General features: G+C 71.0%; 46 protein-coding genes, 1 tRNA gene and 1 riboswitch. Of the genes, 14 read left to right on the top strand and 33 right to left on the bottom strand.

Annotation, left to right across the window (positions count from 1 at the left end; all coding sequences use genetic code 11):
* Positions 1–858 precede the first annotated feature (858 nt).
* From ABZ914_RS07315 to ABZ914_RS07295, 5 genes are all read right to left on the bottom strand, one after another.
* The gene (locus ABZ914_RS07315; protein WP_190860694.1) at positions 859–1,449 is read right to left on the bottom strand and encodes a phospholipid scramblase-related protein; all 591 of its coding nucleotides are present in this window, start codon (positions 1,447–1,449) and stop codon (positions 859–861) included.
* 427 nt (positions 1,450–1,876) lie between these two features.
* Positions 1,877–3,505: a chaperonin GroEL gene (gene groL, locus ABZ914_RS07310; protein ID WP_190860696.1), complete on the bottom strand. Its 1,629-nt coding sequence runs from the start codon at positions 3,503–3,505 to the stop codon at positions 1,877–1,879.
* An 816-nt stretch (positions 3,506–4,321) separates the two neighbouring features.
* The gene (locus tag ABZ914_RS07305) at positions 4,322–4,600 is read right to left on the bottom strand and encodes a MoaD/ThiS family protein (protein ID WP_190860700.1); all 279 of its coding nucleotides are present in this window, start codon (positions 4,598–4,600) and stop codon (positions 4,322–4,324) included.
* Positions 4,601–4,620: 20 nt separating this feature from the next.
* Positions 4,621–5,865 carry a threonine synthase gene (gene thrC, locus ABZ914_RS07300; RefSeq protein ID WP_190860702.1) on the bottom strand — a complete coding sequence of 415 codons (1,245 nt, stop codon included), beginning with the start codon at positions 5,863–5,865 and terminating at the stop codon, positions 4,621–4,623.
* Positions 5,866–5,881: 16 nt separating this feature from the next.
* A riboswitch (SAM riboswitch) is annotated at positions 5,882–6,023 on the bottom strand.
* 209 nt (positions 6,024–6,232) lie between these two features.
* Entirely contained in the window at positions 6,233–7,180 is a 948-nt protein-coding gene (locus tag ABZ914_RS07295; RefSeq protein WP_500192207.1) for a cation diffusion facilitator family transporter, read from the bottom strand.
* A gap of 133 nt (positions 7,181–7,313) precedes the next feature.
* Between ABZ914_RS07295 and ABZ914_RS07290 the strand changes: the two genes are divergently transcribed.
* Positions 7,314–8,747 carry an alpha,alpha-trehalose-phosphate synthase (UDP-forming) gene (locus tag ABZ914_RS07290; RefSeq protein WP_500192206.1) on the top strand — a complete coding sequence of 478 codons (1,434 nt, stop codon included), beginning with the start codon at positions 7,314–7,316 and terminating at the stop codon, positions 8,745–8,747.
* 170 nt (positions 8,748–8,917) lie between these two features.
* On the opposite strand, the gene ABZ914_RS07285 is transcribed toward ABZ914_RS07290, so the two are convergent.
* Together ABZ914_RS07285 and ABZ914_RS07280 are read right to left on the bottom strand one after the other, a co-directional pair.
* Positions 8,918–9,961 (bottom strand): sulfotransferase family protein, encoded by a 1,044-nt coding sequence (locus tag ABZ914_RS07285; protein WP_500192204.1) that lies wholly within the window; start codon positions 9,959–9,961, stop codon positions 8,918–8,920.
* 114 nt (positions 9,962–10,075) lie between these two features.
* Positions 10,076–10,627, bottom strand: a complete 552-nt coding sequence (locus tag ABZ914_RS07280) for an RNA polymerase sigma factor (protein ID WP_151545333.1) — start codon at positions 10,625–10,627, stop codon at positions 10,076–10,078.
* Positions 10,628–10,638: 11 nt separating this feature from the next.
* On the opposite strand from ABZ914_RS07280, the gene ABZ914_RS07275 reads away from it, so the two are divergent.
* The gene (locus tag ABZ914_RS07275; RefSeq protein WP_500192203.1) at positions 10,639–12,873 is read left to right on the top strand and encodes a serine/threonine-protein kinase; all 2,235 of its coding nucleotides are present in this window, start codon (positions 10,639–10,641) and stop codon (positions 12,871–12,873) included.
* On the opposite strand, the gene ABZ914_RS07270 is transcribed toward ABZ914_RS07275, so the two are convergent.
* Entirely contained in the window at positions 12,860–13,669 is an 810-nt protein-coding gene (locus tag ABZ914_RS07270) for a helix-turn-helix domain-containing protein (protein WP_500192202.1), read from the bottom strand. The two genes, ABZ914_RS07275 and ABZ914_RS07270, sit on opposite strands and share 14 nt — an antisense overlap.
* Before the next feature lie 87 nt (positions 13,670–13,756).
* Here ABZ914_RS07270 and ABZ914_RS07265 point away from each other — a divergent pair, with 87 nt between their 5' ends.
* Both ABZ914_RS07265 and ABZ914_RS07260 read left to right on the top strand, forming a co-directional pair.
* The gene (locus tag ABZ914_RS07265; protein WP_500192201.1) at positions 13,757–14,713 is read left to right on the top strand and encodes an LLM class flavin-dependent oxidoreductase; all 957 of its coding nucleotides are present in this window, start codon (positions 13,757–13,759) and stop codon (positions 14,711–14,713) included.
* 293 nt (positions 14,714–15,006) lie between these two features.
* Positions 15,007–15,435 carry a PadR family transcriptional regulator gene (locus tag ABZ914_RS07260; RefSeq protein ID WP_500192200.1) on the top strand — a complete coding sequence of 143 codons (429 nt, stop codon included), beginning with the start codon at positions 15,007–15,009 and terminating at the stop codon, positions 15,433–15,435.
* Positions 15,436–15,600: 165 nt separating this feature from the next.
* Here ABZ914_RS07260 and ABZ914_RS07255 read toward each other — a convergent pair whose 3' ends face one another.
* The 3 genes from ABZ914_RS07255 to ABZ914_RS07245 form a co-directional block, all read right to left on the bottom strand.
* Positions 15,601–16,554, bottom strand: coding sequence for a hypothetical protein (locus ABZ914_RS07255; RefSeq protein WP_500192199.1), 954 nt, complete (start codon positions 16,552–16,554; stop codon positions 15,601–15,603).
* Positions 16,555–17,336: 782 nt separating this feature from the next.
* Complete coding sequence (gene otsB, locus ABZ914_RS07250; protein WP_347256866.1) at positions 17,337–18,164, bottom strand: trehalose-phosphatase; 828 nt, start codon at positions 18,162–18,164, stop codon at positions 17,337–17,339.
* A 20-nt stretch (positions 18,165–18,184) separates the two neighbouring features.
* Complete coding sequence (locus ABZ914_RS07245) at positions 18,185–18,598, bottom strand: DUF3263 domain-containing protein (RefSeq protein ID WP_190860719.1); 414 nt, start codon at positions 18,596–18,598, stop codon at positions 18,185–18,187.
* A gap of 380 nt (positions 18,599–18,978) precedes the next feature.
* Here ABZ914_RS07245 and ABZ914_RS07240 point away from each other — a divergent pair, with 380 nt between their 5' ends.
* On the top strand, positions 18,979–19,569 hold the full coding sequence (locus tag ABZ914_RS07240; protein WP_500192198.1) for a MarR family winged helix-turn-helix transcriptional regulator: 591 nt from the start codon (positions 18,979–18,981) through the stop codon (positions 19,567–19,569).
* A gap of 3 nt (positions 19,570–19,572) precedes the next feature.
* On the opposite strand, the gene ABZ914_RS07235 is transcribed toward ABZ914_RS07240, so the two are convergent.
* From ABZ914_RS07235 to ABZ914_RS07215, 5 genes are all read right to left on the bottom strand, one after another.
* Complete coding sequence (locus ABZ914_RS07235) at positions 19,573–19,863, bottom strand: SHOCT domain-containing protein (RefSeq protein WP_500192197.1); 291 nt, start codon at positions 19,861–19,863, stop codon at positions 19,573–19,575.
* A gap of 140 nt (positions 19,864–20,003) precedes the next feature.
* Positions 20,004–22,439, bottom strand: coding sequence for a S8 family peptidase (locus ABZ914_RS07230; protein WP_500192196.1), 2,436 nt, complete (start codon positions 22,437–22,439; stop codon positions 20,004–20,006).
* A gap of 240 nt (positions 22,440–22,679) precedes the next feature.
* Positions 22,680–24,353, bottom strand: coding sequence for a monocarboxylic acid transporter (locus ABZ914_RS07225; protein WP_500192195.1), 1,674 nt, complete (start codon positions 24,351–24,353; stop codon positions 22,680–22,682).
* Entirely contained in the window at positions 24,353–24,736 is a 384-nt protein-coding gene (locus ABZ914_RS07220) for a DUF485 domain-containing protein (RefSeq protein WP_500192194.1), read from the bottom strand. The genes ABZ914_RS07225 and ABZ914_RS07220 overlap by 1 nt, the downstream gene beginning before the upstream one ends.
* 82 nt (positions 24,737–24,818) lie before the next feature.
* Positions 24,819–26,222 (bottom strand): MDR family MFS transporter, encoded by a 1,404-nt coding sequence (locus ABZ914_RS07215; protein ID WP_500192193.1) that lies wholly within the window; start codon positions 26,220–26,222, stop codon positions 24,819–24,821.
* 90 nt (positions 26,223–26,312) lie between these two features.
* Between ABZ914_RS07215 and ABZ914_RS07210 the strand changes: the two genes are divergently transcribed.
* Complete coding sequence (locus tag ABZ914_RS07210; RefSeq protein WP_500192192.1) at positions 26,313–26,897, top strand: TetR/AcrR family transcriptional regulator; 585 nt, start codon at positions 26,313–26,315, stop codon at positions 26,895–26,897.
* 101 nt (positions 26,898–26,998) lie between these two features.
* Here the strand turns inward: ABZ914_RS07210 and ABZ914_RS07205 are convergent, their stop codons facing one another.
* Complete coding sequence (locus ABZ914_RS07205) at positions 26,999–27,427, bottom strand: organic hydroperoxide resistance protein (protein WP_500192191.1); 429 nt, start codon at positions 27,425–27,427, stop codon at positions 26,999–27,001.
* Positions 27,428–27,531: 104 nt separating this feature from the next.
* On the opposite strand from ABZ914_RS07205, the gene ABZ914_RS07200 reads away from it, so the two are divergent.
* From ABZ914_RS07200 to ABZ914_RS07190, 3 genes are read left to right on the top strand one after another with little or no spacing between them, the layout of a single operon-like run.
* The gene (locus ABZ914_RS07200) at positions 27,532–28,473 is read left to right on the top strand and encodes an LLM class flavin-dependent oxidoreductase (protein WP_500192190.1); all 942 of its coding nucleotides are present in this window, start codon (positions 27,532–27,534) and stop codon (positions 28,471–28,473) included.
* A complete protein-coding gene (locus tag ABZ914_RS07195) occupies positions 28,470–29,135 on the top strand; it encodes an alpha/beta fold hydrolase (RefSeq protein WP_500192189.1) in 666 nt (221 codons plus the stop codon). Before ABZ914_RS07200 ends, ABZ914_RS07195 begins: the two co-directional genes overlap by 4 nt.
* Positions 29,136–29,144: 9 nt before the next feature.
* Positions 29,145–29,861: a winged helix-turn-helix transcriptional regulator gene (locus tag ABZ914_RS07190; RefSeq protein ID WP_500192188.1), complete on the top strand. Its 717-nt coding sequence runs from the start codon at positions 29,145–29,147 to the stop codon at positions 29,859–29,861.
* A 4-nt stretch (positions 29,862–29,865) separates the two neighbouring features.
* Here the strand turns inward: ABZ914_RS07190 and ABZ914_RS07185 are convergent, their stop codons facing one another.
* The 4 genes from ABZ914_RS07185 to ABZ914_RS07170 form a co-directional block, all read right to left on the bottom strand.
* Positions 29,866–30,822 (bottom strand): esterase/lipase family protein, encoded by a 957-nt coding sequence (locus ABZ914_RS07185; RefSeq protein ID WP_500192187.1) that lies wholly within the window; start codon positions 30,820–30,822, stop codon positions 29,866–29,868.
* Between the two features lie 164 nt (positions 30,823–30,986).
* Positions 30,987–32,321 (bottom strand): cytochrome P450, encoded by a 1,335-nt coding sequence (locus ABZ914_RS07180; protein ID WP_500192186.1) that lies wholly within the window; start codon positions 32,319–32,321, stop codon positions 30,987–30,989.
* A 52-nt stretch (positions 32,322–32,373) separates the two neighbouring features.
* Positions 32,374–34,983, bottom strand: a complete 2,610-nt coding sequence (mgtA, locus tag ABZ914_RS07175; RefSeq protein WP_500192185.1) for a magnesium-translocating P-type ATPase — start codon at positions 34,981–34,983, stop codon at positions 32,374–32,376.
* Positions 34,967–35,296, bottom strand: coding sequence for an ArsR/SmtB family transcription factor (locus ABZ914_RS07170; protein WP_387029472.1), 330 nt, complete (start codon positions 35,294–35,296; stop codon positions 34,967–34,969). The genes mgtA and ABZ914_RS07170 overlap by 17 nt, the downstream gene beginning before the upstream one ends.
* Before the next feature lie 82 nt (positions 35,297–35,378).
* On the opposite strand from ABZ914_RS07170, the gene ABZ914_RS07165 reads away from it, so the two are divergent.
* Complete coding sequence (locus ABZ914_RS07165) at positions 35,379–35,888, top strand: hypothetical protein (RefSeq protein WP_500192184.1); 510 nt, start codon at positions 35,379–35,381, stop codon at positions 35,886–35,888.
* Position 35,889: 1 nt separating this feature from the next.
* Here the strand turns inward: ABZ914_RS07165 and ABZ914_RS07160 are convergent, their stop codons facing one another.
* Positions 35,890–36,165: a GlsB/YeaQ/YmgE family stress response membrane protein gene (locus ABZ914_RS07160; protein ID WP_500192183.1), complete on the bottom strand. Its 276-nt coding sequence runs from the start codon at positions 36,163–36,165 to the stop codon at positions 35,890–35,892.
* Positions 36,166–36,299: 134 nt separating this feature from the next.
* On the opposite strand from ABZ914_RS07160, the gene ABZ914_RS07155 reads away from it, so the two are divergent.
* A tRNA-Thr gene (locus ABZ914_RS07155) sits at positions 36,300–36,372 on the top strand.
* Between the two features lie 78 nt (positions 36,373–36,450).
* Here ABZ914_RS07155 and ABZ914_RS07150 read toward each other — a convergent pair.
* The 9 genes from ABZ914_RS07150 to ABZ914_RS07110 form a co-directional block, all read right to left on the bottom strand.
* On the bottom strand, positions 36,451–37,611 hold the full coding sequence (locus tag ABZ914_RS07150; protein WP_500192182.1) for a tyrosine-type recombinase/integrase: 1,161 nt from the start codon (positions 37,609–37,611) through the stop codon (positions 36,451–36,453).
* The gene (locus ABZ914_RS07145; protein ID WP_500192181.1) at positions 37,608–37,817 is read right to left on the bottom strand and encodes a helix-turn-helix domain-containing protein; all 210 of its coding nucleotides are present in this window, start codon (positions 37,815–37,817) and stop codon (positions 37,608–37,610) included. Before ABZ914_RS07145 ends, ABZ914_RS07150 begins: the two co-directional genes overlap by 4 nt.
* Entirely contained in the window at positions 37,814–39,499 is a 1,686-nt protein-coding gene (locus ABZ914_RS07140; protein WP_500192180.1) for a replication initiator, read from the bottom strand. Before ABZ914_RS07140 ends, ABZ914_RS07145 begins: the two co-directional genes overlap by 4 nt.
* Positions 39,496–40,962, bottom strand: a complete 1,467-nt coding sequence (locus ABZ914_RS07135) for an FtsK/SpoIIIE domain-containing protein (RefSeq protein ID WP_500192179.1) — start codon at positions 40,960–40,962, stop codon at positions 39,496–39,498. The genes ABZ914_RS07140 and ABZ914_RS07135 overlap by 4 nt, the downstream gene beginning before the upstream one ends.
* Before the next feature lie 92 nt (positions 40,963–41,054).
* On the bottom strand, positions 41,055–41,480 hold the full coding sequence (locus tag ABZ914_RS07130; RefSeq protein WP_500192178.1) for a plasmid replication, integration and excision activator: 426 nt from the start codon (positions 41,478–41,480) through the stop codon (positions 41,055–41,057).
* Positions 41,481–41,583: 103 nt separating this feature from the next.
* Positions 41,584–42,057: an NUDIX domain-containing protein gene (locus ABZ914_RS07125; protein WP_500192177.1), complete on the bottom strand. Its 474-nt coding sequence runs from the start codon at positions 42,055–42,057 to the stop codon at positions 41,584–41,586.
* Positions 42,058–42,159: 102 nt separating this feature from the next.
* On the bottom strand, positions 42,160–42,894 hold the full coding sequence (locus ABZ914_RS07120) for a GntR family transcriptional regulator (RefSeq protein ID WP_500192208.1): 735 nt from the start codon (positions 42,892–42,894) through the stop codon (positions 42,160–42,162).
* A 205-nt stretch (positions 42,895–43,099) separates the two neighbouring features.
* A complete protein-coding gene (locus ABZ914_RS07115; RefSeq protein WP_500192176.1) occupies positions 43,100–43,324 on the bottom strand; it encodes a hypothetical protein in 225 nt (74 codons plus the stop codon).
* Complete coding sequence (locus tag ABZ914_RS07110; protein WP_500192175.1) at positions 43,324–43,701, bottom strand: hypothetical protein; 378 nt, start codon at positions 43,699–43,701, stop codon at positions 43,324–43,326. Before ABZ914_RS07110 ends, ABZ914_RS07115 begins: the two co-directional genes overlap by 1 nt.
* A gap of 480 nt (positions 43,702–44,181) precedes the next feature.
* Between ABZ914_RS07110 and ABZ914_RS07105 the strand changes: the two genes are divergently transcribed.
* Positions 44,182–45,453: an NsdA family TPR-like regulatory protein gene (locus ABZ914_RS07105; RefSeq protein ID WP_500192174.1), complete on the top strand. Its 1,272-nt coding sequence runs from the start codon at positions 44,182–44,184 to the stop codon at positions 45,451–45,453.
* Here ABZ914_RS07105 and ABZ914_RS07100 read toward each other — a convergent pair.
* Positions 45,434–46,093 carry an HAD family hydrolase gene (locus ABZ914_RS07100; RefSeq protein WP_500192173.1) on the bottom strand — a complete coding sequence of 220 codons (660 nt, stop codon included), beginning with the start codon at positions 46,091–46,093 and terminating at the stop codon, positions 45,434–45,436. The two genes, ABZ914_RS07105 and ABZ914_RS07100, sit on opposite strands and share 20 nt — an antisense overlap.
* 235 nt (positions 46,094–46,328) lie before the next feature.
* Between ABZ914_RS07100 and ABZ914_RS07095 the strand changes: the two genes are divergently transcribed.
* Complete coding sequence (locus tag ABZ914_RS07095; RefSeq protein ID WP_500192172.1) at positions 46,329–47,375, top strand: DUF262 domain-containing protein; 1,047 nt, start codon at positions 46,329–46,331, stop codon at positions 47,373–47,375.
* A gap of 158 nt (positions 47,376–47,533) precedes the next feature.
* Entirely contained in the window at positions 47,534–48,055 is a 522-nt protein-coding gene (locus ABZ914_RS07090; protein ID WP_500192171.1) for a hypothetical protein, read from the top strand.
* A 229-nt stretch (positions 48,056–48,284) separates the two neighbouring features.
* Here the strand turns inward: ABZ914_RS07090 and ABZ914_RS07085 are convergent, their stop codons facing one another.
* Complete coding sequence (locus tag ABZ914_RS07085; RefSeq protein ID WP_500192170.1) at positions 48,285–49,070, bottom strand: hypothetical protein; 786 nt, start codon at positions 49,068–49,070, stop codon at positions 48,285–48,287.
* Positions 49,071–49,412: the final 342 nt, after the last annotated feature.

Below are 49,412 nucleotides of genomic sequence, written 5' to 3'. Positions count from 1 at the left end.
CAGGATCAAACTCTCCATCAAGGTCCCAACGACCACCCCAGGGGGCGAACCCCGAAGCAGCCAAACCTCAGAAGAAAATCCCAGCAAACAATCCCCGAAAGGATCGTATTGCCTCAAAGAAATCCCCACCACCCCCAAAGAGGGATGGCACGGGGCGACCCGGCCGAACCGGCCAGGTCGATAAAGGCACTGGCTTTTAACACGCTGTTGAGTTCTCAAGAAACGGACACCCACCGTGTGAGATCCGCTTTCGCGTTTCCCGCCCCGGGGCGACTGCTCTTACTTTATCAGATCCGCTCGGAGTGTCAATTTCCGGGCTTTTCCGATTGCCTTTCCGGTCCGCATGCGCGTCCCTTCCGGGCGGTGTTGCCATTTCATCAGATCCGGCGCGATTTGCAAAATCGGCCCTTACCGATGCCATCACCGCACGGCTGACACGGCGAAGCCGCGTCGGCTGCTGAGTGGTGGTTTCCCCATCGGGCCGGCCGCCTTCCGGCGTCCCGCTCCCCTGTGGGGCGAAGTGAACAGTATGCCCACCGACCGTCGGCGTCAAACCGGCTCGCGGCAACCGGTGGGGACGGTTCGGGCGTCTCAGGCGCGGGCACCCCCGACCGCACCCCTCTGACCTTGAGGTTTGTCATGGAACGCCCACACCGAAAGGGGCATTCCAGTCGTTCCGTCCGGCAGAAAAATTCTTTGCCGACGCCCCGCGAGAAGGCCCGGCCGGGCCACGGTGTGCCGTCGGCCTGGGCGGCTCCGTCCGCCGGCGGCGGTCACCTGAGCAGGCCGCGACGCGTCCGCGTGCACATCCGCACGCACATCCGTGCGAGCGGGAGCTGCGTGCGGACGCCGGTCAGGTCAGGTGATGTCCTTGGACTCGTGCAGGTTCAGGTCCATGACGATCGCCGTCATCACCGCCATCGTGCGCAGCGGCTCCCGGACCGGGTCGAAGATCTCGACGTCGTACTTGTCCGCCGTGGTCAGCAGGTGGGTGGCGAGGCCCGCCCACTTCTTGCGGACGTGCGCCACCTTGCCGCCGTCGGTGTCCATCACCTCGAAGTTGTTGCGCGGCAGGTCCACCGAGATCGTGCCGAGCCTGCCGCCCTCCGCGTCCCGCAGGACGTACCGGCGGCCGACGCGCTCGGTGATGAACGAGCCGACGAGTTCACCCTCGGAGCCGTGGACCTCCGTCAGCTCGCGCCCCCGCCGCTTGTCCACCACGAAGAGCGGCTCGCCGCTCGGGGTGGTCAGCAGCACCACGTGGGCGTCGAGGTCTGACTTGCCGGGGAAGAGCGTCCGCAGCGTCTCCGCGCGCCCCTTCTCGCCCGTCTCGCCGGCGACGGCCAGGACGGTGCCGTCGCCGTCGAGGACCCGGTATCGCGATTTGGCGAACGGGCCCCTGCGCGGCTGTTCCACCTTGAGCACCGGGGAGCTGAACACTTCGCTCACGCGTTCTCCTGCCTCATCGCCCGCGCGCGCGGGCCGTCCGCCGAGTCCGTCGGGCGGCGCATGCGGGACGCGCCGTCCAAGCGGCGATACTGCCAACACCGGCCCCTCAGGGGAAGCCGTCCGGGACGGTCCGCACGGGCGGGCGCCGGGGACGACGCCGCTCACCTGCACACCCGCGCTCCGGTCGGTTCCGCGCGGAAAGCATCTCCTGTCGGCCGGGAGACCGCGCCCGCTGTTGGAACGGCCGGCGGCGGCCCCCGCGTTCCCGAACCGGCCGCGTCCTTGAGACCGCCTTCGAAGTCCATGAGGCCGCCTTCGGAGACGCCGAAAGGGGCGGTTCCAGAAGGAACCGCCCCTTGGGTCACCACACGATCGTGAGGCCGCCGGTACGGTCAGCCGGTCCCGATCGTCCGGGTCATGGGCTCGATCAGAAGTCCATGCCGCCGGCGTCGGGCATGCCGCCCGCCGGGGCCGGGTTCTTCTCGGGCTTCTCGGCGATGACGGCCTCGGTGGTCAGGAACAGCGCGGCGATCGACGAGGCGTTCTGCAGCGCGGACCGGGTCACCTTGGCCGGGTCGAGGATCCCGGAGTCGAACATGTTGACGTACTCGCCCGACGCGGCGTTCAGGCCCTCACCCGGGGTCAGGTTGCGGACCTTCTCCACCACGACGCCGCCCTCGAGGCCGGCGTTCACGGCGATCTGCTTCAGCGGCTCCTCCAGAGCGCGCTTGACGATGTTGGCACCGGTGGCCTCGTCGCCCGCGAGCTCCAGCTTGTCGAACGCCTTGGTGCCGGCCTGCAGCAGCGCGACGCCACCGCCGGGGACGATGCCCTCCTCGACCGCGGCCTTCGCGTTGCGGACGGCGTCCTCGATGCGGTGCTTGCGCTCCTTGAGCTCGACCTCCGTCGCGGCGCCGGCCTTGATGACCGCGACACCGCCCGCGAGCTTGGCCAGGCGCTCCTGGAGCTTCTCGCGGTCGTAGTCGGAGTCGGTGTTGTCGATCTCGGTGCGGATCTGGTTGACCCGGCCCGCGATCTCGTTGGCGTCACCGGCGCCGTCCACGATGGTGGTCTCGTCCTTGGTGATGACGACCTTGCGGGCGCGGCCCAGCATGTCGGTCGTGGTGTTCTCCAGCTTGAGACCCACGTCCTCGCTGATGACCTGGCCGCCGGTCAGCGTGGCGATGTCGCCGAGCATGGCCTTGCGGCGGTCGCCGAAGCCCGGGGCCTTCACGGCCACGGACTTGAAGATGCCGCGGATCTTGTTGACGACCAGGGTCGCCAGGGCCTCGCCCTCGACGTCCTCCGCGATGATCAGCAGCGGCTTGCCGGACTGCATGACGCCCTCGAGGACGGGCAGCAGGTCCTTGTTGGCCGACGCCTTGCCCTGAACGATCAGGATGTACGGGTCCTCGAGGACCGCCTCCATCCGCTCGGGGTCGGTCACGAAGTAGTGCGAGATGTAGCCCTTGTCGAAGCGCATGCCCTCGGTCAGCTCGAGCTCCAGACCGAAGGTCTGGCTCTCCTCGACCGTGATGACGCCTTCCTTGCCGACCTTGTCCATCGCCTCGGCGATCATCTCGCCGATCTGCGGGTCGCCCGCGGAGATGGACGCCGTGGAGGCGATCTGCTCCTTGGTCTCCACGTCCTTGGCCAGCTTGGACAGCTCCTCGCTGACCCGCTCGACCGCGGCCTCGATGCCGCGCTTCAGCGACATCGGGTTGGCGCCGGCGGCCACGTTGCGCAGGCCCTCGCGGACCAGCGCCTGGGCCAGCACGGTCGCCGTCGTCGTGCCGTCACCGGCTACGTCGTCGGTCTTCTTCGCCACTTCCTTGACGAGCTCGGCGCCGATCTTCTCCCAGGCGTCCTCGAGCTCGATCTCCTTGGCGATCGACACACCGTCGTTGGTGATCGTGGGGGCGCCCCACTTCTTCTCCAGCACGACGTTGCGGCCCTTGGGACCGAGGGTCACCTTCACGGCGTCGGCGAGCTGGTTCATGCCGCGCTCGAGGCCGCGCCGGGCCTCCTCGTCGAACGCGATCATCTTTGCAGCCATAGGCTCCTAGTCCTCCCGGAACAAGGTGGCTTAAAGGATCGAGCCGACGCCCGCGACGGACGGCCCCGTGCCCGGCGGCTGCCATTCCGCCACCGGACTGGGGCCTCGTCGCCCCGACCCAGACTGTGAAGCTGTCACTCTCCACAGTAGAGTGCCAACCGTTTTTTAGCACTCTACCCTGCCGAGTGCAAGCGCCGCACAGCCTCGCCGCACTCGTCTTCACCGACCTCGCCGAACTTGCCCTGACCTGCATCGGAGGGGCGTGACTCACCGTCGGACATGTGCCGACGTGCCCCGGTACATGCGGTCGTGCGCCGGTATTCACCGAACAGTCGCGGAACACGTGCCCGAGGGCGGGAGGTGGGGGTGGCGATCCGTTCCGCGCGTTCCGCGACCGGAGTAGGAGGAGCCACCGGCGCTGCGTCGATGCGCCGGTTCATGGTGTCCTCATCGCCGTCGATGCAGTGAGCATACGTGCTCTGCGACATGGCGATGGAGTGCCAGCCTCCGCCGGCGGCGTAGCGAGCTGATCAGGGCCAACTCAGCAGCTCGGCGATGAAGTCGGCGAAAGCTTCAACGATCCTGCGGGGCCACCGCTTCTTCCGTCTGCGTCTGCTTGTCACGAAGGGGCTCAACTCCTGAGCACGCAATGCCCTGCCGGCGAGGCCGTCCATCCGGATCGCCGAATCGTGGACGAAGACGTCGCGGCCTCCGCGGCGCCGCGCCGCGGGCGGGGTCGACCCGGCATGATCGGAGTCGACCCCACCCGGCGGCCGCGACGGTGCTCGGGGACGGCGGCCGGATGGCCGGTGGCGGTCAGCCGCCCGCGACCGCGGGGATGATCGAGATCTGGCTGCCCGCGGGGGTCGCGGTGTCGAGGCCGTCGGCGAACCGGACGTCCTCGTCGCCGACGTAGACGTTGACGAACCGGCGGATCTTGCCGGCGTCGTCCAGGATGCGGGCCGCGATGCCGGTGTAGCTGGCCTCCAGGTCGGCGACCACGGCGCGCAGGGTCGCGCCCTCCGCCTTCACTTCCGCCTCGCCGCCGGTGTAGGTCCGCAGGATCGTCGGGATGCGGACGGACACGCTGCTCATGTGCTGGCTCCTTCTCGTTCTCAGGCGAGGCCGGCGGCGCGGAACGCCTCCAGCGTCGGGGCGATGTTGGCGCTGGGCTTGGCGACGGGCGCGACGGCGTCCAGCGTCTTCAGCCCGTCCCCGGAGTTGATGATCACGGTCTCGGCGGCCGGGTCGAGGGTGCCGGCGTCGACGAGCTTGCGCAGGCAGCCGACGGTGACGCCGCCGGCGGTCTCGCCGAAGATGCCCTCGGTGCGGGCGAGCAGCCGGATGCCCTCGACGACCTGCTCGTCGGTGACGTCCTCGACGGCGCCACCGGTGCGGCGCGCCACGTCCAGCACGTAGGGGCCGTCGGCGGGGTTGCCGATGGCCAGCGACTTGGCGATGGTGTCGGGCTTGACCGGACGGACGACGTCGTGGCCCGCCTTGAACGCGGCGGACACCGGGTCGCAGCCGGCGGCCTGGGCGCCGAACACGCGGTACGGCTTGTCCTCGACCAGGCCCAGCTTGATCAGCTCCTGGAACGCCTTGTCGATCTTGGTGAGCTGGGAGCCGGACGCGACCGGCACCACGATCTGGTCGGGCAGCCGCCAGCCGAGCTGCTCGGCGATCTCGTAGCCGAGCGTCTTGGAGCCCTCGGCGTAGTACGGGCGGACGTTGACGTTGACGAACGCCCAGTCGTCCTGCTCGCCGGCGATCTCGGACGCGAGCCGGTTCACGTCGTCGTAGTTGCCGTCGACGGTGACGAACGTCCCGCCGTACACGGCCGTCGTGATGATCTTCTGGGACTCGAGGTTCGACGGGACGAACACGGCGCTGCGGATCCCGGCGCGGGCCGCGGCGGCGGCGACCGCGTTGGCGAGGTTGCCGGTGGACGGGCACGCCAGCACCTTGAAGCCGAGCTCGCGGGCGGCGGCGAGCGCCACCGCGACGACGCGGTCCTTGAAGGAGTGGGTCGGGTTGCCGCTGTCGTCCTTCACCCACAGGCGCTGCAGGCCGATGCTCTCGGCGAGGTTGTCGGCGCGGACGAGCCGGGTCAGGCCGGGCTCGGTGTTCGGGGTGTCGGCGACGGTCGACGGGACGGGCAGCAGCCCGCGGTAGCGCCAGATGTTGCGCGGACCGGACTCGATGTCGGCCCGGGTGATCCCGCCGAAGTCGTAGGCGATCTCCAGCGGGCCGAAACACTCCTCGCACGCGTAGAAGGGGCCGAGATCGCGCTTCGAGCCGCATTCGCGGCAGACGAGAGCGGTAGCGGGTCCGAGGTCAGTGGCAGGCGTGAGTGCCATGAGGGCGAGGCCTTTCTCCCCATCTTCCCTGCGCCACCTTGGTCGCAGGCCGGAGTTGGCACCATCTCCCGGCCGGCCTCGCAGGATCGCGAGTGCGCCTCAGCCGGGTGGTTGCCGGGGCTTCACAGGGCCGGTCCCTCCACCCCTCTGGATGAGCGGTATTCAGTTGTCAGGGGGCTGAGCTGGAAGACCGGCCCGTCGGCCACTGCGCTTCCTGCACCCCTCTGGATGAGCGGTATTCAGTTATCGAGGTCGAGCGCTAGTAGAGAACGAGCGCTTTGAGCTCGTATGCGAACTTTACATGACGTGACCGGAGGGCGGACAGGTGGGTCCGCCCAGTGAGACGTTACCCCGGGGGTGGTCTTGATCACGCGGGCTCGTCGGCGGCGGGCCGGGCGGGCGCGCGCTGGGTCGGGTCGAGGAAGACGTGCCGGACGATCGGGACGCGCTCCTTCAGCCGGCGGTCGATCTCGCCGGCGACGTCCTCGGCCTGGTCGGCGCTGATGGCGTCGGAGAAGTTGACCCGGGCGGCGACGAGCAGCTCGTCCGGGCCGAAGTGCATGGTGAGCAGCTCGTCGACGCCGGTGACGCCGGGCGCCGCGGCGATCTCGGCGCGGATCTCGCGCTGCGCGGCGGGGTCGGCGGCCTGGCCGATGATCAGGCCCATGCTGTCGCGGCCGAGCACGAACGCGACGACGACGAGCAGCAGGCCGATCAGGACGGACGCGAGGCCGTCCCAGAACTCCGAGCCGGTGAGCTGCCGCAGGACGAGCCCGGCGGCAGCGAACGCGAGGCCGATCATGGCGGCGGTGTCCTCGAACAGCGCGGCCTTGAAGGTGACGTCGGGCGACCGGCGGACGTGGTCGACGATGTCGCGGCCGTTCTCGCGGGTCTCGCGGCGCGCCTGCGTGAACGCGCGGACCCAGGACGTCCCCTCCAGCACCGCGCCGAGGGCGAGGACGCCGTAGGCGACCCACACTTCGCCCTCGGAGCCGCCGTGGCCGGTCATGGTGAGGACGCCCTCGAAGATGGAGAAGCCGCCGCCGGCGACGAAGATGCCGAACGCGGCGAGCAGCGACCAGAAGTAGCGCTCGTTGCCGTAGCCGAACGGGTGGCGGCGGTCGGGCGGGCGGGCGCTGCGCCGCAGCGAGGTGAACAGGAACCCCTGGTTGAGGGTGTCGGCGACGGAGTGCGCGCCTTCGGCGAGCATCGCGCTCGATCCGGCGAGCATCCCGGCGATCAGTTTGGCGATGGCGAGGATGAGGTTCGCCGCCCCTGCGACGAGGACGGTCTTGGTCGTCTCGGCCCGACTCATTCCGTCCGGGTACCCGGGGCAAATCCCCCTAACCGCAGTGCTTTCGGTACAGATGCCTGCCTGGCGAACGGCCCCGAAGTGTTCCCCCCGGGCCACTTTGAAGCACCCCCGTCACAACTGAGACCCTTCCCGTATGAGCCAAGTGGTGGTGGCGTCGAACCGCGGGCCCGTGTCGTTCTCGCTGTCCGACGACGGCGCGCTGGAGATGCGGCGGGGAGGCGGCGGGCTCGTGTCCGGCCTCGCCGGCGTCGCGTCCGGGCAGGACGTGCTGTGGGTGTGCGCGAGCCTCGGCGAGGCGGACCGGACGGCGGCGCGGCGCGCTCCGGACGGGCGGATCGACCTCGCGGGGCACGACACGGGCGGCGCGGCCGTCCGGATGCTCGACATTCCGGCGGCGACGTTCCACCGGGCGTACAACGCGGTCGCGAACTCGACGCTGTGGTTCGTCCACCACCTGCTGTACGACACCCCGCGCAGCCCGCACTTCGATGCGCGCGCGCGGCGCGACTGGCAGTCCTACGAGGCGTACAACGCGGCGTTCGCCGACGCGCTGGCGCGGGACGCGACGCCGGGCGCGAAGGCGGCGATCCAGGACTACCACCTGTCGCTGGCGCCGCGGATGCTGCGGGACCGGCGTCCCGACCTGAGGATCGTGCATTTCTCGCACACGCCGTGGGCTCCGCCGGAGTACTTCCGGCTGCTCCCGGACGACATCGGCGCGCAGGTCCTCCAGGGCATCCTCGGCGCGGACCACGCCGGGTTCCTCACCGAGCGCTGGGCCTCGGCGTTCCTCGACTGCTGCGAGGTGGTGCTCGGCGCGCGCGTCGACCGCGCCGCCCGCACCGTCACGTGCGCGGGGCACACGACGCGCGTGGGCGTCCACGGTCTCGGCGTGGACGGAGCGGCGCTGCGGGAGCGGGCGGCCCAGCAGGATGTGGCGGAGCGGGCGCGCGCGCTGCGCGAGCAGGTGGGCGACCGGCAGCTCATCGTCCGGATCGACCGGACCGAGTTGTCGAAGAACATCGTGCGGGGGCTGGCCGCGTACCGGGAGATGCTCACCAACCATCCGGAGTGGCGCGGGCGCGTGGTGCACCTCGCGTTCGCGTACCCGTCGCGCTATGACCTGGCCGAGTACCGGGAGTACACGGCGGCCGTGCAGCGGATGGCGAAGCAGATCACCGAGGAGTTCGGCACCGCGACGTGGGAGCCGCTGATCCTTCAGGTCAACGACGACTACCCGAGGTCGCTCGCCGCGTACGGGCTCGCGGACGTGCTGCTGGTGAACCCGATCCGGGACGGGATGAACCTCGTCGCGAAGGAGGGGCCCGTGCTGTCCGAGCGGGGCTGCGCGCTGGTGCTGTCGCGCGAGGCGGGCGCCGCGGCGGAGCTGTCGGAGGACGCGCTCGTGGTGAACCCGTTCGACGTGTCCCAGACCGCGGAGGCTCTGCACCAGGGCCTGCTGATGCCCCGCGACCAGCGGGCCGAGCGCTGCGCCCGGCTCGTGTCCGCGGCGACCGCGCTCCCTCCCCAGCGCTGGTTCGCCGACCAGCTCGCTGCCCTCGACTGACCCGTTCGCGGCCCTCGACCGACCGTCGCGGCCTTCGGCCGACCGTTCGCGGCCCTCGACCGACCGTCGCGGCCTTCGGCTGACCGTTCGCGGTCTTCGGCCGACCGGCGTTCGCGGCGGAACACGCGTCCGCGCCCGGCGGAGAACTTGAGGGCTGCCCTTCGAGGACGCTAGCTCGGGAGCTTCTCCTGTGGTGTCTCCACGGGGACCTCGACGGGAGCCAGGCGGCAGTCGACGGGGCTCGGTTCGTGGCGGCGCTGCCAGCGTTCGCGGAGTTCGGCCTTGCTGTGCGCCATGCGGCGGTGGGCGGCCGTGCGGGCGAAGCGGGCGAGCCGGGCGGCGGGCGGCTTGGGCAGGCCGCTGGGCTCGTAGCCGTACTCGGCGAGCCGCTCGCCGAACGCGGCCTCGGCGAGGCTGATCTCCCAGGCGTCCAGCCGCTGCGCCCACGACCCGACGCGGGTGCAGGTGACCGCGTCGCGGGTGAGGTCGTGCCACGTCTTCTGCGGCGGGACGATGCGCTGCGCGAGGGACTGCGGGGCCGTCATCGCCGGGTGGTAGTCCTCGCCGAGGAACTCGCACAGCCGGGGCAGTTCGTCGGCGGGGTCGGCGACGAGCCGCTCGTACTGCAGCTCGTAGAAGGCGTCCGGGCCGAGGCGGGCGGCGAGCCGCCGGCCGGTGTCGATCGCCTCCCGCCAGACGGAGACGGCGTGGTTGAGGTCCTGGTCGTACCAGGGCATCTCCTTGAGGGACGCGACGCAGTCCCGGCCGTCGCGGACCAGGTGGACGAACTGGGCGTCCGGGAACATCCGCAGCAGCGCGCCGGCGTGCCGGATGTAGCTCGGGCGCTTGTCGCCCCAGCGGACCTTGCCGTGCAGCCGCGCGTAGGCGCGGAAGACGACGGCGAGGGCGGACCCGAGGGTCGGCGGCCCCGCGACGATCTCCTCGGTGATCGCGCGGGGGTCCAGGCCGAGATCGCGGAACCGGGTGGCCGGCCGGGTGGTCAGCCAGTCGGCGAGCGCGCGCCTGTTCCTGCTGTCCGCCAGGTCACCGAACTGTGCCCGCGCCGCATAGGCGGGGAGCACGAACCGCGTCTCGATCGGGAGCGCGATGCGGGGATGCGAGTGCAGCATGAGCCGCAGCAGCGTCGTCCCGGAACGCGGGCAGCCGATCACGAAGATCGGGCGTTCGGACGGGGTCTCGAGGCCGGATGACATGCACCGCATGGTGGCGGAGCATGGCCCGCGGGACCCGGCGACTGAACGCACGGTTGCCGCCCGATTACCGATGCTTGACGGCCCCGACCTGCGGAAGCGGAAGCGACCGGACGGTCAGGTGTAGGACTCGCCGAGCGTCTGCCGCACCTGCTTGCGGGCCTCGTGGATGCGCGACTTCACCGTGCCGAGCGGCAGCTTCAGCTGCTCGGCGATCTCCGCGTACTCCAGCTGCGACACGTCGCGGAGCACGAGCGCCTGGATGAGGTCCGGCTTGCGGGCCTCCAGGTCCTCCATGGCGTCGAGGATGTCGACGCGGGAGCCGGCGATGACGCTGGTGCGGCGCGGGTCGGGGCGCTGCTGCGGCAGCTCGCCGGCCTGCTCGACCGACCGGCGCTTCAGCGAGCGGTAGGTGGAGCGGGCCGAGTTCGCGACCACGACGTGCAGCCAGGTGCTGAACCTGGACCGCCCCTCGAACCGGTGGATGTTCCGCGCGACCTGCAGCAACGCGTCCTGGCACGCCTCCTCGGCGTCCTGCCGGCAGGGCAGGAACCGGGCGGCGTGCCGCAGCACGTCCGGTTCTATCTTGCGCAGCAGCTCGTTGAGGGCAGCCTGGTCACCCTGGGCGGCCTTCACTGCCAGCTCTTCGGTCCGCTCATCGAATGCCATGCCGTGCCTCAATGCTCGTTCGCACACTCACCCCGTTTGTTGGGCATGATACGGGAGTGTCCTTCCCACCTACTGTCGGCCGTTACCGAATCGATCGCGTCCTGGGATCCGGGGCGTTCGCCTCTGTGTGGCTGGGGCATGACGACGCGCTGGCTTCACAGGTCGCCATAAAAGTCCTGTCCGGGAGCCTCCTGGACGACCTCGACGTGCGCAATCGCTTCCTCGAGGAGGCGCGCATCCTGCGCCGCGCCGACTCCGAGCGGCTCGTGCGGGTGCACGACATCGGAGAGCTGCCGGACGGGCGGCCGTACTTCGTGATGTCGTACGCCGACCGCGGAACGCTCGCCGACCGGATGCGCGAACGGCCACTTCCGGTCAGCGACGCGGTCGCGATGGCCGAGGAGATCGCCTACGGCGTCGAGGTGATCAACACGCTGGGCGTGATCCACCGCGACCTCAAGCCGTCGAACGTGCTCTTCCAGTCGACGCCGGACGGCGGCGAGAAGCTGCTGATCGCCGACCTCGGGCTGGCGAAGGCGCTGGCGCACGCGTCGGGCGCGTTCACGCTGCCGGTCGGCACCCCCGGGTACATGTCGCCGGAGCAGGCGCGGTTCGGCGGCGGCCTGGACGTGCGGGCCGACGTGTACGGGCTCGGCGCGCTGACCTACCACATGCTGACCGGGCGGGCCCCGGGCCCGGCGCCGGTGAAGTCGCCGCCGAGCGAGCTGCGCGAGGGGCTGTCGGCGGCGTTCGACCAGGTCGTGCTGCGGGCCTTGGAGGTGGAGCGGGAGAAGCGGTGGCCGACGGCGGAGGCGTTCGCCGAGGCGCTGTCGACGCTGCGGCCGACGACCGCGCCGAGCACCAGCGCGCCCGCTTCGTCCGCCGCGGGCGGTCCGGCGGCGGGCGGTCCGGCGGCGTCGTACGCGCCGCCCGCGCCGCGCATCGAGCCGGACGCGACGATCCAGGACTTCTACCACGACGGGGCGCGGCAGGCGCGCACGCCGGAGCCGGTCCAGCAGCCCGGGCCCGGCCAGACCGTGGCCGCGGGCCAGGAGCCGTCGCCGCAGCAGAACGCGCCGCAGGAACTGCGCACGCGGCTCGACCAGCCGCAGGACGACGACGACCGCACGTCGGAGATGCACCTGCCGGCGGGCGCGGGACCGGTGCAGGGCGCCGGCGACCAGACGATCATGGACGAGCCGGCCGGGCACGGCGGCCCCCATGGCGGTCCCGGGCCGGTGACCGCTCCCGACGACGACCGGACGAGGTCGTTCGGGCCGGCCCCCTCCCCCTACCCGTCGGCGCAGCCGCCGGGTCCGGCGGGGCCGCAGGGCGGCGATGACAAGACGGCCGTCTTCCCGACGCAGGGACCGCCGCAGGGCTCCCCGCAGGGGCCGCCCCAAGGACCGTCTCAGGGCGCGCCGATGGGTCCGCCGCCGGGGCCGGGCGGGCCGGGCGGTCCTGGCGGGCAGTTCGGCCCGCCGCCCACCGGCTTCCAGCCGCCTCCCGGCCCGGGCGGGCAGGGGCAGAAGCAGGGCAAGGCCGGCGGCCTGCTCGGCAAGCTCAAGGGCGCCGGCGGTGGCGCGGGCCGTCCGGGCGGCCCGGGCGGCACCGGAGGCGGCGGTGGCGCGCCCCGCAAGTTCGTCACACCGCTGATCATCACCGCGGCGGTGCTGGCGCTCGCGCTGGTCGTCGGGCTGACCCTCGGCATGCTCTCCGGCGGCGGAGGCGGCGGGAAGAAGAACGGGGACAAGACGCCGAAGGTCCCGAAGGACTTCGCCGCGGTCGCGGACGCGTCCGGCAAGATCAAGACGGCGGTGCCGAAGACCTGGCCGCGGCAGCAGGAGCAGACGTGGGTGCCGTCGACCGTGCACCTGGCCGACGCCGGGCCGCGCCCGGTGCTGCGCGCGACGCCGAACCTGCAGCAGTTCCTCGGCAACGGCGCCGGGCCGGGCGTCTTCATCGGCCTGACCACCGACGTGCGGGCGGGCCAGCTGCCGCCGCCGACCGCGTCCGTGCACCCGCAGTGCACCAAGGGCGCGCCCGAGAACTACACCAGCCCGGACGGGGCGCTGACCGGGACCATCACGCGGTTCACCGCCTGCAAGAGCGGGACGCCGTCGGTGACCGAGGTCGGCCTCAAGGACAAGGCGGGCAAGTTCGGGCTGTGGATCCGGGTCAAGGAGACCGACAACCGCAACGCGACGAAGGACATCCTCGACAACCTGAAGGTCACCGGCCCCTGACCCCGGCGGCCGGACCGGCGGCGGGTGGACGGGCGGCGGCGCGCTTCGCCAGGAGCGCGGCGGTCGCCTCGTCCACCGGCAGGAACGCCTCCAACCGCAGCTCAGCGATGGTGACGTCGGTGGCGGTCGCGAACGTCGTCATCGTCGTCATGAGCCGCATCTCGCCGTCCGCGGTCCGCAGTTGCAGCGGGACGGCGAAGCCGAGCGCGCCGGGCGGGCCGGTGCGCGGGCCGACGTAGCCGCTCAGTTCGGCGTGCAGGGCGGCGAGGCGCTCGTCGGGGTCGCGGTCGAGGGAGTTGCGCAGGCCGTCCAGGACGTGCCGCGCCCAGTCCGCGAAGTTGGCGACGCGCGGGGCGAGGCCGTCCGGGTGCAGGGCGATCCGGTACGCGTTGACCGGTGGTTCGAGCAGCTCGGGCGCCATGCCCTCGGTGAGGACGCCGAACGCGTCGTTCGCCGTGACCAGGTCGCCGTGCCGGTCGACCACGAGCGCCGGGTACGGCATGTGCGCGGTGAGGACGTGCTCGATCGCGGTGCGGACGGCGGCGAGCGCGGGGTCGTCGAGGGACGTCCGCGGGTAGACGGGCGCGTACCCCGCGGACGTGAGCAGGTCGTTGCGCTCGCGCAGCGGGAGTTCGAGCGATTCCGCGAGCCGGACGACCATGGCCCGTCCAGGTTCGGAGCGGCCGCTCTCCAGGAAACTGACGTGCCGCTGCGTCGTCCCGGCGCGGATGGCGAGTTCGAGCTGGCTGAGACGGCGGTGGCGGCGGCGCTCGCGTAGCGCCTGAGGGAAGCTCACAGGAGCAGTTGTAGCCGCGACATCGCCGTCTCTGCCATTCCCTGCGGGGAATTGCCGCTGCTCGCAGGGTTTCGCAGGATGCGGCCCATGAACAACGACGACATCCGTATCGGCGTCCTCATCCCCATAGGCAAGGCCCAGTGGGACGGGGCGGACCCGCGCGACCTCATCGGCTTCGCCGCGCGCGCGGAACGCCTCGGGTTCGACTCCCTATGGGTCAACGACGGCATCACCGAGTCGCGCATAGAGGCGCTGACGATGCTGGCCGCCGCCGCGTCCGTGACCGAGCGCGTCACGCTCGGGACGGCGGCGCTGATGCCCGTCCTCCGCCGTCCCGTGCAGGCGGCCCAGACGCTCGCGTCGGTCGACCTGCTTTCACAAGGCCGCCTTACGCTGACGGTCGGTGCCGGTTTCCCGGGCCGGTTCGGCAAGCCGATGTACGCCGCGTCCGAGGTCCCCTGGGAGAAGCGCTTCGCACGGTTGGACGAGACCGTCGCGCTATGGCGGCAGCTATGGCACGAGCCGGAGAACAAGGCGTTCCACGGCGAGTTGCTCCACTTCGAGGATCTGCCCACTATGACGGCTCCGTTCCGCGAGGACGGTCCGCCGATCTGGTTGGCCGGCATAACGCCGACGGCTCTGTCCCGTACCGGGCGCATGTACGACGGGTGGCTCCCCTATCCGCCTGATCCAGCCGACTACAAGGCGGCTCTAGCGGACCTCCAGCGCGCCGCAGAGGCGCATGGGCGCGCGCCCGATGCCGTGACGCCGGCTCTCTTCGCGTCCGTCCTGATCGAGGACGACCCCGCCACGAGGCGCCGGACGCTGGAGCGGTTCGCGGTCTCGAACTACGGGCTGCCGCTGGACGAGGTCCGGAAGATCCAGGCCGTGGCCGCGGGCGGCGCCGACGAGGTCGTGGCGCGGCTGGCGGAGTACATGGCAGCGGGCGCCCGGCATCTCGTGCTGCGGCTCGGCACGACGGGTCTCAAGGAGATCAACGAGCAGCTCGACAGGGTCGCCGACCTCCTGCCCCGCCTGCGCTGAGGGCCACCTCCGAGATCGGGTGTTGCATCGCGAGCAGTTCCGATATATCGTTAATGCATCGCAACCGGTCACGACCGAGTGATCGGACGACACGAAGGAGTACCGCGATGCATGGACACACGATGAGAAGGCGCGGCCCCGGCGGACCCGGACCTGGACCCGAAGGGCGCGCGCGGCGCGGCGATCCGTTCGGCCCGTGGGGTCCCGGCGGCCCGGGATTCGGTCCGGGCGGACCCGGCTTCGGCCCCGGTCACCACGGACGCGGCCGCGGCCGGCGCACCCGCCGCGGGAACGTGCGGGCCGCGCTGCTCGCCCTGCTCGACGAGCGGGCGATGCACGGCTACGAGATGATCCAGGAACTCGACGAGCGCACCGGCGGCGTCTGGCGGCCGAGCCCCGGCTCGGTCTACCCGACCCTGCAGATGCTGGAGGACGAGGGCCTGGTCACCAGCCGGGAGGAGGGCGGCAAGCGGCTGTTCTCCCTCACCGACACCGGCCGCGAGCAGGCGGCGGCGCAGACCACCGCCCCGTGGGACGAGGTCACCGAGGCCGCGGGCGCGAACGCCGTGCGCGAGCGCGAGGCGTTCGGCCAGCTCCTCGGCGCCATGAAACAGGTCATGGCAGTCGGCAGCGATGCCCAGAAGGCGCGCGCGCTGGACGTCATCAACGACGCCCGCCGCCGCATCTACGGGATCCTCGCCGATGACCCCGAGGCCGAGTAACCACCCGCGCGGGTCCGCGCCCGAGGGTGCTCTGAGCAGCCCGCGGCCGCGCGCCCCCAGGCAGGCCATCGGCCGACGACGCCGTGGCCGTCCGGATAGCCCGGACGGTCACGGCGTACGCGTGTCCGCCCGCCCTGCCATCCGCGGCTCCTTCGTCGCGCCCGCCTACTTGCCGCCGCTGGGGAACGGCACCTGCTTGGCGAGCTGGTCGGCCATGTACAGCTGCTTCCACACGTACAGGCCCATGTCCGACCGCGTCAGCCGCCGCGCGACCGGCACGTCCACCGTCGCGCGGACCAGGTAGGACGCGCCCGGCGACATGTACTTGTCGCCGCCGTCCCCGGGAACGAGGTCGCCGCCCGCGAGCCGCCGCACGACCTGGCTCTGCGTCGGCGGCGTGCACATGTCCTCCGGGACGCCGGCCTGCGGCATGCACCGGCCCTGCGCCGCCTTCGTGACGAGGGCGCGCTTGAGGAAGACGTCGCCCGGGAAGTCCAGCAGGACCTTGTGGCCGGTCGGGTTCGTCAGCACGTACTCGATGTAGGCGAACGACGTCCCGGACGGCGGCGACGACTGGAAGGTGGTCACCACGCCGTCGTCGCTGACACCGCCGCCGACCGCCGCGAGCCGGTACTTCGACCCGTCGGCCGTGCCGACCTCGATGGGCGTCCCGGTGTGCGGCATCCGCGCCTGGCCGCCGGTCGGCCGCTGCTCGGCCGTGGCGGGCGCCGGCCCTTCACCGCCGTCCTTGTCGTCGCCGGAGCGCGGCATCAGCACGAGCCCCGCCGCGACCAGCCCGGCCAGCACGAGCACGCCGCCCGCGATGAGGCCGCCGCGGCGTCCGCCGCGCCTGCGGTTCCGCTCCTGCCGGTCGAGGGCCCGCGACCCGAGCCGCACCTGGACGCCGCTGGTCTCCCGGGTGCCCATCGGGCCGGCGCCGGACGCGTCCTCGGCCGGCTCGCCGCGCCTCGGGACGTCGCGCGCCGCGAAGTCGTCCTGCGCCGCCGGAACACCGGACCAGGCCATGTCGCCCTGCGCGACGGGCTGCCGCAGGGGCCGCAGCGGCCCGGTCTGCGAGCCGGGCACGGCGGCCTGCGGACCGGTCTGCGCGCGAGGCACGGACGCTTGGGGACCGGTCTGCGCGCGAGGGACGGCGGCTTGCGGGCCTGTGTGCGCGCGAGGGACGGCGGCTTGCGGGCCTGTGTGCGCGCGAGGCACGGACGCTTGGGGACCGGTCTGCGCGCTGGGCGCCGCGGGCTGCGGGCCGGTCTGGCGGCGGGGCACCGCGGACTGCGGCCCCGTCTGCGAGCCGGGAGCCGCGGCTTGGGGGCCGGTCTGCGTGCGAGGCACGGCGGCCTGCGGTCCCGTCTGCGCACGAGGCACAGCGGCTTGAGGTCCGGTCTGGGTGCGAGGCGCCGTGGGCTGCGGACCCGTCTGCGCGCCGGACACGGCGGCTTGCGGCGGTGTTCCGCCACCCGGCCCATGGGTGGCGGACCCATGACCGCCCGGCGCCCGCCCGGAGCCCGCGTAGGGCTGCCCAGGGGGCGGGGCGTGCACGATCGGCCGCACCGGAGCACCGGGCGGGACGGGCGCGCCGCCGCCCCCGGCCGGAGCGGCCGCCGGAGCGGCCGCCGGATGGACCGGCGTGCCCTGGACAGGGGTCGCCGACGGTGAGGGGAAACCGCGCGGGGGCGTGTGCCGGATGTCGCCCGGACGGCGCGGGATTCCCGGATCCGTGTCCACCGTCCCAACCTCCCGTGTCACTCGCGTGGCCGCCCGATGACCACACATACCGCAATCCACCATATTTTGGCGCAATTGGACGTCTGGTCTACGGGTGCCACAAGAGTCACGCGAGATGCGACAAATCTGGTTACCGCACTTGTCACTCCGACGTGGGATCAGCGGTCGAGCAGCGTCCCGAGCAGCTCGACGATCCCCGCGGGACCGTCGACGACCAGGTCGGCGCGCTCGGCGAGCTCGGTGACCTCGTTGGAACCGCTGCACACCGTCACGCCCGGCACGCCCTCGGCGCGCAGCGCGTCCACCGCGTCGAACGCCGCCAGATCGCCGAGATCGTCGCCGGCGAACAGCACCGCGGACGGAGGGGCGCCCCGCTTCTCCGCGAACGCGTCGGCCAGCGAGCGCAGCGCGCGGCCCTTGTCCACACCCGGTGGACGCAGCTCCAGCACGTACCGGCCGGGCTCGACGGCGAGCCCGGTGCGCTCGGCGAGCGCCGCGATGATGCTGCGCAGGCGGTCGAGCGCGACCTGCGGCTCGGCGCAGCGCCGCGTGTGCACGACGAGCGCGTGCGCCTTGTCCTCGACGAACGTCCCGGGCGGCGCGCCCGCCGCCTCCAGCACGCCGGGCAGCTTCGCGCGCGCCTCGGCGATCCCGGGCGGCGGGTCCGGCTCGGTGAGCACGCCGGACTCCCAGCGTTCCAGCCCGTACTGGCCGAGCACCACCAGGCCGTCGACGCCCTCGAAGCCGCCGTATTCCACGGCCACGCGCGCGGGCCGGCCGGTGATGATCGCGAGCGCGCCCACCCGCGGGGCGAGCCGGGCCAGCGCCGGCGCGGCCCCGGGGTGGGCCCGGGCCGCGGCGGGGTCGTCCACGATCGGCGCGAGGGTGCCGTCGAAGTCGAAGCCGAGCACGGCCCGGGAAGGGTCGGTACGGATCGCGTCCAGGCCGTCGGCGCCGACGGCCGTCACAGAGCGGGGAGAGTTCACGCCGACCTATGGTGGTCGACTCAGGGCCGGATGCCGAGCCGCCGCGCGGCGCGCTGCCGCTGCCGCTGCGACCGCAGCCGGCGCAGCCGCTTGACCAGCATCGGGTCGCACTCCAGCGCCTCGGGCCGGTCGATGAGGATGTTCAGGAGCTGGTAGTACCGCGTCGCCGACATGTCGAAGTGCTCGCGGATGGCCTGCTCCTTGGCTCCGGCGTGCTTCCACCACTGCCGCTCGAAGGACAGGATCCGGCGGTCGCGCTCGGAGAGGAGGTCGGCCGGGAAGGCGGCGGCGTCCTCGACGCCGTCCTCGCCGGGGAGGGATGGGTCGGTGGATGGGTCGTCGGTCACGCGTTTCAGGGCTGAGCCGTCGTCCGTGCCGCCGTCCTGGGGAGGGACGTCGCCGGGGACGTCGCCGGGGGCGTTCGCCGCTCGCATCAGGTCCCCTCTGTGGTTACTGATCCCGGGTCGTCCGGGTTCGGCCGGTGCCATGCTACGCGTCCGGGCCGACATCGTCCGGCGGTTCCGGCGGAACGCGGGCCGGTCGTTCAGTGCACCACATCCCCGTTCACCTGCGGCTCTCCATTGTCCCGTGTCCCATCGCCAACGGCGGGCACATCGGCCGCCGCAGTCCCGGAATCGACCCGAACGAGCCGGATAAAGAACGCATAAAGAACATATGCACCGTACAGCCGTTAGAGTTGGAGACGCACCGCCGGCTGTCCCGCGGTGGCCGGAATCTGAACGGGAGACCCTTGCATGGCGACGGACACGCCCCGCCACGAGACCGCAGGCTGGACCACGGTCCGAGGCGCCCGGTGAGCGGCGACCGGGGCGACCGGCCCGACCCCGTCCTCGCCGCCATCGGCGCCGCGCTGTTCCACCTGCGCCGGGTCTGGATCAAGCCCGACATGATGAAGCGGATCCGCGCCCGGACCGCCGGCGGCCCCGGCGGGCGGCCGCTGCAGATCTCCAACCTGATGGTGGTGAACGCCGTAGCCGCGCTCACCGACGAGCCGCCCGCCGACACCGGTGCCGCCGGCGAGACCGGCGAGGCGGAGGTGAGCTGCGAGATCACCGTCGGCGCCGTCGCGGACCGGCTGGAGATCGACCCGTCCACCGCGAGCCGGCTGGTCGGGCACGCCATCGACGCGGGCCTGGTGTCCCGGCGCCCCTCCCCCGTCGACGCGCGCCGCGCCAACCTCGGGCTGACCGACGCCGGCCGCCGCGTCAAGCAGGTCGCCGACCGGTACCGCCGCGCCTACTTCGACGGGCTGATGAACGACTGGACGGACGCCGAGCGCGCCGAGTTCGCCCGGCTGCTCACCCGGTTCGCCGACGCCGCCGCCCGGGACCCGATGGACCCGGACGGCATCGACAAGATCTTCGAAGAGGCGGGCCTGGACTGACGGTCAGCCGCCGTTGCGGAGCGCCGACCGGCGCATCAGGTACTCGTCCTCGTCGATCTCGCCGCGGGCGAACCGTTCGGCGAGCAGCTCCTGCGCCTTCGCCATCGGGTCGGGCGCGGCCGCGGTGGCCGCGGCGGGCCCCGTCATCCGGCGCCGGACCAGGTAGAAGCCGGTGCCGAGCACGGCCAGCCAGAACAGCCCGAACATGATCGGGAAAACGGGCCAGTAGCCGGGCGCGCCGCCGCCGTCGTGCCACGGGCCGGGGTGCGCCGCGAGCGTCGTCAACATGGTCATCGACCTTCCTGTGAGCGGATGGTTCGATGCTGCGCGACGGGTTCGGGGGCGCGAATCGGACGGCGGGAGGCTCCTGCGCTACGCCCGCCGGAGTACGGCCCCAGCAGAGGCGACCCCAGCGTTCACCATGCGGGCGGTGCTCACCACCAGGGCGGACGGTAGTCGTCGTCCTCGTTGGAGGAGTAGGGGCGGCGGGCCTGCCGGTTGCGGGCGTCGTCGTCCGCCGGACCGGCGGGCGGGGCGGGCGGGACCGGTGGCGGGGCGGGGAGGCCCCCGGCGTCGTCCACAGGAGGTACGCCGGACGGCGGCGTGGGGGACGGCGGCGGTGCGACCGGAGGCTGCGCGGCGGGCGGCGGTGCGACGGGAGGCTGCGCGGCAGGGGGTGGCTGCGCGGCGGGCGGGGCGGGCGGCGGGTCCTGCGGCGGGGCGGGGAACTCGGGTTCGGGCATGCCGCCCCCTCCGAGGGCGCTGCGCCTGAACCGCTCCCAGTCCTCGTCGTCCAGCGCGGGGGCGTCGTCATCGGGCGCGCCGCTCGACGCGGCGCCGCCCGCGCCGTTCGCACCGCCCACGCCGTTCGCACCGCCCGCGCCGTTCACCGCCGGACCGCCGCCGGCGCCGTTCATCGCGTCCCGGCCGTTCGTGAAGTCGTGCCCGTTGCGCGGGTCGTGCCCGTTGTGGCCGTTGTGGCCGTTGGCGAGGTGGCGTCCGCCGGCGTGGTCGTGGCCGTTGGCGGGACGGTCGTCGCGGAGGTGCCGCCCGTTCGGGGAGAACCCCTCCACCGGGCCGGGAAGCGTCCCGTTCACCCCGCCGACGGGGAACTCCCCGACCGGGAACTCGCCCGGGTCGAACGGGCGCAGCTCGCTCGCCATGACGGGAGGCCGTCCCGGCGGGCCGGGCGGCGCGCCGTTCTCCGGCGGCGCGCCGTCGCCCCAGGACGGCTCGTCCCACTGGTCGTGCGGCAGCGCGTGCTCGGGGACGTACCCTTCGGCCTCGGCGACCGGCTCCGGGAGCGGCGGCGTGCCCTGGTCGGGCCACCCCGCCGGGGCGTCCGGGTATCCGGCCGGAGGCGGCATGCCAGGGCCGGTGTAGGGATGCGAGCTCTGGAACGGCGCGGTATTGACCGGCGCGATGGGCGGCGCGGACGAGGCCGCCGGAGGGACTCCGCCGGGCGACCGCATCGCGGCGGGCTCCGGCGGGGCGCCGGGCAGGTGGTAGCCGGGCGTGGGGTCGTCGTCCGGCCCGTCGTCGCCGAACGGCTCGTCGCCGATCGGCAGGGCGCCGTCCTCGTCGCCGGGGCGGCGGCGCTGCCGCCAGCCGAGGACCAGCCCGACGATCACCAGCACGCCGCCGCCGCCGAGCACCAGCGGGAGCAGGACGCCCGAGTCCCCGGCCGAGGAGCCGGCGGCCGGCGCCGGCGTGGCGGACGGGGTCGGCGCCGCCGCGACCGGCCCCTTCGACGTCTTGTTCAGCGTGTTCGCGGCGACGAGGGCGCGGACGGCGTCGACCGATCCCGCGCAGGTCGCCGAGCCGGTCGGGTGGCCGCGGCGCGCGGGCGAGCCCTTGATCAGCGCCTGCCGGACCTCGTCGGGGCTGAGCTTGGGGTAGCGGGAGCGGATCAGCGCGGCGACCCCGGCGACCATCGCGGACGAGGCGCTGGTGCCCGTCCCGACGACGTAGCCGTTGCTGGCGTCGGCGCTGACGATGTCGACGCCGGGCGCGCACACACTGGCGTGCGAGTTGCGGTTGCTGTCCTTCCACAGGTGCAGCTTGCGGTCGAGCGCGCCGACAGCGATCACGCCGGGGTAGGCGGCGGGGAAGTTCTTGCGGTCGGCGCCGGAGCCGTCGTTGCCCGCCGACGCGATCAGCACGACGCCCTTGCTCAGCGCGTACTTGATCGCGCTCTCCTGGGCGGGGTTGCCGTTGTAGGACTGGCGGCCGCCGCCGAGGGACATGTTGATGATGCCGGCGCCGTGGTCGACCGCGTACCGGATGCCCTGCGCGACGGCGTCGCGGGCGCCGGTGGTGGCCGAGGTGTCGGTCTTGCGCAGCGGGTCGTTGTTCTCCAGCGTCACCCGGACGGACAGGATCCTGCTCGCCGGCGCGATTCCGAGCATGCCCTGCGCGAGGCCGGGACCGTGGCCGTGACCGGCGATGATGCTGGCCATGGACGTCCCGTGCAGGCCCCAGTAGCGGCTGCCGGGACGGCGCGCCCCGCTCGTCAGGTCGGGGCCGGTGACGACCCGGCCTGTGAGGTCGGGATGGTTCTTGTCGACCCCGGTGTCGAGGACGGCGACCGTCACGCCGGAGCCCTTGGAGTAGTGCCAGGCCTTCTGCGCGCGGAGGACGGTCAGATGCCATTCGCGGGCGCGGATCTGGTCGGTCGCGGTCCGCATCGCCGCGCCGGCCGCCGCGCCGCGGACGGAGCGGGGCACGGTGTCGGCCTCGTCGGGGACGAGCGCCGCGGGCACCGCCACCGCGGCGGCCAGGGTGAGCACGGTGAGCGTCGCGGTGGTGCGGGCGCCGAACCGCGCCGCCGGACGCGCACGCGGGGCACGGCGCCGACCGGCATGGGACACGCCGCCGCACCTCCCCTCGGCCGTCCGCCGTGGTCCACGGCGCGATCTGACATTCTGCCACGCGATGGGCCGGGCGCCCGGGCGCCCGGCACATTCGGAGACGGTCCCGGAGAGCGCGTCACCGCGCGTCCCGGAGCCGCCACCGGCCGTCCCTTACCGGCGGGTAACCGGGGGTCCGGAACGGAATGGTAGCCGGGTCCCGGGCGGCCCGTCGCTCGGTGCGAGCCGGCGGTCCCCGGCTCAGTGCGAGCCGGCGCCCGTCAGCGCCCGCACCGACATGTCGTCGTACAGGGCCCGGTCGGCCTTCTCCCGTCCGAGGAACGTCCCCGCGATCGCGCACAGGAATCCGATCGGGATCGAGACGATGCCGGGGTTCTCCAGCGGGAACAGGTGGAAGTCGACGCTCTTGGGGAACAGCGCCAGGTTCTCGCCGGTGACCGGGTCGACCTTCCCGGACACGACCGGCGAGAAGAACACCAGCACCAGCGAGCTGATCAGCCCGCCGTAGATGCCGGCGGTCACCCCGGCCGAGTTGAACCGCCGCCAGAACAGCGTCAGCACGATCGCCGGGAGGTTCGACGCCGCCGCGATCGCGAACGCCAGCGCCACCAGGAACGCCACGTTCAGGTTCCGCGCGACGACGGCCAGCACGATGGCCAGCGAGCCGACCAGGAACGAGGCGAACCGCGCGACCGCGACCTCCTGCGACTCGCGCGGCCGGCCGAGCATCAGCACCTGCCCGAAGTAGTCGTGCGCCAGCGACGTCGACGAGGCCAGCACCAGCCCCGCCACCACCGCGAGGATCGTCGCGAACGCGACCGCGCCGATGAACGCGAGCAGGATGTCGCCGCCGACCTGCCCGCCGAGGTGCCGGCCGAGCTCCTGCGCGAGCTGCGGCGCGGCGGTGTTGCCGGACGGGTCCTGCGCGACGATCGCGGCCCGCCCGACCAGCGCCGCCGCGCCGAAGCCGAGCGCCAGCGTCATCAGGTAGAACAGGCCGACGAGGCCGATCGCCCAGGACACCGACGTGCGCGCGGCCCGCGCGTCCGGGACGGTGAAGAAGCGGGTGACGATGTGCGGCAGGCCCGCCGTGCCGAGGAGCAGCGCGACCGCCAGGCTGATGAAGTCGAGCTTGTTGAGGATCGTCCGGTACGCGTCGCCGGGCACGTCCTTGCCGTACCGGAGGCCGGGACGCAGGAACGCCTCGCCCTTCCCGCTGGCGTGCGCGGCGGAGCCGAGCATCGCGCCGAGGTCGAAGCCGAACCGGGCGAGCACCAGCCCGGTCAGCACCAGCGCCCCGGCGGTCAGCAGCACCGCCTTGATGATCTGCACCCAGGTGGTGGCCTTCATCCCGCCGAACATCACGTAGCAGATCATCAGCGCGCCGACCACGACGATCGTGGCGGTCCGGGCGGTGCCGGCGGACATGCCGAGGAACTCCCGGCCGCGGTGGATGCCGAGCAGCAGCGAGACCAGCGCGCCCGCGCCGACCATCTGCGCGAGCAGGTAGAACACCGAGACGGTCACGGTCGACACGACCGCCGCGCGGCGCACCGGCGGCTGCCGGCGCACCCGGTGCGCGAGCACGTCCGCCATGGTGAACCGCCCGGCGTTGCGCATCAGCTCGACCAGCAGCAGCGTCAGCAGCCACGCCACCAGGAACCCGATGGAGTACAGGAACCCGTCGTATCCGGAGAGCGCGATGAGGCCGGCGATGCCGAGGAAGGACGCCGCCGACATGTAGTCGCCGGCGAGCGCGATGCCGTTCTGCGCGCCGTTGAACGTCCGCCCGCCGGCGTAGAAGTCGTCGGCGCCGTTGGTGTTGGCGCGCGCCCACACCGTGATGCCGAGTGTGATGAGCACGAACACCACGAACAGCGTGCAGGTCAGCGCCCGCCCGTCGAGCGCCGGCATCAGCGGGTCACCTCGTCGCCGGGCGCGCACGGGCGGCGGGAGCGCAGGTCCTCGGCGAGCGGGTCCAGGCGCCGCCGCGCGTAGGCGACGTAGGCCCAGGCCAGCAGGAACGTGGACGCGAACTGCAGCAGCCCGAGCAGCAGCGCCACGTTGACGTGCCCGGCGACCCGCCGCGCCATGAACCCGCGCGCGAACGCCGACAGCGCGACGTACACCGCGTACCACCCGAAGAACGCGGCCGTGAGGCTCGCGGCCGCCACCAGGAACCTCTTCCTGAGCAGCAGGAATCCGGGGTCGTGGGCGAGCGGCGCGTAGCGGCCGGGAGGGACGGTTCTCGCCCGCCTTCCCGCCCCGTCCCACGAGACTTTCGAGTCCCCGACCATAATGCCCCCAGACCGCACCGTAACTCTATGTACTGATATCGCTGCTCTATGAGATCAAAGATTGGCGGGCGAGGGTGTCCACTTAGGCAGAAACATGTACTGGCCCACTTCGGCCAAGGAAGAGCGCCGGGACGAAGGCGAGGGCGGTGAAGGCGAGCGACCACCAGAAGGCGTGCGCGTACGCGGTGGACGGCGCGGCGCCGCCGGACGTCTGGTGCTCCAGCACGACCGCGAGGACGGCGGCGCCGAAGGAGCCGCCGACCTGCACGATGACGCGGGTGGCGCTGCTGGCGTGCGGGATCTCGTCCTGGCCGAGGCCCTGGTAGGCGGCGGTCATGACGGCGAGGGTGACGGCACCGAGGCCCGCGCCGCGGACGGCGAGGGACGCGCCGAGCAGCCATTCGCTGGTGTGCGGTCCGGCCCCGGCGTAGGCGAGCGTGCCGAGGACGGTCAGGAGGAGTCCGGTGAGGACGATGGGACGGGGGCCGAGCCGGTCGGTGAGGGCTCCGAGGCGGGTGCGGACGAGCAGGCTGCCGAGCCCTTGCGGCGCGAGCAGGAGGCCGGCGACGACCACGCTGTGCCCGCGGACCTGCTGGTAATAGAGCGGTAGCAGCAGCATCGCGCCGAACAGGGAGAGCCCGGACAGGAAGAGGAGGCTCGCGGACGCGGCGAACGTGCGCTTGCGGAACAGCCGCAGGTCGATCGCGGGTTCGGACGGCGTGCGCAGCGCGTGGACGGCGAACGCCGCGAGCAGCACGGCACCAGCGGCCAAGGCGGCGATCACGCCGGGACGACCGAAACCGGTGTTCGCCTGCGAGAACCCGTAGACGAGGGCGGCGAGCGCCGGGGACAGCAAGAGGATGCCGGTGAGGTCGGGGCGGGCGGCGCCGCGCGGCGGCGTGCGCGGGAGGCCGCGCCAGGCGAGGACGAACGCGACGACGCAGACCGGCACGTTGACGTAGAAGATCCACCGCCAGCCGGCATGCCCGGCGACGAGGCCGCCGACGACGGGCCCGAGGATGGGGCCGACCAGCGCGGGCATGCTGATCGCGGCCATCAGCCGGCCGATCTGGCGGCCGCCGGCCGCGCGCATCAGCAGCGTCTGCATGACCGGCGCCATCAGCCCGCCGCCCGCCCCTTGCAGGACGCGGAAGGCGATCAGGGAGCCGACGTTCCAGGCCAGCCCGCACAGCACGGAGCCGAGCAGGAACAGGCCGAGGGCGGACAGCCACACGCGGCGGGCGCCGAAGCGGCCTTCGGCCCAGCCGGTGAGCGGGATCGCCATGGCGAGGGCCAGCAGGTAGGCGGCGACCACCCACTGGATCTCGGCCACCGGCGCGTGCAGGTCGCGGCCGAGCCGTCCGATCGCGACGTTGACGATCGTGCTGTCGAGCAGCGGGGCGATGGCGCCGGTGATGAGGATCCCGGCGAGGCGGAGCAGGGCGGGGTCGAGCCGTTCGGGCGCGGTGCGGGTGCCGGCGGTCATGGGGCCTCCTAAGAGACGATGCGTCTCTAACGGCCCGGAGTGTAGGCTGCCCAGAACAAGAGACGCAAGGTCTCTTAAAGGAGGAGCGGCGTGACCGGCGAGGCGAAGGCGCGGCGGCGCGGGGCCGCCCTGGAGGCGGCGATCCTGGACGCGACCTGGGAGGAGCTGGACGCGTCCGGTTACGCGGGCCTGACGATCGAGAACGTCGCGGCGCGCGCGCGGACCGGGAAGCAGGTCATCTACCGTCGCTGGCCCAGCCGGGCCGACCTCGTCCTGGCGGCGCTGCGGTACCGGTACTCCTCGATCGCGGACGACGTGCCCGACACCGGGAGCCTGCGCGGCGACGTCCTGGCGGTCCTGCGGTACATGGCGCGGCGGTTCGGCGAGTTCGGCCCCGACCTGGTCCACGGCCTGATGGCGGAGGCGCACGAACTCGATCCGGGGACGTTCGAGGTGATCCCGGACGCGATGTCGGTCATCCTGCGCCGCGCCGCCGACCAGGGCGAGGTCGCGCCCGGCGCGGTGAGCCCGCGGATCGCGCGGATGCCGGCCGACCTCGTCCGGCACGAGATGCTCCTCACGGACCGCCCGGTGCCGGACGAGGTGCTGGCCGAGATCGTGGACGAGCTGTTCCTCCCGCTGGTCCGGGTGCGGGGCGAGGACCAACGGGACTGAACGGCACTGCGACAGGGACGCCCGCAAGCACGCCCCGTTGACCGCGCCGCGACAAGGACGCCTGCAAGCGCGTCCCGTTTACGGCGCCGCGACACAGACGGCTACAAGCGCGTCCCGTTCACGACGATCGCGACGTCGACATTGCCGCGGATCGCGCTGGAGTAAGGGCACAGCCGGTGCGCGGCGCGTCCCAGGTCGACCGCCTCGGCATCGGCGAGCGACGGCAGAGTCACGTCGAGCTCGACCCCCAGCTTGAACGGTCCGCCATCGGTGGGGATGAGCATCGCCCTCGCGTCGATCTCGGCGTCGTCCGCCGCGAGTCCCTTGCGCTGCCCGAGCACGCTCATGGTCGAGCCGAAGCAGGCCGCGTACCCGATGGCGAAGAGCTGCTCGGGGTTGACGCCCTCGCCGTCACCGCCCATCTCCTTGGGCAGCCGCAGGGCCAGGTCGAGGCGGCCGTCGGCCGTCCGCCCGCGCCCGTTCCTGCCCCCGGTCACGCGCGCCTCGGCGGTGTAGGTCGGTGCCGTCATCACTCTTCCTTCCCGGATCGAACTTCTTGAAAATGAACCATAGACTTCAAAATCAGGAAGTCAATGTCTAGGATCAGTCCGGAATCGACCACCGGAGGTGATCCATGCCGGAGACACGGTTCGGCTACCTGCTGCCGACGCGCGACCAGACGGTGACGGGCGAGCACGCGCCGCACCGGCTCGTCGGGTACGCCGCGCGGGCCGAGGCGCTCGGCTACGACTCGGTCTGGGCCGGCGACAGCCCCGTCACGCGGCAGCGGGCGGACCCGCTGCTGCTCATGGCCGCCGTGGCGCAGGCGACGGAGCGGGTGGCGCTCGGCACCGCGGTGCTGCTGCCCGCGCTGCGGCACCCGATCCTGCTCGCCCACCAGCTCGGCACCCTCGACCGGCTCAGCGGCGGACGGGTGATCGCGGGCATGGGCGCGGGCTTCCCGACCGACGCCACCAAGGCGCAGTTCACCGCGCTCGGCGTCGACTTCGCGACCCGGGGCCGCCGGCTGGAGGAGTCGATCGAGGCGATGCGGCTGCTCTGGACCGGCGAGTCCGTCTCGTTCGCGGGCGAGCACTTCGCGTTCGAGGACGTGAGCGTCGCGCCGCCGCCGGCCCGGCCCGGCGGCCCGCCGATCTGGCTCGCCGGCGGCGGACCCGCGCTGCGTCGGGTCGCCCGCATAGCGGACGGCTGGCTGCCGTACCCGCCCGAGCACGGCGTCTACGCGAAGGAGGCCGAGACGATCCGGGAGGCGGCGCGCCGCCCGGTCACCCCTGCCCTGTACGCGACGTTCTGCCTGGACGACGACCCCGAGCGCGCGCGGGAGAGGCTCCGGGCGAGCATCGAGCGCTACTACAACGCGCCGCTGGAGTTCATCGCCTCCATCCAGGCGATGTTCGCCGGCACGCCGGAGGACGCGGCCGCCTGGCTGACCCGCTACATCGAGGCGGGCGCCCGCCACATCGTGGTCCGTTTCGCGACCGACGACCACGAGGCCGCCCTGGAGGAGTTCGCCGGTCGCGTCCGTCCCCTCGTTTCCGCGGAGGTCCGCTCATGACCACGTTCGTCCTCGTCGCCGGGGCCTGGCACGGCCCCTGGGCCTGGGACCGGGTGACCCCGTTCCTGCACGACGCCGGTGCCCGCACCGTCGCTCCCGCGCTCGGCGAGGGAGACGTCGGCCTCCACGACCACGCGGCCGACGTCGTCGCGGCGCTCGACGGCATCGACGGCATCGACGGCGACGGCGTTGTGCTGGTCGGGCACAGCTATGCGGGACTAGTCGTGCGGGAGGCCGCCGACCAGCGGCCGGACCGCGTCCGCCACCTGGTCCTGGTGGACGGCTGGGCCGGACCTGACGGGACGAGCCTGTACGACCTCGCGCCCGCCCCGTTCGTCCAGGCGCTGCGGGGCCGCACGTCCGGCGGGCAGATCGCCGTCCCGCAGCCCGCCGCCGTCGGCATCGACGACCCGGACGACGCGGCCTGGCTCGCCGAGCGGATGCGTCCGCAGCCCGCCCGCACGTTCGAGGAGCCGACCCGCCTCACCGGCGCCGCCGACCGGATCCCCGGCACCGCGATCCTGTGCAGGCCGAGCGTGTACCCGTTCGAGCAGTGCGCCAAGGCGATCGGATACCGGACGGTCCCGATCGACGGCCCGCACGACGTCATGCTCACCCGGCCCGGCGCCCTGGCCCGGCTGATCCTCGAGGTGAGCGCTTAGAGTGATGCGGTGGAGCAGCGGACCTACAACCAGTACTGCGCGACGGCGCGGACCCTCGACCTCGTCGGCGAGCGCTGGACGCTGCTGCTGATCCGCGAGCTGCTGACCGGCCCGAAACGGTTCGGCGACCTGCAGGCGAGCCTGCGCGGCCTCGGCACCGGGCTGCTCGCGGCGCGGCTGAAGCACCTCGAACGGGAGGGGCTCGCGCGGAAGGTCACGCTGCCGCCGCCCGCCCGCACCTCCGCGTACGCGCTGACCGAGGCGGGCGAGGAGCTGGGCCCGGCGGTACTGGCGCTGGCGCGCTGGGGCATGCGGTGGGCGCTCGGCGAGCGGCGCGAAGGCGAGACGTTCCATCCGGGGTGGGCGGTGCTCGGCATGGAGGCGTGCTTCGTGCCGGAGGCGTCGGCCAGCCTGCACCTGGTGTACGAGTTCCGCGTGGACGACGAGGTGTTCCACGCCGAGGTCGACGACGGGGCGGTCCATCTGGTGCACGGCCCGGCGCAGCGGCCCGACGCGTCGATCGCGATGAGCGAGGACGTGCTGATCGCGATGGCGTCGGGCCGCTCGTCGATGGGCGCGGCGATCGAGGACGGCAGCGCCGCGGTGTCCGGGGACCCCGCGGCGGTCCGCCGGCTCGCCGACCTGTTCCACATCCCGGTGCCGAGGTCCCGGAAGCCGGAGCAGGCCGCCCAAGAGGCGGACCAGGCCGGGCTGGCCGGGGAGTGAGCGGTTACAGCGGCAGGCCGTAGCCCTCGCACGTCGGCTTGAAGCCGGAGGTGTTCGCTCCGAGCTGGTTGAGGACGTCCTGCATGACCGGGCTGTCGTTGAACATCCCGACATGGCCGACGGTGTCGTCCGGGCACTGGTCCTGGACGAGGATGTTGGTGACGCCGTCGCCCTTCAGCCACGCGTTCGTGTACGGGGTGACGACGATGTCGTTCTTGGTCTCGATGACGACGTACCGCGGCCCCGGGACGGTGTCGCCGTCGCCGAACAGCGCGTTCTGGAAGTCCGAGCCCTGCTCCTGCTGGACGAGCCCGGGCGCGCCGGCGTCGTTGAGGGCCTGGTTGGCGAAGCCGAGCAGGTTGAGCGTCCGGCCGAGGTCGAGGACGCCGTCGATGGTCGTCCCGTGGTTGCTGGGCGCCAGCGCGACGAACGTGCGGACCTTGGACGCGCCGCCGAGCCGCTTGAGGTAGTAGTTCGGCATCATCCCGCCCTGGGAGTGCCCGACGAGGTCGACCTGCCGCGCGCCGGTCGCGGCGAGCACCTTGTCGACGAACGCGTCCAGGGTCCTGGCCGATTCGGCGATGTCGCCGAGCCCGCCGACTCGGTCGAAGGACAGCTGCGTCATGCCGTAGTTGAAGCCGAAGACGCAGTAGCCCTCGTTCGCCAGCATCGGCGACAGCACGCTCCAGTTGGTGCCCAGGTTCACGAACGTGGCGTGGACGAGGACGACCGGCGTCGGGTGCTCGGCGCTCGGCCTGCAGTTCCAGTCGTTCGCGCCGGCGACCGCGCCGGGGCTGTTGAAGAAGTTCACCAGGGACGTCCCGATGTCGCCGGGCGGGTACTTGTCCGCCGCCCGTGCGGGGGCGGCCACCGCGGCGGTGCCGAGCAGGGACGCGAGCGCCGCCGCGGCCAGGCCGCGCAGGGCCGCCCGCGCGGGACGGCGGGTGAACGAGCTCTTCACTGGGGGCCTCCCGGGGTGGGGGCGGCAAGCGATCACTTACCGCCGCTCCCGGGAATGTAGAGGTGGCCGCGCCTTTTGCCAAGACCCCTTTTCGATTCGACGTCCAGTTGGTGCGCCGCGCCTCTCCGGCGTCTACCTCCGCGTGACCGCGCCTCTCCGGGCGGCTACCTCCGCGTGACCCGCATCGGCACCGGACGCGCCGGCCGCAGCGTCACCTCCGCCCGCGACGGGACCGCGACGCCCGGCGCCAGGTCGAGGCGCGCCGACCGGCCGATCAGGGCGAGCACCAGCACCGCCTCCATCATCGCGAAGCCCGCCCCCACGCAGATCCGCCGCCCGCCGCCGAACGGCAGGTACGCGTGCCGGGGACGGTCCTGCTCGCCGAGGAACCGCTCCGGCCGGAACCCCTCCGGATCCGGCCACAGGTCCGGATTGCGGTGCAGGAGGTAGGGGGAGATCGCCACGGTCGAGCCCGCCGTCACCACCGCGCCCGCCACGTCGTCGTCGGCGACCGCGTCCCGCTCGATCGTCCAGGCGGGCGGGTAGAGCCGCATCGACTCCGACAGGACGGCCCGCGTCCACGGCAGCCGGTCGACGTCGCCGGCGTCCGGATCCCGGCCGCCGAGGACCCCGTCGACCTCCGCCTCCAGCCGGTCGCGCGCCGCCGGGTACCGCGACAGCAGGATCAGCGTCCAGGTCAGCGCCGCCGCGGTCGTCTCGTGCCCGGCCAGCAGCAGCGTCAGCACCTCGTCGCGCAGCTCCACGTCCGACAGCGGCGGATCACCGTCGCGCATCAGCAGGTCCAGCAGGTCCGGCTCCGCTCCGGGACCCGCCGCGCGGCGCTCGTCGATCACCCGCCCGACCATCCCGCCGAGCTGCGCGGCCGCCCGCTGCGCGCCCGGCACCAGCCGGAACGCCCGCCGCAGCCCCGCGTCGCCCAGGAACGTCGCGCCGAGGCCGATCACGGCGCCGCGCTGCAGATCCGCGAGCGCCCGCCCGGTCGCGTCGGACTCCGCCGCGAGGTCGCTGCCGAACAGCACCCGCCCGACGATGTCCAGCGTCACCCGGCGCATGTGCGCGGCGGCGTCGAGCGTCACGCCGTCCGGCCACCGCCCGACCGACCGCGCCGCGACCCCGGCCATCCCGGGCGCGAACGCGGCGAGGTGCCGCTGCGCGAAGACCGGCTGCACGAGCCGCCGGTGCCGCCGCCACGTCTCGCCCTCGCTCGTCAGCAGCCCGTCGCCGAGGAACACCCGCAGCGGCCGGTACGTGAACGCCTTGACGTAGTTGTCCTGCTTCGCGACGAGGACGTGCTCGGCGTGCTCCGGCCGCGACAGCAGGTACAGCGCCCGCCTCCGGTCGCGCGGGAGCCGCACCGCGTCCCCGTACCGGCGGAAAAGCGCGCCGTAGGCGTCCATAGGATCGCGCATCATCCGCGCCCACCAGCGCGCCGCCTCCAGGCCCGAAGGCCCCGCCACCCTGCCCTTCGCGTCCGTCATCCGCGCCTCCTCGTTCCAGCTCACCGCAGCGTCCGGCGCCTGGCAAGGGGCGTCACAGCCATCTGCCGAAGACCCGCTGATAGACGTACCGGGCGGCGATCGTCGCGAGGACGTACCCGGTCATCACGGCCGCAAGGATCGGGACCGCCTCGAACGGCAGCGGCTGGAGCCGCAGCACCCCGCCGAGCGGCGTGAACGGCAGCAGCGGCCCGGCCAGCCCGAGCGCGACGGCGGTCACGACGATCGTCCGGCCCGCCCTCGGCCCGGTCCGCCCCCGCCTGCGCAGCAGCAGCATCGCCAGGCCCTGCGCGATCAGGTTCTCCGCGAACCAGCCGGACCGGAGCAGCTCCCGCCCCGCCGCGCCGCCGTGCGCGTCCAGCAGCCACCAGAACAGCCCCAGCGCCGCCAGGTCGAACAGCGCCCCGACCGGCCCGAGGCACGCGACGAACCGCGCCAGGTCCCGGACGTCGAACGTCCGCGGGCTCCTGATCTGCGCCTCGTCGACCCGGTCGCGCACCAGCGCCAGCTGCGACAGGTCGAAGCAGACGTTCTGTACCAGCACCTGCAGCGGCAGCATCGGCAGGAACGGCAGCATCGCGCTCGCCGCCAGCAGCGACACCACGTTCCCCACGTTCGACGTCAGCGCGATCTTGACGTACTTCACCGTGTTCGCGAACGTCCGGCGGCCCGCCACGATCGCCTGCTCCAGCGCCCCGAGGTCCGGGCGGACCAGCACCACGTCCGCCGACTCCCGGGCCAGGTCCGCCGCGCCCCGCACGGTGATCCCGACGTCCGCCGCCCGCAGCGCCGGCGCGTCGTTCACCCCGTCGCCGAGATACCCGACCGTCCGCCCCGCCTGCTGCAGCGCCCGGACGATCCGCGCCTTCTGCGGCGGCCCCACCCGCGCGAACAGCGTCCCCGCGCCGGCCAACCGCGCCAGCTCCGCGTCGTCGAGGTCGACCACCTCGCGGCCGAGCACCACCCCGGACACCTCGATGCCCGCGTCCCGGCAGATCCGCCGCGCCACCAGCGGATGGTCGCCCGTGACCATCACCAGCCCGACACCGCGCCGGCGCAGCCCCCGCACCGCCGCCGGCGCCGCCGGATCCAGCCGGTCCCGGAACCCGACGAACCCGATCAGCGCCAAGTCCTGCTCGTCCGCCGGGGTCAGCGGGCCGCCGCGCGTCCGCTTCCCCACCGCCACCGCGAGCAGCCGCACCCCGTCCGCCGCCCACCGGTCGTCCAGCCGCAGCAGGCGCGCGCGCTCTTCGGCGTCCAGCACCGTGTCACCTGCGACCGTGCACAGGTTCAGGACGTCCTCGACCGCGCCCTTCACCACCAGCCGCCCGTCCCCCAGCAGGACGGTCGCGCGCCGCCGCGCGTAGTCGAACGGGATCGCGTCCACACCGGACGCGCTGTCCAGGTTCCCCGCGTCCTGCAGCAGCGCCTCGTCGATCGCGTCCCCCACGAGCCGTCCCGCCAGCTCCACCGACCACAGCGCGTTCACCCGCGCCCACCACAGCACCTCCGGATCGGTGCGGCCGAGCGGATCGAGATGGCACGCCATCGCCACGTGCTCCTCGGTCAGCGTGCCCGTCTTGTCCACGCACAGCGTGTCCATCGCGCCGAGGTCGTGCACCGCCGGCAGCCGCTTGACGATCACCTGCCGGCCCGCCAGCCCCTTCGCGCCGCGCACCAGCAGCGCCGTCACCACCAGCGGCATCATCTCCGGCGTCGCCGCCACCGCCACCGCGATCGCCAGCAGCAGCGCCTGGTACCAGTCGTCCCGCAGCACCCCCGCGACCGCCACCACCAAGGGCAGCGCCGCCAGCATCGCCGCGACCAGCGTCCACGACACCACCCGCACGCCCCGGTCGAACGCCGTCTCCGTCCGGCGCCCCGGCCGCTCCCGGTCCGCCGCCCCGAAGTACGTCCGGCCGCCCGTCGCGACCGCCACCGCCGTCCCGGTCCCGCTCACCACGGTCGTCCCCATGAAGCACAGCCGCGGATGGTCGAACAGGTCGCCCGGACGGCCCTCCGGCGGGTCCGTCCACGCCGCGTGCTTGCCCGCCGGGAGCGACTCCCCGGTCAGCATCGCCTGGTTGATCTCCAGGTCCACCGAGTTCAGCAGCCGCAGGTCCGCCGGCACCACGTCGCCCGGCCCCAGCAGCACCACGTCGCCCGGCACGACCTGGTCGACCGGCACCTCCCTGGCCACGGGCTCCGCCCCCGGCCGCGCCCGCCGCAGCACCGTCGCCGTCGTCGTCACCATCGTCCGCAGCGCCGCCGCCGCACGCCCCGACCGCGCCTCCTGCCGGTACCGCATCGCCCCGCTGAACACCGCCAGCGCGCAGATCAGCACCGCGCCCCGCACGTCTCCCGTCAGCGCCGACACGACCCCGAGGAAGACCAGCACCACCACGAACGGCGCCGCGACCGCCCCGCCGAGCCGCCGCGCCCGGCGCCGCCGCGGCCCGTCCTCGAACCGCAGCAGCCGCTCCTGCGCCTCCGCCTCGTCCAGGCCCTTCGGCGACGTCTCCCACCGCCGAAGCACCGCCAGCGGCGGCTGCACCGCGCACTCCCGCAGGCCCTCAGTCCCGGACGGCGCGGCCTCGTCCGTCCTGGACGGCGCCGCGACCGGCGGGTCAGGCGCCCAGACCACGGGCGCGCCCCGAATCACCCCGCAGATGCGCGACCATCTGCCGGACGATCGCCGCCACGTGCGGATCGTCGACCACGTAGAACTGGTGCCGGCCCTCCCGGCGCGCCCGCACCAGCCCCGCCAGCTTCAGCTTCGCCAGGTGCTGGCTGACCGCCGCGACCGTCCCGTCCACCTCGTCGGCCAGCGAGCTGACGTCCCGCTCCCCGTGCGTCAGCACCCACACGATGTGCAGCCGCGTCGTGGCGGCCAGCATCCCGAAACGGCCCGCCGCCTCCTGGAGCAGCGCCGGAGACAGCGCCAGGTCGTCGCTCATGATCCCCCGCTCCCGTGCACCGCACCAGTCTCGCACGCCCCAACAATTGCGCAATTGCGCGAATGTTTGACAGTATGTCGGCATGACGGTCGAGCGGCGCATCCGCGTGGGCGCCTGGGAGATCATCCTTCGCTGGCCGGCCCCCGCGACCGGCGGCCCCACCGAGATGACGATCCGCCCGCACCCCGACGCGGACCCGCGGCTCGTCTCCCGCGGCCTCACCACCGGCACCCTGCGGGCCGTCCCCCTCCCCGAACTGACCAGCGACGTCCTGCACTCCACCAGCACCAGGACGCCGCCCGTCGCCGAGGCCCGCGAGATCCGCCGGATGGTCGAGGCGGCCCCCCGTCCGGGCCGCAAGGGCCGTCCGGACGAGTTCTTCGCCCTCGTCGCGGCCGTCTACTCCGCCTACGTCGACCTCGGCCACTCCAACCCCGTCCACATGCTCGCCGAGGCCTGCGACGCGCCCTGGCGCGCCGCCGCGAACTGGGTCCACCTGGCCCGCAAGAAGGGCTTCCTCAGCTCCACCCCGGAACGCCGTCCCGGCGGCGCCCCCACCCCCAAGACCACCAGGGCCCTGGGCTCCCGCTAGCTCATCTCGCATGCCCCCGGTTCCGCCGCCACGCCGCGACGGCCGCGACCCCGAGCACGGCCAGCCCGACCTGGAAGACCAGCTCGATCCAGTCGAATCCCTTGGTCGAGGCGACGCCCGTCTTCTGCGCGATCGCGGTCCCGACCAGCGCCGCGACGATCCCGATCAGCACGGTCAGCACGATCCCGATCGGCTGCCGCCCGGGCAGCAGCAGCCGCCCCAGCCCGCCGATGATCGCTCCGACGATGATCGCGGAGATGATTCCGCTGATGCTCACGTGGGCCCCCTCCCCCGAGTGCTGCACCTCCTGTGCCCGCTCACCACCGCAAATCACCACTGACCGCGCCGCCGCCCGCCCCGAAACCCCCGCGCGAACCCCCCGCGCGGTCGACTACGATGCGGGACGAGCCCGCCGGCGTAGCTCAATTGGCAGAGCATCTGTCTTGTAAACAGAAGGTTAGGGGTTCAAGTCCCCTCGCCGGCTCCCAGCTCAAAGCCCCCTTCCGATCAAGGAAGGGGGCTTCTTGCACCACCGTGGGAGCCATTGTGGGAGCCACGGAATTCAGCCGCCGAACAGAGCGCCGCTCATGGCCTCCGCCGCCGCGCGCTTGTCGTCCACGACCAGATGCCCGTAGGTGTCCTTCGTGATCGCGATGCCCGCATGCCCGAGGATCTCCGACACCACATGCAGTGGAGTCCCCTGCGCCAGCATCAGCGAAGCGCCCGAGTGCCGCAGCTCATGCGGATGCCAATGACCGAGCCCCGCCCGCTTGGCCAGCTTGGAGAAGGTGTGCGAGAAGTTGTCCGGATCCGTTGGCGTCCCGACCTCGGACGGGAAGATCAGCCCGTGATCCTGCCACGCTTCACCGAGGGCGAGCCGAGCCTTGGCCTGGTCGGAGTGCAGCTTCCGAAGCTTGGCCAGAATCTCCGGCGTGAGCACCAGGGTCCGCCGTGACTTGGCCGTCTTCAGCTCACTGAGCACGACGCGCGTCTTCCGAGCGCTGCTCTTGTCCCGCTCCTTGATCCGCTTCACCGCATGCGTAAGCCGCAGCGTCCCGGCGTCCCAGTCGAGGTTCTGCCAGCGAAGCCCAAGCACTTCGCCACGACGCAGGCCATAGGCCAGTGCGATGGTGATCGCGCCGCCGTACCGGTGACTCTCCACCGACTTCAGAAGGTCTTTGGCCTGGTCAAGGGTGAGCGTCCGCCCCTCCCGCTGAGCAGCGCGGGGAGCTGCCGAAAGCGCGGCGACGTTGCGAGTGACGAGGCCCTCCCGCTCAGCCTGCGCGAGCGCCCGCCGGAGGACGTTCCGCATGTTCCTCCGGGAGTTTGCGGCGTATCCAGCCTCCCGCTTGGCGTTCCAGAGCCGATCGACCTCGGCGACCGTCAGCTTGTTGAGCTTCTTCCGACCCAGCGCCGGCACCAGGTGCAGACGGACCATGTCCCCGTAGTCGTCTTCCGTGGACTCCGCCACCGTGCCCGGCAGGTTCACCGCGACCCAGCGCTCAAGGAACGCCTTCACCGTGATCCGGTCATCCGGCACCGTGCCCGCATCAACTGCCTCGCGGACCTCCTTGAGCTTCCGAGCGACCTCGGCACGCGTCCGGCCGGAGACCTTCTTCCGGACGCGCCGCCCCTTGTCGTCGTAACCCACGGAGACCGCGCCGCGCCAGCGGTCGCCGTCCTTGTAGATCGAGTCCTCGCCGTTGCCGCGTCGCTTGGTCATGCCGCGTCCGTCTCCTCTTCCAACTGGGCAACGAACTCGGCGAGCGCCGTTGCCGGAATCCTTCGAGAGCCACCGAGCCGGACCGACCGCAGCGCACCGGAACGCATCAGGTCGTAGACCTTGGTGCGCCCAATGCCGAGCATCACGGCCGCCTGTTCGGGCTTCCACAGGAGCGGTTCGGTCGCTCCGTTCGCCGTAGTGATCACGCTGCCTCCGCAGTTGCCGAAAGTTCGGGAGTCGCGTTGTGGGTCGCGGCGTCGAGCTGGCGGCGCCGTTGGATGCGTTCGTTGATCAGGAGCAGGAGCCGATGTTCGGTCGGTCTCACGTCGGGGTCGCCGGGTCCGGCGCGTTCCCAGACGTAGGCCGCTTGGGGATCGGCCGGGTTGGAGACGGGGATGCCTGCTTCAGCCAGCCGAGCCAGCGCCCATGCCTTCCGGTCCGCCTTGTGATCGGCGAGGGTCTTGCCGGACCACTTGCGGGAGACCAGGACGCGACGGCCGCCGTAGCCGAGGTGTTCGCGGCGGTGTGCCTTGCCCTTGCAGTAGCCGGGCGTGAGGCCCTTGCGCGGGTTCTTGGGCTGGACGCCGTAGCGCAGCCAGTTCGCGCACGTCGGAGAGCAGGGTTCGTAGCGGAGTGCTTCGGCCATCCGGTCGACGTGCTCACGCTGCGCGGTGGTCTCCGCTTCGTGGCATTCGGCGACGCCCTTGACGAGGTACTTGGTCAGGTAGCCGATGCAGCGTCGCGAGTCGGCCGAGTCGGCGAGGACGCCTTGTGCGTCGATCTGGCGGCCGAAGCGGACGACGTGCAGGGGTTCGGCGTCCTCGTCCAGGCCGATGGCGTCCAGCGCCTCATCCCAGGTGGGCAGGACTTCGCCGGTTTCGGGGTCGAGGTAGCCGCCGTTCTCGCCCGCTGCCTCATCCCAGAAGGGAAGGTGATCCCCGGAGTAGACGACGCGATCCGTCGTAGGCCACCACACCTGGTGATAGGTGGCCGCGACGACTTGGCGTAGTTCGGTGCGGGAGATGGTTCCGCGGATCGCCATGTGCAGGTGCGGAGCCAGCCGCCGCTGTGGTTCGACGGCCGCGAAGTACTGCACGTCGTAGCCGACGAACCGGCGCAGGTTCTGCACGAACCGGTCCACCAGCTTGGAGAAGTGCAGCGCATCGCGAGCGGCGCGCGTGTAGTCGTAGGTGTCCGGGTCGACCGGCGTACCGTCCGAGCGGACCCGCCCGTAGGAGTCCAGGGTCAGGGTCAGGAACAGCGACGGCCGGAACGTCTTGCCGTCCTTGCCCCGGAAGACCTTGCCGACGGTGCGGGAGTCGACCGGACGCCGAGGCAGATTCGGAGCGTCCTGCCGCCGCCGGGTCGACCGGGTCCGCCGGCCCCTGGCACCCGCACCGGTCTTGAGTGAGCCCCGCACGCCGGTGCGTTCGATCTCGATATCGAGGTCACGCACGACGGCGCCCCAGAACTCTGGGCCTTCCCCGTCCGCCGTACCGTCCTCGGCCGCGCGGTCACGGGCTGCCTGTGCCTGCGACCGCAGTTCCATCCACGCCCGCTGTTCCTCATCCGGGCCTGCGCGGGTGATGACGGGTTCCTCGGCCAGGTGCCAGCCCTGACGGCATTGCACCGCCCGAAGCTTGCGCTTCCGTTCCGCGCACGAGGGACACACGCTCGCCAGGGTGTGACCGCACGGCACGTAGACCATCTCAGCCGCACCTGTGTTCAGGTCGACGCGCCGCATGGGCACGGGCCGGACGCACACGCCGTGTTCGACCGCGACCGCTTCCAGCACACCCCGCGCCAGCGGAGCGAGGGTCTTCACCACGGGTTCCGACATCGACTCGGCCGCGGGCGTCCCGGAACCGTCGAGGGGGAGCTGTGTCATGCAGCCTCCCCAGTGTTGAGGACGGGGAGGCCGAAGGCGACCATGTCGCGGATGTCGTCGTCGGAGACGTAGGCGGCCCGGACCCGGACCGGATCGGGAACGGCCTCCAGCCGCACGAACCCCACCCCCGCCCCGATCCCCGGAACCGACGAGATCTGATCAGCGAGCGCGCCACGGTCGCGGGCACCATCGCCCAACACCATGTCGACCTGTTCGTCTTCGTCCAGCCGCAGCGCGATCCGGTCCGGGAACAGGTTGCGCAGATTGTTGACCTCTTTGCGGGCATCCTGCTGCGCCCCGATCACGCAGTACCCCACCGACCGGCCCTGCGAGGTCAGCACTGCCAACGCCGACTCGGCCCGCTTTCTCAGGTCGCGTTCGGGGCAGTAGGCGGTCAGGAACGCCAGCTCGTCCACGATCACGACGCGGAACGGGTGCTCGTGCGTCGGGGTGAACGATCGTGTCACTCCGGCGAACTGTTCGGCGCGGGCGTTCATGTCTCCGGCCGCCGCCTCCAGTAGCTCGACCATGCCGCCCTTGGGGTCGTCGCTGTAGCGGCCGTAGCGCTCGAAGAGGGGGCGGCCGAAGGACAGTTCCATGCGCTTGGGGTCGACCGCCCAGACCTCGACCAGTCCGGCGAGCATCAGCGGTAGCAGCGCCCGGACCGTCGACCAGATCACCGACCCCTTGCCGGCCCCCGTCGCGCCCGCGATGAGCACATGGGTTCCGAGCAGTCGCAGTCGCCACGGGGACCCGTCCTCGGTCCGTCCGATCTCCAGCGCCCGCAGGTCGACGTCCGCTGCGTCGGGGACGGGCAGGGCGGGGATCGGGACGGCGAGAGCGTCTTTGCGGACGAACTCCAGCCAGATCCGTCCCGGACGGTCCCCCTCCCGGACGCGGACGAGGGTCGCGCCGAAGCCGTGCGCCAGGTTGACCGCGACCCGTTCCCACGCGTCCGGCGCCTGCCCTTTGAGCATCTTCACCAGGACCCGATCCGACGTCGGACCGCAGCGGACGCGGACGAGGGACGGAAGATACTCGCGGCCCTTGTGGACCTTGGTGAGTCCGGCGGTGACCAGGACGGGTTGCCAGTCGCGGCGGTAGACCATGACCAGCCGCCACCGGGCACGGGCCGGACGAGCGGCGTAGCGGACGAAGGACGGACGGTCCAGCGCCGCCCACACCACCAGGCCGACCGCGACGAGGACCAGGACGACGAGCGGGACGGCCCACCCATACCGGACGCCGAGCCAGCCGAGCCCACCGGCGACGGACACGGGGACGATGTTGCGCACCAGGAACACCACGGTCCGGACGACGGTGCGGACGAGGTTGACGAGCAGGACCAGGCCCTCGGGCATGTGCCAGACCGGAGGCGCCCACTTGGGCGCCGCGAACGGATCACGCTGAGCTTCGACGGCGACGTTCTCACCGGGGCCGAGCTTGCGGAACTCCCAGGACATAGCCTGGACACCTCTTCTCTTTGAGCCTTTGAGGGGAAGAGAAGCGGGGCGGCCGGAGGTACCAGCTCCAGCCGCCCCACCCATGACCGGAATCAGGCCGCGTCCTTCGCCGCCGTGTCCTTGCTCGACGTCCGGCCCGCGCCGCCCTTGATGGCCGCCGGGCGCATCCCCGCCGCCTTGAGCGAGTAGGCGAGCCGGTTGTTCTGGCTGTTGACGTACGGCGTCACCGTCAGCCCGTCGAACTCCACCGGCACGAACGGGAACCCCGCCGGAGCCTCCGGAAGGATCGGCTGGACCGGCGCGATCAGCTTGACCTTGAACGTGCCCTTGGACGCCGGGTCGGCGTCGAGGACCTCGACCGACCAGACCAGTTCGCCGGTGTCCTTGTCGCGGCCCTGCACGAAGTTCTCCCGGCTCGACCGGTCGAAGTCCCGCACCGGCTCGACGCCGCCCTTGACGAACGCGCCGTAGGGGAACACGTCGCCGAACGCGACCTTGAACGGACCCTGCACCGCCATGGCGGATACCTCCAGACGTTCACCCGACCGCTTGTTCGGTCAAGTGGATGTGGATTGAATGTACCTCGCCACTCGACCGAACAAGCTTCCTAGCGAGAGTGGTCTATGTCACATTCACTTCGGGCTCGCAGAGGAACGCCGCAGACGCGCTACTGCGCGCCTCGTCTAGCGCCTCGACTCGTGCGAACAGGCGCGGGCTCATCATCGTCTTCCATGCTCCGAGCGGTTGCACGAGCCAATCAGTGTGCTCGGAGGAGTCCAAGACGATCCGGCCGAGTTCGGAGGCCGTGAGCACCCCGCCATCGAAGACGAATCCGATCTTCGCGCACGGCCAGCCCCGTTGAGGCGGGATGAAGTGCGTCAGGAGCAAGGCCGGCGGCCCGGCGAACTCGATGCCGGTTTCCTCGCGGCACTCACGCACCGCCGTCGCGAACGGGGTGGCATCGCCGTGCTCGACGTTGCCGCCCGGAAACTGCCAAGCCTCCACACCGTGCGCCGAGCGCAGAGCGAGAGGGTTGCCCTCGGTATCGGTGAAGTACAGCGCCGCGTACATGGTGGCGTTGGGGAGAGTCCGCACGTACTCCTCAGGGGGCAACCAGCTCACAAGCACTCCCACTCTGCTTGACAAGGCAGCCGAGACCGCCGCAGCCCCGGCGATATCGAGTCTCCCCCGGCGCCATCAGTCGGGGACGCTGTAGACGTCCTCCAGCTCATGCAGCGACCCCGGCAGCAGCACCTCGGTCACGAAGCAGACCGTGTCGGAGGCGTCATGCATGCTCGCCAAGACCGTCAGCACCGGCTCAGGCTTCTTGAGCTGCAAGACCTCGGCCTCATCCTTGGACGGCAGCCGCGCCGACAGCCGTTCGGCGATGTGGTCGACGCGCACGTCCTTCACGGTGCGCAGATGAGCCCGCAGCCCAACCGGCAGAGCCGTCTCTTTATCCAGGTCGGTGCCATACGCCAGCTCTTGCGGGAACCAGCACGTCACCAACTCCGAGACGAGCCCCTCCCGGACGGTCGCCCACCGACGCACCAGCACCCGCGCTCCGCCATCGAGGCCGAGCAGGCCGGCGACCGGTGCAGGAGCCGGAACCGTGCCGACCTCCAGGAGGCTCACGCCCGGCGAGGTCTCCGGCTGGTCCAAAACGGCAAGGCCCGGACGTGAGGCACGCGCCGCAGGACCGGGACGGCCCTTCACGAACGAGCCGCGCCCGTGCTCGCGGGTGATCCACCCGTCCTGCTGCAACATCTGCAAAGCGCGGACGACGGTCGTTCGGCCGACCGCGAAGTCTCGCACGAGCTGCGATTCAGACGGCAGCATCGAGCCGGGTGGGTAGTCCCCGTTCTCGATCCGGCGCCGCAACTCCAGCACCACCCGCGCGTACTTCGGGGGCTCGAACTCCAAGCTCGACATCTCGACCACCTGACGACTCTCACGCTTGACCGCATAAGCGAATCTCTCTGGCACTGTAGCTTCCTTCCGTTCCGACGTCACGCCCGCGAAGTGCACCTTCGCTCCAGCCGCAACGAGTAAGGCCCCCGAGCCCGACCGCCGAAGCCACCCCAGCGGACAGGCCCGAGGGCCACCCAGTTCGCCGCCAACGTCGGCGGGCTTCACATCATCGGGGCCAGGGCCAGCCCCGTGCGTGGACGATCGCGTTCCGCAGCTCGTCAGGATTGAGCGCCTCCACAAGCCGAGCGTCATCGCCGAGCCGGACCATCGCCCACCACGTCCCGGTGGCCTCGCCGTACCAGGCGCACACCCCGGAGAACTCGCGTTCGATCTGCGCAGCGACCGGCCGCCCGCTCATCCCGTCCGGCAGCACCACCGGAACCGCACCCATCACGACCCGCCGTCCGGCGAGCTGGCGAACGGCACCGCCAGGACGCGCGCGATCCGGTCCGCCGCCGCATCGGTCTCCAGCAGCGGGCACAACGGCTCCAACTCCGGCGGAGACTGGCGGGTCGGCCCGGCCCACACCCACAGCCACCACAACACGCCCTCGTGGCGACGGCACAGCACCTCTTGCCGCATCCCCGGATGCATCAACGCCCCACGCGGATCGTCCGGGTCGGGTTCACCGGCCGGGTTGCTCGCCCGCACCGCACCATGCCCGTACACCTGCGCGTCCAGGCCCCGCCGCTTCAACGCCTCGACCAGCGCCAGAGCAGCCGGACGCCATGCCGTTTCCTGAAGGGGCCGCAAGCTCACCACGTTCATGACCGAGAACTCCCAGGGGGTAGAAGCGGGACCGGCGGACGAGCAGGCGACCAGAACCCCACCCGGCCAAGCGCAGCCGCCACGGGGGCGAAGCGACCGCGCTTCCAGTCGCCCACCACGCCCGCTGGCCCCGCGGCTTCACCTACGCCGCACGCGTCTTGCGCGTCGGCGCGCACCAGCGACACGGCACCTTCTCGACGTCAGGTCCGGAATCACCCGACGAACCCACCAGCACCGCCCGTCGAGGATGGGAGAACTTCCACCCACGGTCGCCGCAGTGCTCGCACCCGTTGTCCGCCTGCTCGTCGCGCATGGCAGCAACCTTCGCGCCCAGCAACGTCCTAAAGAAGGTCCACAAGAGGACACTTAGAGGACGTTATTAGGTCTCTAGGAAGAGAGAAGCGCGTCACAGTGTCCGCTTGGAGACCCTATGGGCGCTAAGGTCGGTCCTGTAGAGGACATCCAGTGGAGGGAGCGCCCATGCCGCGCCCGGCAGGAAACACCCGACTCAAGGCCGCCCGGCAACACGCCGGATACGCCTCCCAGCAGGCATTGGCGGACGCCATGACGGCCGCCGCTCCACTGCTCGGCCTGGGAAACATGCAGATCAGCGCCCGGCAGATACGCCGATGGGAGTCCGCCTCCCCGCCGTGGCCCCGCGCCGACCACCAGCGCCTACTGGTCCACGTGCTGCAACTGCCCGTCGACCAACTCGGCTTCACCCCGCCGTGGGAGTCCTCGGACAGCCCCGCGCCCGCACGGCCGAACGCGACCGCTCCCGCCATCCCCGGCAACGGCGCCACGCTGCCACTGCCCAAGGCCAACGCCGCCGTCCAACCGCCCACGGTCGGAGCCGACTTCGCCGCCATCAACGGCGCCCTACGCCGCCTCTACTTCTCCGTCCAGCCCGCACAGCTCCACCCCGCCGTGGTCGAACACACCAAGCTCGGGACGCAGCTCCTCGCCGAGACCACCGGCGTTCCCCGCACGATCCTGGCAACCGCGCTCGCCGAGTCACTGCTCCTGGTCGGCCGCATCGAGTTCTTCGACCTGCGCCAGCCCGAAGACGCCGACGCCTCATACGTCCGCGCCCTCCAAGCCGCAGGCGAAGCCGACGACCCGCTCTTGGGCGCCGCCATCCTCGCCCACGCCGCATTCATCCCCGGATGGGACGGCCGACGCGACGAGGCCGCCGAACGCATGCGCGCAGCCCGCACCTACGCCCGACGCGGCACCGCACCCGCCGAATTCCTGGCATGGCTGGACGCCGTCGAGGCCGAGTGCGAAACCCGATGCGGACACCCCCGCGAAGCCCTACGCCTCATCGCCCTCGCCGAACACGTCCTGACCGAGAGCACCGGTCAGCCGGCCCCCGAGTGGTTCAACTGGTTCTCGCCCGTGAGCCTCGCCTCTTTCAAGGGAGACACCCAGCTCAAAGCCGGTCAGCCCGCCCAGGCCAAAACCACCCTCCTCGGGGTCCTGGACGCGATCGGCGACACCAACGCCAAACAGCGCGCCGTCATCCTCGGCGACCTGGCCGCCGTCGAAGTCGCCCAGAAGAACCCCGAGGCCGCATGCGCCTACGCCGAGCAGGCCCTAGACCAGCTCGCCGTCACTTGGTACGCCACCGGCATGGACCGCGTACACGACGTCCGCCGCACCCTCCAGCCCTGGGCCGAGACCGAATGCGTCCGCCGCCTGGACGACCGCCTCTACGGATGGACGACGACCCTCAGCGCGCTGCAGCGTTGAACTCAGCGACACGACCCGGAAGCTCGGCCAGCGAATCAATCCGCATCGTCGGAACACGGTCGGCTTCCGGGTCGTCCTGTTGGATGATCCCCCACGGTCCCCGCCGGATCAGCGCTGTCCGCAACCCCGCCTCAGCCGCGGGCATGATGTCGTTGTCCAACCGGTCACCCACATACAGCACTTCGCTCGCATCGCAGGGCGCCGCGTCCACCACACACCGGAAGAACCCCGGATCAGGCTTGGACACACCCCAGTCATCCGACGTCGCGATCATGTCGCTGGGCAGATCCAGCGACCGCAGGATGCCGCCGGCCCGCACCGTCTGATTCCCCGCGATCCCGACCCACAGCCCGTCACCCCGCAGCTTGGCCAACGTGGGACGCGCATCCGGGTACAAGTCCTCTTCCCCGAACGTCTCCGGCTGCCCAGCCTCGGCCCGCTCCTCGCGCTGCTGCGTCAGATCGAACCCCGGCGCGAACACCTGGAACGTCTCCCGGTAGTCCAACCCCAGAGCGATCACCGCCCCGAACATCGCCGAGAACGTATGCCGAGGCACCCCCAGCCAGTCAGCCCATGTCCCATACTCCCGAGTCTCGTTAACCAGACACTCGCCCACATCAAACACAACCGCACGAATCATGCCCATCACCCTATGAGCGCCCCGGTCGCGGGGTACTGCGCCCCCCGCCCGGCAGGCAGCGCGTCACAGGATGAGAACCTTCGATACGTCTTCAAGGGGCGCCGCTTCACGGCAGCCGCCAGCCGGTCCGCACAGGGTATGTAGCCACTCGGGCCGACCTGCTCTGGCCACCTGGTTCCGGTGCGGCACCACATAGTCGGCCACTCGCAAGCCTTGCATCTGGTAAAACAGAAGCATGCCCGACGATGAAGCGCGTCTAATTGCCGAGCTCGACCAGCACAGGCGAGCCGTTGATACCGATTATTTTGACCTTTCGCTACGTGAACTCATCCGGATGGTGGAAGAGGGGGAAATTAGAATCGCCCCCGCCTATCAAAGGCAGTTCAGATGGAGCAATGAAACTCAATCTGCACTGATTGAGTCGTTTCTCCTAGGGTTGCCTGTGCCTGCAATCTTCGTCGCCACGAATCGCGACGGAACCTGGGACGTGGTGGACGGATTGCAGCGGATCTGCACGGTTTTGCGATTCGTAGGCGTGGATGCGCCGGAGTCGCAAATATTTAGTTTCAGAGAGAACCCCCTGATCCTAGAGAAGCTTCAAGCGCTCGCATCATACAATGGTACAACTTTCGCGGACCTTCCCCTACCCGTAAGGAGGACTTTCGAGCGTCGCTACCTCAGGATTCAAGTACTGAGCGACAAGTCAGACCCAGATGTGCGCTATGAACTGTTCAAGCGCTTGAATGCTGGCGCTATTGCTTTGACCGCCCAGGAAATTCGGAGTTCCATCTATAGAGGCCCCTTCAACGACCTAATAGAAGAGCTCGCCGGTTATCAAAAGTACCGGGAACTCGTCAAGCTTCAGCAAGCAAATAAGAGCAACGGAACGCTAGAGGAATTGGTCCTCAAATTTTTCGCCTACCTGGATGGCGCGGAAGAATTCAACGGCCGAGTAGCCGAGTTTCTTAACGCTTACATGCGTAGACGGATGAATGACAGCAGGCTAGATGATGAACGAAAGCTCTTCACGGCAGTAGTCGATCACCTGCACTCGATCACGCAAGGCGCCTTCCTGCGCCCGTCGGTCCACATCACCCCTCTAAATCAACTTGAGGCTGTAATGGTTGGGATCGGCCTTCTGTTGCGGGAGGAAGTCACTCCCGTCCGCCCGGGCGAAGGTTGGTTAAGCGATCCCGAACTTCTGCGCTACAGCACTCGCGCGACCAACACCAAAGCCATGCTTTTGGGTAGAATCAATCGCGCAAAAGAGATTTTCTCTTAGCAATGCACGCATCAATAGATGCCATCTTTGAAGATGCGAACAGGTACCTTCAGCGAGAGCGGAGGCGGCTGGAGGTACTGCAGCAATCTGCAAGGGACTTAGGCTCGTTCGACAATGACGGTTTTGCTGCCATGGGGCGGGCTCTATCGTATGTTGTCATGGGCGGAGTACTCGAGAACTTAATGCGTGACCTCCCCAGCGCATTGGCTGCCGATGTCGTAGCACTAAGACTAGTTCGCTATAAGCTCCCTATAGGCTTACTTTCCGTGCTCGATGCTTCCTTCTTTAGGAAAAGCGGAGAAGACACCGTTGGTTCGCTAATGGCCCGGGCGAACCTATTGAGATCCGTCGCCAATCACGCCACCGACCGTCGGATCGTGGAGAACTTTAGTGAGCTATTCCGACTAGCTGATGGCTCAACGATCGGTGTGAAGAATTTTGAGGCGATCTGGATTATCCTTGACCTTCCCGGCTCCTGGACTAATGTGCCAGAAGATTCACTTCTAGTGCGCGAGATAACAGCTAAACGCAACGACGTAGCGCATTGGCTATCGGACCCGGTAGATACTGGACGCAGTAAGCGCCCTAGCGGACTCATTCAAATGATCGACCAACTGATTGGTTTGTTGGATCATGTACAACTAAACCTGTGTTACTGGCTGGAAGGCCGGGCGGAATGATATCCGCTTCATTATTGTTATCAACGTATCATCTGATTGAGCGAGCGCCGGGTGGCACCTTCCTACCCATTAGCTTCCGGCAGCCGGTGGGCACACTCGTGCGAAACCGTCCTGCATGCGGTCTCGTCAATTTGTGCGGCACACCATCCGGAGTGGGTACGCGATGAGTCCTCGCGTACTCGCTGAGAGCATCAGTAATGTCAGCTAGATGGGCATGCCGTACCAGGGGCTACAGATCGGGAAGTTGATCTCGCCTATGCAGGCGTGCCTTCTTGTGAATGTAAAACGGATCAACGTCTCTTGCGTCCTCATCCCACCTGTGCATGACGCCTATGTAAGCCAGGATGCTAGCGCTTGAATACATCGTGAGTCGCTGACGGCTCGTACTCACGGCCCCCATTGCTGGCGCTATCCACAAGCCGTCGGCATCAATACCATTTTTGAGGCCCTCACGACGAAGGTTCCACCTTTGCGGATCCTTAAAAAGGACCATGTGAACGTCAGTAATTTTCGAAGCGCCATCCAAGAACGCCACGATGCTTGGTGGAACCGAATAGCCGTCGTTTGCCATGCGACAGCCAATATGCTTGGCAAAGTATCGAGCCAAATTCAACACATCAGTCGACCATGAACTTCCATATATCGTGCTCATGTCAATAAATTGCCGACCCCATAGGTCATTGAGATTGCTCCAAACATACTCGGCATATTTATCATAGGCATAATCGAAAAGCTGACTGCGTGCATTGTTGCACTGTGCGCAAAGGTTAGCTTCAAACTTGACGGTAGGTGACTTGCGGGCACTGCGCACTTTGACAAGGCGGTCGATTACCCCACCCCAGACGAGGTGGTCTGAGTCGCCCCACATGCGTGTTAGGTCAGTTCTCTTGAACTTGTGCTCACGAGTATCGGCTCTGGCCCCGCACCACCAGCACAGACCAGTGGAAGGCGACTTGTAGGGCGCCAGGGCGGCACCCTCAAGTGGCAGCTGGCCTTCATCTTCATCGGCACCCATGGTTGTAAGGGTAGTAGCACCTCGACAGACGGTGTCCGGCCGCGCGTCCCGCATCGCTAGGCCCCTGTGCGTCGTTCGGGCCGTCCTGAACTCGCATGGTTGCCGTGGGCAGGTGTGGCGACTGGCGTGGGTGGGGTGGACGCGGACGCCGGCGCTGACTAGAGGGCACCTATGAACGAGTTGGGTGCTTCTGCTGTTGCTTGTAGATGGATGCCAGGGCTGCCGAATTGGGCTCTTTAGGATCAAGGGGCGGCGGCGCTCGCGCCGCTGCGCGGCCCCGCGCCTGGCCGCCCCGCGCCTGCGGCGTGGGCGCCCGACACCGCGCGGCCGCGCCCCGCCCCC

The organism is Spirillospora sp. NPDC046719 (genome assembly GCF_040645715.1).
GTDB lineage: Bacteria > Actinomycetota > Actinomycetes > Streptosporangiales > Streptosporangiaceae > Spirillospora.
The sequence above is the reverse complement of the archived record's forward strand: the minus strand, read 5'-3'. Positions and strand labels throughout refer to the sequence as shown.

What these genes read in the sequence shown, in the direction of transcription:
- groL (WP_190860696.1), bottom strand. Translation starts at nt 3,505, where the DNA reads ATGGCTGCAAAGATGATCGCGTTCGACGAGGAGGCCCGGCGCGGCCTC.
- ABZ914_RS07305 (WP_190860700.1), bottom strand. Translation starts at nt 4,600, where the DNA reads ATGAGCAGCGTGTCCGTCCGCATCCCGACGATCCTGCGGACCTACACC.
- thrC (WP_190860702.1), bottom strand. Translation starts at nt 5,865, where the DNA reads ATGGCACTCACGCCTGCCACTGACCTCGGACCCGCTACCGCTCTCGTC.
- ABZ914_RS07295 (WP_500192207.1), bottom strand. Translation starts at nt 7,180, where the DNA reads ATGAGTCGGGCCGAGACGACCAAGACCGTCCTCGTCGCAGGGGCGGCG.
- ABZ914_RS07290 (WP_500192206.1), top strand. Translation starts at nt 7,314, where the DNA reads ATGAGCCAAGTGGTGGTGGCGTCGAACCGCGGGCCCGTGTCGTTCTCG.
- ABZ914_RS07285 (WP_500192204.1), bottom strand. Translation starts at nt 9,961, where the DNA reads ATGTCATCCGGCCTCGAGACCCCGTCCGAACGCCCGATCTTCGTGATC.
- ABZ914_RS07280 (WP_151545333.1), bottom strand. Translation starts at nt 10,627, where the DNA reads ATGGCATTCGATGAGCGGACCGAAGAGCTGGCAGTGAAGGCCGCCCAG.
- ABZ914_RS07275 (WP_500192203.1), top strand. Translation starts at nt 10,639, where the DNA reads ATGCTCGTTCGCACACTCACCCCGTTTGTTGGGCATGATACGGGAGTG.
- ABZ914_RS07265 (WP_500192201.1), top strand. Translation starts at nt 13,757, where the DNA reads ATGAACAACGACGACATCCGTATCGGCGTCCTCATCCCCATAGGCAAG.
- ABZ914_RS07245 (WP_190860719.1), bottom strand. Translation starts at nt 18,598, where the DNA reads ATGCGAGCGGCGAACGCCCCCGGCGACGTCCCCGGCGACGTCCCTCCC.
- ABZ914_RS07235 (WP_500192197.1), bottom strand. Translation starts at nt 19,863, where the DNA reads ATGACCATGTTGACGACGCTCGCGGCGCACCCCGGCCCGTGGCACGAC.
- ABZ914_RS07225 (WP_500192195.1), bottom strand. Translation starts at nt 24,353, where the DNA reads ATGCCGGCGCTCGACGGGCGGGCGCTGACCTGCACGCTGTTCGTGGTG.
- ABZ914_RS07220 (WP_500192194.1), bottom strand. Translation starts at nt 24,736, where the DNA reads ATGGTCGGGGACTCGAAAGTCTCGTGGGACGGGGCGGGAAGGCGGGCG.
- ABZ914_RS07215 (WP_500192193.1), bottom strand. Translation starts at nt 26,222, where the DNA reads ATGACCGCCGGCACCCGCACCGCGCCCGAACGGCTCGACCCCGCCCTG.
- ABZ914_RS07205 (WP_500192191.1), bottom strand. Translation starts at nt 27,427, where the DNA reads ATGACGGCACCGACCTACACCGCCGAGGCGCGCGTGACCGGGGGCAGG.
- ABZ914_RS07200 (WP_500192190.1), top strand. Translation starts at nt 27,532, where the DNA reads ATGCCGGAGACACGGTTCGGCTACCTGCTGCCGACGCGCGACCAGACG.
- ABZ914_RS07195 (WP_500192189.1), top strand. Translation starts at nt 28,470, where the DNA reads ATGACCACGTTCGTCCTCGTCGCCGGGGCCTGGCACGGCCCCTGGGCC.
- ABZ914_RS07180 (WP_500192186.1), bottom strand. Translation starts at nt 32,321, where the DNA reads ATGACGGACGCGAAGGGCAGGGTGGCGGGGCCTTCGGGCCTGGAGGCG.
- ABZ914_RS07170 (WP_387029472.1), bottom strand. Translation starts at nt 35,296, where the DNA reads ATGAGCGACGACCTGGCGCTGTCTCCGGCGCTGCTCCAGGAGGCGGCG.
- ABZ914_RS07165 (WP_500192184.1), top strand. Translation starts at nt 35,379, where the DNA reads ATGACGGTCGAGCGGCGCATCCGCGTGGGCGCCTGGGAGATCATCCTT.
- ABZ914_RS07150 (WP_500192182.1), bottom strand. Translation starts at nt 37,611, where the DNA reads ATGACCAAGCGACGCGGCAACGGCGAGGACTCGATCTACAAGGACGGC.
- ABZ914_RS07140 (WP_500192180.1), bottom strand. Translation starts at nt 39,499, where the DNA reads ATGACACAGCTCCCCCTCGACGGTTCCGGGACGCCCGCGGCCGAGTCG.
- ABZ914_RS07135 (WP_500192179.1), bottom strand. Translation starts at nt 40,962, where the DNA reads ATGTCCTGGGAGTTCCGCAAGCTCGGCCCCGGTGAGAACGTCGCCGTC.
- ABZ914_RS07130 (WP_500192178.1), bottom strand. Translation starts at nt 41,480, where the DNA reads ATGGCGGTGCAGGGTCCGTTCAAGGTCGCGTTCGGCGACGTGTTCCCC.
- ABZ914_RS07120 (WP_500192208.1), bottom strand. Translation starts at nt 42,894, where the DNA reads ATGTCGAGCTTGGAGTTCGAGCCCCCGAAGTACGCGCGGGTGGTGCTG.
- ABZ914_RS07115 (WP_500192176.1), bottom strand. Translation starts at nt 43,324, where the DNA reads ATGGGTGCGGTTCCGGTGGTGCTGCCGGACGGGATGAGCGGGCGGCCG.
- ABZ914_RS07110 (WP_500192175.1), bottom strand. Translation starts at nt 43,701, where the DNA reads ATGAACGTGGTGAGCTTGCGGCCCCTTCAGGAAACGGCATGGCGTCCG.
- ABZ914_RS07105 (WP_500192174.1), top strand. Translation starts at nt 44,182, where the DNA reads ATGCCGCGCCCGGCAGGAAACACCCGACTCAAGGCCGCCCGGCAACAC.
- ABZ914_RS07100 (WP_500192173.1), bottom strand. Translation starts at nt 46,093, where the DNA reads ATGATTCGTGCGGTTGTGTTTGATGTGGGCGAGTGTCTGGTTAACGAG.
- ABZ914_RS07095 (WP_500192172.1), top strand. Translation starts at nt 46,329, where the DNA reads ATGCCCGACGATGAAGCGCGTCTAATTGCCGAGCTCGACCAGCACAGG.
- ABZ914_RS07090 (WP_500192171.1), top strand. Translation starts at nt 47,534, where the DNA reads ATGGGCGGAGTACTCGAGAACTTAATGCGTGACCTCCCCAGCGCATTG.
- ABZ914_RS07085 (WP_500192170.1), bottom strand. Translation starts at nt 49,070, where the DNA reads ATGGGTGCCGATGAAGATGAAGGCCAGCTGCCACTTGAGGGTGCCGCC.